Annotated in this window: 51 protein-coding genes and 6 pseudogenes (2 of these 57 only partly in view); 23 read left to right on the top strand and 34 right to left on the bottom strand. The window is 69.9% G+C overall.

What is annotated here, in order from left to right; all coding sequences use genetic code 11:
• Both AB0L59_RS26190 and AB0L59_RS26195 read left to right on the top strand, forming a co-directional pair.
• Nucleotides 1-183, top strand: the 3' portion of a protein-coding gene (locus AB0L59_RS26190) for a DUF397 domain-containing protein (RefSeq protein WP_365588064.1). Its footprint begins 69 nt before the window's first position; only the last 183 of its 252 coding nucleotides appear in the window; its start codon lies beyond the left edge, outside the window; the stop codon is at nt 181-183.
• A 79-nt stretch (nt 184-262) separates the two neighbouring features.
• Entirely contained in the window at nt 263-1,090 is an 828-nt protein-coding gene (locus tag AB0L59_RS26195) for an SAM-dependent methyltransferase (protein ID WP_365588066.1), read from the top strand.
• Between the two features lie 432 nt (nt 1,091-1,522).
• Here the strand turns inward: AB0L59_RS26195 and AB0L59_RS26200 are convergent, their stop codons facing one another.
• Both AB0L59_RS26200 and AB0L59_RS26205 read right to left on the bottom strand, forming a co-directional pair.
• On the bottom strand, nt 1,523-2,425 hold the full coding sequence (locus AB0L59_RS26200) for a VCBS repeat-containing protein (protein ID WP_365588068.1): 903 nt from the start codon (nt 2,423-2,425) through the stop codon (nt 1,523-1,525).
• 718 nt (nt 2,426-3,143) lie between these two features.
• Nucleotides 3,144-3,863, bottom strand: a complete 720-nt coding sequence (locus AB0L59_RS26205) for a helix-turn-helix domain-containing protein (RefSeq protein ID WP_365588071.1) — start codon at nt 3,861-3,863, stop codon at nt 3,144-3,146.
• A 258-nt stretch (nt 3,864-4,121) separates the two neighbouring features.
• Between AB0L59_RS26205 and AB0L59_RS26210 the strand changes: the two genes are divergently transcribed.
• Entirely contained in the window at nt 4,122-4,787 is a 666-nt protein-coding gene (locus AB0L59_RS26210; protein ID WP_365588388.1) for a DUF4097 family beta strand repeat-containing protein, read from the top strand.
• 411 nt (nt 4,788-5,198) lie between these two features.
• On the opposite strand, the pseudogene AB0L59_RS26215 reads toward AB0L59_RS26210, so the two are convergent.
• The 4 genes and pseudogenes from AB0L59_RS26215 to AB0L59_RS26230 all read right to left on the bottom strand — a co-directional run.
• Nucleotides 5,199-5,854 (bottom strand): annotated as a pseudogene (locus AB0L59_RS26215) (IS5 family transposase); the annotation flags it as partial.
• Nucleotides 5,855-5,870: 16 nt separating this feature from the next.
• Nucleotides 5,871-6,260, bottom strand: coding sequence for a hypothetical protein (locus tag AB0L59_RS26220; RefSeq protein ID WP_365588073.1), 390 nt, complete (start codon nt 6,258-6,260; stop codon nt 5,871-5,873).
• Between the two features lie 429 nt (nt 6,261-6,689).
• Complete coding sequence (locus AB0L59_RS26225; protein ID WP_365588076.1) at nt 6,690-7,664, bottom strand: asparaginase; 975 nt, start codon at nt 7,662-7,664, stop codon at nt 6,690-6,692.
• Between the two features lie 500 nt (nt 7,665-8,164).
• The gene (locus tag AB0L59_RS26230) at nt 8,165-8,764 is read right to left on the bottom strand and encodes a TetR/AcrR family transcriptional regulator (RefSeq protein WP_365588078.1); all 600 of its coding nucleotides are present in this window, start codon (nt 8,762-8,764) and stop codon (nt 8,165-8,167) included.
• Between the two features lie 181 nt (nt 8,765-8,945).
• Here AB0L59_RS26230 and AB0L59_RS26235 point away from each other — a divergent pair, with 181 nt between their 5' ends.
• Complete coding sequence (locus AB0L59_RS26235) at nt 8,946-9,500, top strand: ATP-binding protein (protein ID WP_365588080.1); 555 nt, start codon at nt 8,946-8,948, stop codon at nt 9,498-9,500.
• A 965-nt stretch (nt 9,501-10,465) separates the two neighbouring features.
• On the top strand, nt 10,466-11,071 hold the full coding sequence (locus AB0L59_RS26240; RefSeq protein ID WP_365588082.1) for a TetR/AcrR family transcriptional regulator: 606 nt from the start codon (nt 10,466-10,468) through the stop codon (nt 11,069-11,071).
• Between the two features lie 90 nt (nt 11,072-11,161).
• On the opposite strand, the gene AB0L59_RS26245 is transcribed toward AB0L59_RS26240, so the two are convergent.
• Entirely contained in the window at nt 11,162-12,472 is a 1,311-nt protein-coding gene (locus AB0L59_RS26245) for an MFS transporter (RefSeq protein ID WP_365588085.1), read from the bottom strand.
• Nucleotides 12,473-12,971: 499 nt separating this feature from the next.
• Between AB0L59_RS26245 and AB0L59_RS26250 the strand changes: the two genes are divergently transcribed.
• From AB0L59_RS26250 to AB0L59_RS26270, 5 genes and pseudogenes are all read left to right on the top strand, one after another.
• The gene (locus tag AB0L59_RS26250; protein WP_365588087.1) at nt 12,972-13,895 is read left to right on the top strand and encodes a TauD/TfdA family dioxygenase; all 924 of its coding nucleotides are present in this window, start codon (nt 12,972-12,974) and stop codon (nt 13,893-13,895) included.
• A 187-nt stretch (nt 13,896-14,082) separates the two neighbouring features.
• Nucleotides 14,083-15,789 carry an aldehyde dehydrogenase family protein gene (locus AB0L59_RS26255; RefSeq protein ID WP_365588089.1) on the top strand — a complete coding sequence of 569 codons (1,707 nt, stop codon included), beginning with the start codon at nt 14,083-14,085 and terminating at the stop codon, nt 15,787-15,789.
• Between the two features lie 241 nt (nt 15,790-16,030).
• Nucleotides 16,031-16,564, top strand: a complete 534-nt coding sequence (locus tag AB0L59_RS26260) for a hypothetical protein (protein ID WP_365588092.1) — start codon at nt 16,031-16,033, stop codon at nt 16,562-16,564.
• Between the two features lie 95 nt (nt 16,565-16,659).
• Complete coding sequence (locus tag AB0L59_RS26265) at nt 16,660-17,388, top strand: hypothetical protein (RefSeq protein WP_365588094.1); 729 nt, start codon at nt 16,660-16,662, stop codon at nt 17,386-17,388.
• A 168-nt stretch (nt 17,389-17,556) separates the two neighbouring features.
• Nucleotides 17,557-18,386: pseudogene (locus AB0L59_RS26270) on the top strand (IS5 family transposase).
• A 2-nt stretch (nt 18,387-18,388) separates the two neighbouring features.
• Here the strand turns inward: AB0L59_RS26270 and AB0L59_RS26275 are convergent.
• Nucleotides 18,389-19,540, bottom strand: coding sequence for an NAD(P)/FAD-dependent oxidoreductase (locus AB0L59_RS26275; protein WP_365588096.1), 1,152 nt, complete (start codon nt 19,538-19,540; stop codon nt 18,389-18,391).
• 258 nt (nt 19,541-19,798) lie between these two features.
• Here AB0L59_RS26275 and AB0L59_RS26280 point away from each other — a divergent pair, with 258 nt between their 5' ends.
• Nucleotides 19,799-20,392 (top strand): TetR/AcrR family transcriptional regulator, encoded by a 594-nt coding sequence (locus tag AB0L59_RS26280; RefSeq protein WP_365588099.1) that lies wholly within the window; start codon nt 19,799-19,801, stop codon nt 20,390-20,392.
• A 109-nt stretch (nt 20,393-20,501) separates the two neighbouring features.
• On the opposite strand, the gene AB0L59_RS26285 is transcribed toward AB0L59_RS26280, so the two are convergent.
• From AB0L59_RS26285 to AB0L59_RS26310, 6 genes and pseudogenes are all read right to left on the bottom strand, one after another.
• Nucleotides 20,502-21,365 (bottom strand): NAD(P)-dependent oxidoreductase, encoded by an 864-nt coding sequence (locus tag AB0L59_RS26285; RefSeq protein ID WP_365588102.1) that lies wholly within the window; start codon nt 21,363-21,365, stop codon nt 20,502-20,504.
• 709 nt (nt 21,366-22,074) lie between these two features.
• A pseudogene (locus AB0L59_RS26290) lies at nt 22,075-22,522 on the bottom strand (transposase); the annotation flags it as partial.
• A 7-nt stretch (nt 22,523-22,529) separates the two neighbouring features.
• Nucleotides 22,530-22,931: pseudogene (locus tag AB0L59_RS26295) on the bottom strand (hypothetical protein); the annotation flags it as partial.
• On the bottom strand, nt 22,928-23,605 hold the full coding sequence (locus AB0L59_RS26300) for a GGDEF domain-containing protein (protein ID WP_365588105.1): 678 nt from the start codon (nt 23,603-23,605) through the stop codon (nt 22,928-22,930). The pseudogene AB0L59_RS26295 and the gene AB0L59_RS26300, both read right to left, overlap by 4 nt.
• 89 nt (nt 23,606-23,694) lie before the next feature.
• Nucleotides 23,695-23,997 carry a hypothetical protein gene (locus AB0L59_RS26305; RefSeq protein WP_365588107.1) on the bottom strand — a complete coding sequence of 101 codons (303 nt, stop codon included), beginning with the start codon at nt 23,995-23,997 and terminating at the stop codon, nt 23,695-23,697.
• A 97-nt stretch (nt 23,998-24,094) separates the two neighbouring features.
• Complete coding sequence (locus AB0L59_RS26310; RefSeq protein ID WP_365588108.1) at nt 24,095-24,802, bottom strand: ATP/GTP-binding protein; 708 nt, start codon at nt 24,800-24,802, stop codon at nt 24,095-24,097.
• Nucleotides 24,803-25,056: 254 nt separating this feature from the next.
• Between AB0L59_RS26310 and AB0L59_RS26315 the strand changes: the two genes are divergently transcribed.
• A complete protein-coding gene (locus tag AB0L59_RS26315) occupies nt 25,057-26,031 on the top strand; it encodes an L-threonylcarbamoyladenylate synthase (RefSeq protein WP_365588110.1) in 975 nt (324 codons plus the stop codon).
• A gap of 70 nt (nt 26,032-26,101) precedes the next feature.
• Complete coding sequence (locus tag AB0L59_RS26320; RefSeq protein WP_365588112.1) at nt 26,102-26,497, top strand: hypothetical protein; 396 nt, start codon at nt 26,102-26,104, stop codon at nt 26,495-26,497.
• A 44-nt stretch (nt 26,498-26,541) separates the two neighbouring features.
• Here AB0L59_RS26320 and AB0L59_RS26325 read toward each other — a convergent pair.
• Nucleotides 26,542-27,035 (bottom strand): annotated as a pseudogene (locus AB0L59_RS26325) (carbonic anhydrase).
• A gap of 71 nt (nt 27,036-27,106) precedes the next feature.
• On the opposite strand from AB0L59_RS26325, the gene AB0L59_RS26330 reads away from it, so the two are divergent.
• Nucleotides 27,107-28,234, top strand: a complete 1,128-nt coding sequence (locus AB0L59_RS26330; RefSeq protein WP_365588115.1) for a hypothetical protein — start codon at nt 27,107-27,109, stop codon at nt 28,232-28,234.
• Nucleotides 28,235-28,255: 21 nt separating this feature from the next.
• Here the strand turns inward: AB0L59_RS26330 and AB0L59_RS26335 are convergent, their stop codons facing one another.
• On the bottom strand, nt 28,256-28,378 hold the full coding sequence (locus AB0L59_RS26335; RefSeq protein ID WP_365588118.1) for a hypothetical protein: 123 nt from the start codon (nt 28,376-28,378) through the stop codon (nt 28,256-28,258).
• A gap of 97 nt (nt 28,379-28,475) precedes the next feature.
• Between AB0L59_RS26335 and AB0L59_RS26340 the strand changes: the two genes are divergently transcribed.
• The 4 genes from AB0L59_RS26340 to AB0L59_RS26355 all read left to right on the top strand — a co-directional run bounded on the left by AB0L59_RS26340 (nt 28,476) and on the right by AB0L59_RS26355 (nt 30,530).
• Nucleotides 28,476-28,895, top strand: coding sequence for a hypothetical protein (locus AB0L59_RS26340; protein ID WP_365588120.1), 420 nt, complete (start codon nt 28,476-28,478; stop codon nt 28,893-28,895).
• Nucleotides 28,896-29,189: a transposase gene (locus tag AB0L59_RS26345; RefSeq protein ID WP_365588123.1), complete on the top strand. Its 294-nt coding sequence runs from the start codon at nt 28,896-28,898 to the stop codon at nt 29,187-29,189.
• Nucleotides 29,190-29,376: 187 nt separating this feature from the next.
• Nucleotides 29,377-29,712 (top strand): hypothetical protein, encoded by a 336-nt coding sequence (locus AB0L59_RS26350; protein WP_365588126.1) that lies wholly within the window; start codon nt 29,377-29,379, stop codon nt 29,710-29,712.
• 92 nt (nt 29,713-29,804) lie between these two features.
• Nucleotides 29,805-30,530: a dienelactone hydrolase family protein gene (locus AB0L59_RS26355; protein WP_365588129.1), complete on the top strand. Its 726-nt coding sequence runs from the start codon at nt 29,805-29,807 to the stop codon at nt 30,528-30,530.
• A 149-nt stretch (nt 30,531-30,679) separates the two neighbouring features.
• On the opposite strand, the gene AB0L59_RS26360 is transcribed toward AB0L59_RS26355, so the two are convergent.
• The 3 genes and pseudogenes from AB0L59_RS26360 to AB0L59_RS26370 form a co-directional block, all read right to left on the bottom strand.
• The gene (locus AB0L59_RS26360; RefSeq protein WP_365588130.1) at nt 30,680-31,075 is read right to left on the bottom strand and encodes a DUF3307 domain-containing protein; all 396 of its coding nucleotides are present in this window, start codon (nt 31,073-31,075) and stop codon (nt 30,680-30,682) included.
• Nucleotides 31,076-32,430: 1,355 nt separating this feature from the next.
• Nucleotides 32,431-32,806 (bottom strand): annotated as a pseudogene (locus tag AB0L59_RS26365) (transposase); the annotation flags it as partial.
• A 68-nt stretch (nt 32,807-32,874) separates the two neighbouring features.
• Nucleotides 32,875-33,840, bottom strand: coding sequence for a hypothetical protein (locus tag AB0L59_RS26370; protein ID WP_365588133.1), 966 nt, complete (start codon nt 33,838-33,840; stop codon nt 32,875-32,877).
• 503 nt (nt 33,841-34,343) lie between these two features.
• Here AB0L59_RS26370 and AB0L59_RS26375 point away from each other — a divergent pair.
• From AB0L59_RS26375 to AB0L59_RS26395, 5 genes are all read left to right on the top strand, one after another.
• The gene (locus AB0L59_RS26375; protein ID WP_365588136.1) at nt 34,344-34,697 is read left to right on the top strand and encodes an STAS domain-containing protein; all 354 of its coding nucleotides are present in this window, start codon (nt 34,344-34,346) and stop codon (nt 34,695-34,697) included.
• Nucleotides 34,697-35,629, top strand: a complete 933-nt coding sequence (locus AB0L59_RS26380) for an anti-sigma factor RsbA family regulatory protein (RefSeq protein WP_365588139.1) — start codon at nt 34,697-34,699, stop codon at nt 35,627-35,629. Before AB0L59_RS26375 ends, AB0L59_RS26380 begins: the two co-directional genes overlap by 1 nt.
• Before the next feature lie 1,156 nt (nt 35,630-36,785).
• Nucleotides 36,786-37,199, top strand: coding sequence for an ABC-three component system protein (locus AB0L59_RS26385; RefSeq protein WP_365588142.1), 414 nt, complete (start codon nt 36,786-36,788; stop codon nt 37,197-37,199).
• A complete protein-coding gene (locus AB0L59_RS26390; RefSeq protein ID WP_365588145.1) occupies nt 37,196-37,294 on the top strand; it encodes an ABC-three component system middle component 2 in 99 nt (32 codons plus the stop codon). Before AB0L59_RS26385 ends, AB0L59_RS26390 begins: the two co-directional genes overlap by 4 nt.
• A 12-nt stretch (nt 37,295-37,306) precedes the next feature.
• Nucleotides 37,307-37,666 (top strand): ABC-three component system middle component 2, encoded by a 360-nt coding sequence (locus tag AB0L59_RS26395; RefSeq protein WP_365588147.1) that lies wholly within the window; start codon nt 37,307-37,309, stop codon nt 37,664-37,666.
• Between the two features lie 675 nt (nt 37,667-38,341).
• On the opposite strand, the gene AB0L59_RS26400 is transcribed toward AB0L59_RS26395, so the two are convergent.
• From AB0L59_RS26400 to AB0L59_RS26470, 15 genes are all read right to left on the bottom strand, one after another.
• Complete coding sequence (locus AB0L59_RS26400; RefSeq protein ID WP_365588390.1) at nt 38,342-40,510, bottom strand: RICIN domain-containing protein; 2,169 nt, start codon at nt 40,508-40,510, stop codon at nt 38,342-38,344.
• Between the two features lie 1,692 nt (nt 40,511-42,202).
• Nucleotides 42,203-42,490 carry a hypothetical protein gene (locus AB0L59_RS26405; RefSeq protein WP_365588149.1) on the bottom strand — a complete coding sequence of 96 codons (288 nt, stop codon included), beginning with the start codon at nt 42,488-42,490 and terminating at the stop codon, nt 42,203-42,205.
• Nucleotides 42,459-44,918, bottom strand: a complete 2,460-nt coding sequence (locus tag AB0L59_RS26410) for a hypothetical protein (protein ID WP_365588152.1) — start codon at nt 44,916-44,918, stop codon at nt 42,459-42,461. Before AB0L59_RS26410 ends, AB0L59_RS26405 begins: the two co-directional genes overlap by 32 nt.
• A gap of 15 nt (nt 44,919-44,933) precedes the next feature.
• Complete coding sequence (locus AB0L59_RS26415; RefSeq protein ID WP_365588154.1) at nt 44,934-46,622, bottom strand: phage tail protein; 1,689 nt, start codon at nt 46,620-46,622, stop codon at nt 44,934-44,936.
• A gap of 24 nt (nt 46,623-46,646) precedes the next feature.
• Nucleotides 46,647-48,722 (bottom strand): putative baseplate assembly protein, encoded by a 2,076-nt coding sequence (locus tag AB0L59_RS26420; protein ID WP_365588157.1) that lies wholly within the window; start codon nt 48,720-48,722, stop codon nt 46,647-46,649.
• Nucleotides 48,719-49,108 (bottom strand): GPW/gp25 family protein, encoded by a 390-nt coding sequence (locus AB0L59_RS26425; RefSeq protein WP_365588159.1) that lies wholly within the window; start codon nt 49,106-49,108, stop codon nt 48,719-48,721. The genes AB0L59_RS26420 and AB0L59_RS26425 overlap by 4 nt, the downstream gene beginning before the upstream one ends.
• A 12-nt stretch (nt 49,109-49,120) precedes the next feature.
• Entirely contained in the window at nt 49,121-49,525 is a 405-nt protein-coding gene (locus AB0L59_RS26430; RefSeq protein WP_365588162.1) for a hypothetical protein, read from the bottom strand.
• Between the two features lie 12 nt (nt 49,526-49,537).
• A complete protein-coding gene (locus tag AB0L59_RS26435) occupies nt 49,538-51,184 on the bottom strand; it encodes a phage baseplate assembly protein V (protein WP_365588163.1) in 1,647 nt (548 codons plus the stop codon).
• On the bottom strand, nt 51,181-51,954 hold the full coding sequence (locus tag AB0L59_RS26440) for a LysM peptidoglycan-binding domain-containing protein (RefSeq protein ID WP_365588165.1): 774 nt from the start codon (nt 51,952-51,954) through the stop codon (nt 51,181-51,183). Before AB0L59_RS26440 ends, AB0L59_RS26435 begins: the two co-directional genes overlap by 4 nt.
• A 1-nt stretch (nt 51,955) precedes the next feature.
• Nucleotides 51,956-53,002, bottom strand: a complete 1,047-nt coding sequence (locus AB0L59_RS26445; RefSeq protein ID WP_365588166.1) for a DUF4157 domain-containing protein — start codon at nt 53,000-53,002, stop codon at nt 51,956-51,958.
• Complete coding sequence (locus AB0L59_RS26450) at nt 52,999-53,142, bottom strand: hypothetical protein (RefSeq protein WP_365588168.1); 144 nt, start codon at nt 53,140-53,142, stop codon at nt 52,999-53,001. Before AB0L59_RS26450 ends, AB0L59_RS26445 begins: the two co-directional genes overlap by 4 nt.
• Nucleotides 53,143-53,153: 11 nt before the next feature.
• A complete protein-coding gene (locus AB0L59_RS26455) occupies nt 53,154-53,516 on the bottom strand; it encodes a hypothetical protein (protein ID WP_365588171.1) in 363 nt (120 codons plus the stop codon).
• Nucleotides 53,517-53,521: 5 nt separating this feature from the next.
• Complete coding sequence (locus AB0L59_RS26460; protein ID WP_365588173.1) at nt 53,522-53,962, bottom strand: phage tail protein; 441 nt, start codon at nt 53,960-53,962, stop codon at nt 53,522-53,524.
• A gap of 15 nt (nt 53,963-53,977) precedes the next feature.
• Nucleotides 53,978-55,117 carry a phage tail sheath subtilisin-like domain-containing protein gene (locus AB0L59_RS26465; protein ID WP_365588176.1) on the bottom strand — a complete coding sequence of 380 codons (1,140 nt, stop codon included), beginning with the start codon at nt 55,115-55,117 and terminating at the stop codon, nt 53,978-53,980.
• A 599-nt stretch (nt 55,118-55,716) separates the two neighbouring features.
• Nucleotides 55,717-56,527 carry the 3' portion of a DUF2235 domain-containing protein gene (locus AB0L59_RS26470; protein WP_365588179.1) on the bottom strand. Its footprint extends 314 nt past the window's final position, so 811 of the gene's 1,125 nt are visible here — the last part of the coding sequence; its start codon lies off the right edge, out of view; its stop codon occupies nt 55,717-55,719.

Below are 56,527 nucleotides of genomic sequence, written 5' to 3' on the forward strand. Positions count from 1 at the left end.
TGCCCGTGGAGCGGGCCCAACGGGGGGCAGTGCGTGGAGACGAAGCAACTCGCCGACGGCCGCGTCGCGCTGCGCCAGTCGACCGATCCCGCGGGGCCGGCGCTGATCTACACCAGCGAGGAGATCAGCGCGTTCCTCGAGGGAGTCAAGAAGGGTCTCGCCGATCATCTGACGGCCGGCTGAACCTCGGCGCGATCGTCGAAAGGCGTCGACGAGGGGCGCCCCGGCCCCGCACGCCACGCAACTACGGAAGGGAACAGCAATGAGCAGCACGCCGGCCTCGCGGGACATCGACACCAGCAGGCCCCACTCCGCCCGGATGTACGACTACTACCTGGGCGGGAAGGACCACTTCGAGGTGGACAAGCAGGCGGCCGAGACTGTCGCGGCCGTCTATCCCGGCATCTTCGTGTGCGCTCGTGAGAACCGGTCCTTCATGCACCGGGCGACTCGCGTTCTCGCGCAGGAGCACGGCATCCGCCAGTGGCTGGACATCGGCACCGGTATTCCCACCGAGCCGAACCTGCACCAGGTGGCCCAGTCCGTCGTTGCCGACGCCCGCGTCGTCTACGCCGACAACGACCCCCTCGTGCTGAAGTACGCCGAGCGCCTGATGCGCAGCACCGCCCAGGGCCGCACCGCGTACGTGGAGGCTGACGTCAAGGACCCTGCGTCGTTGCTGAACACCCCGGTCCTCTCAGAGGTGTTGAACCTGAACGAGCCGGTGGCGCTGTCCCTCAACGCCCTGATGCACTTCATCACCGACCAGCAGGACCCGTACGGCATTGTCAGCCGTCTGCTGGACTCCCTGCCTTCCGGCAGCGCCCTGGCACTGAGCCACTGCACGCCCGACTTCGATCCGCCCACCTGGCAGAAGGTCACCGACATCTACACGAACGCGGGAACGCCCGTGCAGTTCCGCCCCCGCGCCGATGTCGCCCGCTTCTTCGACGGTCTCGAACTGCTCGACCCCGGCATCACGCTGGGGCACCGCTGGCGCCCCGACCCGTTGAGCGATGACGCCGCCGCGGCTGAGCCGCCCACGGACGCCCAAGTCAGCCTGTGGACGGGCGTGGGCATCAAACCCTAGGGCCGGCCGGATTCCTCCTCCGCCGGGTACCTGTCCCGGCGGGGTGGTCCGGGCGCCCGGGGAGGGTGCTGGACGCTGGTGTCACGGGTACGGCCGAACCGTGACCAGCGCCGGAAGCAGCTCGTGCATCGACGGACTGGGGCACGCAAGGCGTCCCGAACTGTCGGTACGTTCGACCGCTCGCGGTACGTGGCCGGGTGTGGTGGGCTGGGTGCGAGGGCGATCCGGTCGGTAGCGCTGCCTGTACTCGGCCCGCGGCTCCCCCGGGGGCGTCGATTGCCTCCGCGGCGGCACGCGACCGCGTCCCGGCAGGAGGCCGGCGGGGCCGGGACGAGGCTGGTGTGCTGCGCCCGCGCTACCGGTACGGCTCGCAGGCCGTACACACGCCCGCGGATGTGCGCAGGGTCCTGGGCCGGACCCCTGCACGGATGGTCAGAAGAGGTCGCGGTACTGGTTGAAGCCGGTGCCGATCTTGACTCGGGCCTTGAAGGGCGCGGTCGCCCTGCCCGTGCCCCTGGACAGCCACAGGGTGCCCTGGGGGTCGCGGGCGAGCAGGTCGCTGTGGCCGTCGCCGTCGACGTCACCCGTGGCCAGCAGCTTGTTGTACTGGTTCCAGCCGGGACCTGCCTTCACGCGCGAGGCGAACGGTTTGCGCAGATCGCCCGTGCCCTTGTACAGCCACAGGACGCCCTGCTTGTCGCGGGCGACGATGTCCGCCTTGCTGTCGCCGGTCAGGTCGCCCTGGCCGGTGATCTGGGTGAACTGATTGAAGCCGGTGCCGATCTTGGCGCGCGGTGTCAGCGAGCCGTCCGCCTTGGTCTGCAACCGCCACAGGACGCCCTGCCTGTCGCGCGCCAGCAGGTCGGGGTGCTTGGCGCCGCCCAGGGCGCCGGGGGAGAAGGCGAGGTTGTACTGGCCCCAGCCGGTGGCAACCTTCTTCAGGCGCCCGCTGCGCCAGAGGTTCAGCGTGCCGTCGTCCATGACGTGGTACGCACCGTCCTGGTAGCCGGTCAGATCAGGGTCGACCGACACCCCGAACCGGAAGTGCGGCCAGACGTAGGCGCCCGACCGGTCGTCGAAGCCGCCCTTCCCGTCGGGCATGTAGGCGTACATCTGGCCCGAGGGCAGGATCCCGGACAGGAAGAAGAACGGCGCGGCGGGGGTGGGCTTGTGCTGCCCGGCCGCGGCGGCGTTCCGGGCGAGGTTCTTCGCCGGACCGGTCGCGGCAGGGGCGTCGGCCACAGCGGTGCCTGCGCCGGCACCGACCAGGGCGACCGAGATCGCCGAGGTGACAAGAGGCGACAGGGCGCGTGCACGCGGGCAGGACTGCGTCATGCATGTCTCCATGAGGTATGCGGAATTCTGGCGGTGCGCTTGGCATAGGTGGGGGGACGCCCGCATCAGTATCCGGATCTTCGCACGTCCGCGCCCGTGGTTTCGCAGTGGGGGACGGAATACGGAATTCCGCCTGGACGGTAGCGTGGAAGGACCGCAGCCGCCTGTGCGTTGCGGTTCTTTTCCTGTGCCGAAGAGGCCTGAGCGGGCATTTCGCGAGGGTACGCAAAAGGCCCGCTCGAGTGGGCCTGTCAGGCTGCCTGGTGCCGTCTTGGATGAGGGGAGGCTGAACGGGCGGTCCCGGGGGTGTGGTGAGGATGCCGTGCGGCCCCGGCGTTTCCGCTTGGCCCGGATGCTTTCGGTGCGGCCCCGGGGCAGGCCTGGACGGCAGCGACGAACGGCGCCATGACGGCACGCAACTGCCGCTTCGCTTACCGGCGTTGTGTGCTTCGCTGGTCCGGCATGCCGTACCTGCCACCGCCCGAGGAGACCGAAGCCGCCCGCCTGCCGGCGGCCAAGAGCGTGACCGGCTTGCCGCCCGGGAATCCTCTTCCTGCCCGGCCCCGCTCGTCCCATGTACGGCTCCGCCCAGCGCATCCCGATCGCGGAGGGCGAGGAGGCGTGGGCGGCGAACACTGTGATGCGGTCGAAGGGCCGTACCCGGTCGACCAGTTGTGGTGGTCCGTCCGTCGTCCGTGCGGGTTTGCCGGTGCCGTCTTCAGCTTGTTTCGGCTCTGGTGTACAGGACCTCGCGACCTTGTTCCGCGGCGCGGATGAGTGCTTCGCTGACGAAATCGAGGAAACGGGCGGCGTTTTCGAGACGGTTGGCGGCCGGGGTGCCGCGGCCGAGGATGTTGATGCCCTGTCGTGCGGTGGCGATGAACTGGTCGTTGGCCCGGGCGCTGCGGATCATCGACTGGTACCAGAGGTCGTCGTCGACGACGTAGCGCTCGCGGCGGCGTTCGTCGCGTTCCCGGCGGACGAGGTCCAGGTTCTCGAGGAACGCGATCGCTTTGGAGATGGATGCCGGGCTGACCTTCAGGCGTTGGGCGAGTTCGGAGGCGGTCAGGCGGCCGCTGTCGGTGGTGTAGAGGCAGCCCAGCACCCGGGCCATCATCTTGGGCAGGCCCGAGGTCATGAGGACGGTGGTGAGCATCTCCTGGTATTCGTGCACGGCTTCGGCGTCGCGTCCGTGGGGTTGCGCAGGCGCCTTGGTCCCCTGGGGTGCGGCCTGCTTGCGCCGGTGGGTGCGCTGCTGGGTGGCGCGGTGGGCGAGGTCGGCGCGGTAGCCGGTGGGGCCGCCGTTGCGTGTCACCTCACGCGTGATCGTGGAGGTCGGACGGCTCAGACGGCGGGCGATCTCGGCGTAGGCCAGGCCGTCGGCCAGCCCCACCGCGATCTGCTGGCGTTCGGCCTGGGTGAGCCTGCCTCCCGGCATCACGACCCCCTTCATGCGCCCGCGGGGGCTCCACGGTGCTGCTCGGTGTTCTCTGACGCCTCCACCATAGCGTTCATCTTCAACGCATTGCAACGACCGGTGTTTCCATCGTTGCGTTCATCGAGAAGGTGTTGCAATGATTTCAGTGCCTCTAACTGCATAGATGTAATCTCTGTGCAACGAGCGCGTTGCTCGATAAAGGAAAGCAACGTAGCGTTTCCGATGTCAGAAACAAGGAGCGAGCAACAGGAGAGCATGATGCAGAAGTTCGACACCCCCGCCCCGATCTCCGCTGTCCTGGACATCCCCGCCGGACGCGTCCAGTTCATCGCCGCAGACCGCACTGACACCACGGTCGAGGTCCTGCCCGCGAACGCCTCGAAGGCCCGCGACGTGAAGGCGGCGGAGCGGACAGAGGTCGCGTACACCGACGGCGTCCTGCGGATCCGCACCGACGAGCCCAAGAACCAGCTCTTCGGTCCCTCCGGATCGCTGGAGGTCACCGTGAAGCTGCCCGCCGGTTCCCGCGTCGAGGCCAGGACCGCCGGCTGCGAGCTCCGCGGTGTCGGCAGCCTCGGTGACGTCACCTTCGAAGGCGCCTACCGCCGGATCAAGGTCGACGAAGCCGCGAGCCTTGGGCTCACCGCAGTCGACGGCGACGTGGAAGTCGGCCGCCTGGGCGGCCCCGCCGAGATCAGCACCGCCAGGGGCGACATCCGGATCGCCGAGGCCATGGGTGGCACGGTCGTGCTCCGCACCCAGTCCGGCGACATCACCATCGGCGCCGCCGCCGGCGTCTCGGCCACCCTGGACGCCGGCACCTCTTACGGCCGCATCAGCAACTCCCTGAAGAACCAAGGCACCGCCGGCCTCGACATCCGCGCCACCACCTCCAACGGCGACATCACCGCCCGCAGCCTCTGACAGGAGCACAATCTCCGCACCCTCGACCTCCCGCCGCACCCGGCGCCGGGCTCCCCACCGAAGACGACGCACAGCAAAGAGCGCCCTGGCCGCTGGTCACCTGCCGCAGGAATGACAGCCGTTGGGCCGGCCCGGGGCCGCCCTGGGATCCTGCGGCGAGACCAGACCAGACCAGACCAGCCAGGGAAGCGCCTGGACTGCGGGCGCATGCGGTCGACCGCCAGTTCTACCGCTTCCCCAGGAGCGGCGCAGGCCCGTCACCGGGCCTGACGGGCAAGCCTGCTGACTCGCCGCCGCGGCGCCTGGGATCTGTCTCTTTTGCCAGCGTGGGGCCCGGACGAGGTTGTCTGCCGCGCGGTCGAGGTCGGGTGGGCGGCCGCCTGCGGCGGCCCCGTCGTAGGAGAGGGCCGATCTTTCGGACGGCTGTGGGATCACCGCGCGGATCCCACGGCGTGGCAGCCGGCTGCGGACGGCGCGGGAGGAGCAAGCCCGGTCCGCCGGGACCACGGCGGGCCGGCGCGGGGCCTGCCCGGGCCCGTTCGAGGTACTCGGATGCGGGCCCGGGCAGCCTCGAAGGGGGGGGTGCGTCACCTGCCTGGCCCGCGGTGACGTCAGGGCCGGGGGACGGGCTCGATGATCGGCGGCCGGGTGGTCCTTGCTGCTCAGCCCGGCCGCGGGAGCGTCCAAGCGCATGGTCGCGCGGCTGGTCGCTCCTTGTGCCCCCTTGTGGGTGCTCCCGCGGCGTGCTGCTGGGCCCGGACGGCGCTGGAGTCCACCGGCACCCATCAGTTGATCTCGCCTTCGGCGTCCGCCACCGGGAGGACGGCAGCGAGTATGCGTTCCCCGGTGCCGTCGACTGCCCACTTGATGAGCCGCTCGTGGGCCGTGTGGAACGAGCCGCGTTCGTCGGGCAGATCACGCCAGGGCGAGTTGGTGCCGTACTTCCACGTGATGACCTCAGGGATACGGCGGTGGCCGGCCCGTCGCCGCCCACGGACCGGATCGGCCGGCATCAGCGGCGCGATCCGCTCCGACATCGCCACAGTGATCACTGACCGAGTGGGCACACCCGGCCCGCCCGGCCTACCGGCGGGCGGACGCCTGCGCGAACTGCCTGTCCCACGTGGGTAGTTCGGCGGCGGTGAGGATGCTGCGGACGCCCAGGTCGGCGCGGAGAGCCGGGGTGGTCTGGTCGACGATGACGGCGCAGCCGGCCCAGTGGCCGTCGCACTCCTCGACCATCGACCGCACGGCCGCCGCCTGGCTACCGGTCCCGCCCCAGTCGTCGGCCGGCTTGGTGGCGAGCTGCACCCGTTGCGCAGACTCCGCTGTCGCCCGCTGCAAGTGCGGTTGCTGGCGCAGAGCGCGGTAGTCGGGGTCGGCGCGCCGGGTGGCCTTCAGCCTGGGAAGACCCGATGCCGCATACTGCCGTGAGCCCGTCGTCTCGGGCCGCTCGGCCATGCTGTGGGCCACTGCGGCGAGTGCCGCAGAGTTGCGGAAGATCTGTCATGGAGATCGTGATCGCGAGTCCGGGGGCGGCCAGCGGTCCAGGCAACCGGATTCTCTGTTCGGGGTACGCAGGCCGGCCCTGCGACGCGACAGGCTCGCCTTCGCCTGTCAGGGCCCACTCTGCTTCGCCGCGGTCGTCCTCCCGTCGGCGCTGGCCGAAGATGCGGAACCTGGGGCCGATGGCACACGAGGTCGGCCGGTGAGCTGTGCCTGCCGGTGGGCCACCCTCTGGCGTGGCCCGGTCTTCGGCCGCAAGGGGCGCAGGCTGCCGCGTTTCACCTGGGGCCGAGGCCGGGCACGGACAGGGGCGTGGGGGTTCTGTCTGCGACGTGGCACAGGGCTTCCGAGGCGGTCCGGGCGGTCACGTACGTGTCGGCGGGTGAGGGGCGGGGTTCAGCCGCGCAGCGCGAACGCGTCCGCGACGGCGCGGGGCCCGTTCCCGGCCGCCAGCAGTACCCGGAGCAGAACCCGCGCTTTGTAGGGGTCGAGGAACCCGGCGTCGATCAGCCCCCGTTGCAGGAGGTCCGACTCCGATCCGGGTGCGTGGTAGGTGTGCCGCAGGACTGAGCCGGCGCCGGTGCGGGAGGTCAGGACCACGGGTATCCGCTCGGCCAGCGCGCCGAGCCGGGGCGCGAGGACTCCGGGCACGTGGCCGACGCCGAATCCGGCGACGACCAGCCCTGCGTAAGTGGTCTCCAGTCCGTCCAGCCGGGCGCCGTCGTCGTCCAGGGTGACCACGTGCAGGGCGACGCGGGTCGCCTCCAGTCGGGCCCGGTCGAGGCCGGCCGGCAGCGGCTCGCGCGGGGGCGGGGTGAGGAGCATTCGTACGCGGCCCTCGACGACATGGCCGAGCAGGCCGGCGTTGGGTGAGGCGAAGGTTGCGGGGCTGGTGCTGTGTGTCTTGCGTACCCATCGCGCCGCGTGCACTTCGTCGTTGAGGACGACCAGTGCACCCGCACCCCGTGCTTCCCGCGCTGTGGCGACGCGAACGGCGGCAAGCACGTTGGCCGGGCCGTCCGCTCCCGCCATGGCCGGTTGCCGCATTGCCCCCGTCAGCACGATCGGCTCTTCGTGCGGCCACACGAGGTCCACCAGGAACGCAGTCTCCTCCAGGGTGTCGGTGCCTTGCGTGACCACGACACCGTCCGCGCCCTCGGCCACCGCTCGCGAGGCGACGGCGACGGTGTCGAGGATCTGCCCGAAGGTGAGGCTTCCGCTCGGCACGGCATGCGCGTCCAATACGTCGACAGGCGCCAGTTCCTCCAGACCCGGTACGGCTGCGGTGATCTCGGCACCGGTCAGTCGCTCTCCCCGCACACCGCCCGAGACCGAGATCGTCCCTCCGAGTGCCACCAGTACGACGCCCAATGCCCGGTCCTTCGCCTCTTGTTCGCGGAACGCAGACCCGCCGTACCGCCCAACCTACACGGCGCGGACGATGTGGTGAGGGCCGGTGCAGACCGGCTGGTGTGCCACACCCAGGGCCCTGCGTGGATCCGGGTGCGTTTCGCGGCTGCGAGCTGTGCCGGTGGGTCTGTCGGACGAACGGTGTGACCAGGGTGGTTGGGGGTCTGGCCGTGGCCGGTGGGAGCGAGCGACCTGATGGCCATGGAGACGGAACGCCAATGCGGCCGGCGGTGCGTCGGCGCAGGCAGGTGGCGGGTCGTGGCTGCGGTGGTGGGCCGGGCGCGCCGCACGTGAGGTCGCCGCGCTGATCGCGTCCTCGGGGCCGTTCGTGGCCGGCCGAGGCTTGGCGGTTGTGGTGCTCGTGTGGTTGCAGGGGTGGGTGGGGCTTGTGGTGGGGATTGTTGTCACGGGCTGGACGGGTGTGCACGGTGAGTGAGGTGCAGGGGTGGGTGTCGCGGGGGTCATGTGGTGGTGTGCCAGCCGGGTTCCAGGGCGTCGAGGAGGGTGTGGAAGGCGGTGTCGGCCCGGTCCCAGTGGCCGTCCGCGAGGGGGGCGATCAGGAGGCCGAGGGTGGTGTCGGAGAGGAGGGCGGCCTGTGTCCGGGCTCTGTCGGGGGGCATGCCGAGGTTTCGGAAGGTCGAGGAGAGGAGGTCTGTCCACTCGGTGATGATGTCGCGCATGACGGGTCCGTAGCGGTCGGGGTGAAGCAGGCTGGCGCTCATGACCTCCAGGTAGAGGGGGAGGGTGGTGCGTACGTCCGGATCGCTGAACTGGCGCCACAGTTCTTCCATGAAGAGGCGCAGGCTCCGGGCGTCGGCGGGGGAGCCGAAGGTCTCCAGCAGGTCGCGGGCGCGCAGGAGGGGGCGGCGTTCGTAGAGGGCGAGCGCCTCGGCGATCATGCGTTCCTTGGTGCCGAAGTAGTACAGCAGCATGCGGTCGCTGGTGCCCAGGGCTCGGGCCAGCGGGCGCAGTGAGAGGTCGGTGAGGCCGTTGCGCACGACATAGGCGCGGACGCCGTCGAGCAGGGCGAGTCGTTTGGCGGGGTCGGGTGGGTGGGGCATGGGTGCTCCTGAATGCGTGGGGGGCGCTCCGGCGACCGGTTGGTACATTTTTGGGGTCTCTTTACTGTAGCGTCCGCTACGTCTATATTTGGGTGTAGCGGTTGCTACATGGTCGGCCTGGCCTCGCCGGGCGCTGTGCACGGCGGACCGCCCCACCGTCAGCCCGGAAAGATTGATCGTTATGGCCACCTACGCCCTCGACCGCCTCGCCCGCCACGGGGAGGGCCGGTCTTCCTGCAGCGTCACGTCGTCGTGGTTCGCCAGGCAGTGGGCCATGTGGTCCCGCATGCTCGCACCGTTGCGTCCGCTGGACGCTCCTCGTGGCCGTGCGAGCGCCTGGGAGGCTTCCTGGCCCTTGCGGCGGGAACTCACCTCGGTGGGCCGGGCCCGGCGGCTGGTGGCCGGGCAACTGAAAGACTGGGCCGTGGCGGAGTTTGCCGACGCCGCCGAGCTTCTGGTCAGCGAGTTGGTGACCAATGCCCTGCGTCACACGCGGGGCCCGCTCAGGCTCAACCTCCGGCTGTGTCCGGGCCGGCTGTTGTGCGAGGTGGAGGACACCGAGTCCGCCGACCCGGTGCGTGGCGTCGTCGGCCCGGACGCCGAGGGCGGCCGCGGTACGGAACTGATCGACATGCTCGCGGACGCCTGGGGAAGCAGGCGGACGGCGACGGGCAAGACCGTCTGGTTCGAGCTTCGGTCCGGGGAAGGGTCTGCGAACGCACCGGGCAGATCGTGAGGGAGCGGCGGTCGGCCGGGAAGGCCGGCCTGTGACCGCCTGCCGGTCGGCGCCTGTCGTATGTCCTTGCGGTGGTGGTGCACCGGGCTTGGCCGGGGGTGGTGAGCCCGTGTCCGGCGGGTGATCGGTGAACGGGTCCGGGTGCCGGTCGGAGCGGTCTGCGGCCTGTGCACGCCACCGCGGGCCTCGCCTGTCCGTTCGTCGATGAGCTGCTCGCACCGTGTCCTGCGTGTTCACTTGGTCATTGGGTCGGATCATGGGCAGGGGGGCGGTGGGGTGGATCGTGCCGGGGGCCGGGGGATCGCCGGCCCTTGCTGCGGCCGGCGCGGGTGCGGCCGCAGGGCGGCGAGGTGGCCACCGTCGGTGACGAGGCGGTGTTGGGGGCATGGCGGCCGGTCTGCGGCTGGTGGAACGCCGCATGGATCGATGCTTCGGCAGCTTCTCCGCGACTGCCAGGTCGTCGTCCGAGGTGTCGTTGACGCACGGTTCGGCTCAGTTCTCGGGCGGTTTCTCCGCGAACCGTCGGCTTCCTGCGTCTTCCGCTGGAACGTCATCACGGTGCGCGGGTGGCGCCGGGCTCGGGGAGCGCGGTCCGCGACAGGGCCGGGCGCCGGCCCCGCTGCGCTTGCTCCGGTTGCCCCCACACCGGTGAGGGGCGTGGCTCCGGCGCGTCGCTCTCAAAACGCCGGGGGGGGGGGTCCCGTGCTCGGTGCTTGCTCCGGTTCCCCTCACACACGGTGAGGGGTCGCGGCTCCGGCAAGTCGCTCTGAGACCCCGGGGGATCCCGGGCTCGGTCGCCTGGCTCGGCCCGGGCTCGGCCGGTGCTCTGACCGGGGTGGTTCGGCGGGTCGTGATCGTGGCGGCGGGATGTGCGGTGGCGTCCGTCCGATCGTTTCGGGCGTGGTGGCAGGGCCTGTCCGTGGCCGGGGCACTGGCAGCAACTGGGCGCCTCGTATTCTCGGAGCATGGTCGGCACACAGACACAGAAGGCCGAACGCGGGCCGGGGCGGCCGCGGCAGGAGCGGGTCACGGACGACACCCTCGAGGCGGTGATCGAGCTGGTGACCGAGCAGGGTGTGAAAGCGGTGACGATGGATGCCGTGGCTGCGCGTGCGGGCGTGAGCAAACCCGCCATCTACCGGCGGTGGCCGTCCAAGCAGGCCTTGATCATCGCGGCGGCCGAGTCACGGATCGGCCCGCTGTCGGTGCCGGACCTGGGTGACGTTCGGGCCGAGCTGCGCGAGGTGCTGACGGCGCGTCTGACGGCGTACCGGCTACCGGGCACGGCGCGGCTGCTGACGGAACTCATGGCGTCGGCCGCCGAGGCGGGCGGCGACCGCGGGGAGTACGCCGATTACACGGACCGGATGATGGCCGAGACGCGCCGCATCCTTCAGCGGGGCATCGCCCGCGGCGAGGTGCGGTCCGACATAGACATCCGCTCGGCCGCCACGCTGGTGGCGGCGCCGCTGGTGTACCGCCTGGTGGCGGAACGCGAACTGCCCAACGAACGCTTCGTGGAGGACACGGTGGACCTGGTCGTCCGGGCGGTCGCTCACCCGGGGGCCTGAGAACCACCGGGCCGTGGGTTGCGGACTGCGCGCGGAGGGTTTGGCCCGTCGTCCGACGCAGGGGTGGCGGCCGGAGCAGTGCGGCCTTGTTCAGGAGTTCAGGCGCCGGGCGTCGCGGGCCGGGTCGATCAGTGTCACGGCGGCCGTGCCGCCCAGCACGAGCAGTACGGCCGCGAGGAGCACGGCGTACTGGTAGCCGGCCCTGCCCTGGGTGTCGACCAGGTATCCCGTCAGGGCGGGGGCGACCAGGCCGGCGGTCGTGACCACGGCGTTCATCAGACCGAGGGCGCCGCCGCGGCGGTGGGCCGGGACGAGTTCGGCGACCGTGGTCACCGCAATCGTCGACATGGCCCCGCACAGCCCGAAGCCGACGAGCAGGAGCACCACGGTGAGCGACCCGCGCGCGGCCTGCGACAGGGCGCCGCAGCCGAGTGCGGAGACAAGCAGGGTGATGCCGCCGACGCGGCCGCGGGCCCACCGGCTGCTCACGCCGCGTCGCAGCAGCCATCCGGTCACTGCGGCCTGCGCCAGCAGCGCGACGGCGCTGGTCGCCCAGATCCCGGCGACCAGGCCGGCGGCCGCGGTGGCGGAGTATCCCAGGCCGTCGTGCAGGTAGGAGGGCACCCACACCAGCGACAGGGCGATCATCCAGTACGTGCAGAAGTAGCCGATCGTGGCACCGATCCAGGTCCTGGTGGCCAGGATGCGGCGATAGGAGGGGCCGTGCGAGCCCGCTTCGCCGCCGCCGGAGTCGGCGCCGGTGACGCGAGCTTGCCCTTGCGATGTCCGGCCCTTGCCGAAGACGGCCCAGGCCCCCGCCCACACCACGCCGGCGGCGGCGACCGCGGCGAAGGCGGAGCGCCAGCCATGATGCCGGATCAGCCAGGTCAGCCCCGGTGCGGCGAGCACCACGCCGAGGGCGATGCCCACGCTGAGCAGAGCGCCGGGAAGGTTGCGCCGGCGGTCCGGGAACCATGCCATGGCGGTGTGCTGGGCCACGGGGAAGGCGGGCCCCTCTGCGGCACCCAGCACGATCCGTGAGGCGACCAGCGTGACCAGTCCTCCGCCGAGGGCCATCGGTATCTGGGCGATCGACCACAGCAGTGCCATTCCCAGCAGCAGCCACCGCGGCCGTACCCGGTCCGCCAGCAGACCGCCCGTGGCGCCACAGAGCGAGAAGAGCAGGAAGAACGCGCTGTTGGCCAGCCCGAAGCCGGTCGCCGACAGGCCCAGGTCGTGGCGTATCGGGTCGGCCGCCAGCCCGAGGACGGACTTGTCGGCGAAGTTGACCATCATGAAGACGACCAGCAACCCGGTGACGGTCCAGGCCTGCCGCCGGTGGCGGGGGCTCGTCGTGAGGGGGCCGGTGAGTGTGACGGCGGTCAGATCGGTGTTGGGCACGGGGGCTCCGCGAAGGTAGCTGCTCTCGAGCAGGCGTGGTCGGCGTGCAGCGCAGGCGAGGGGACGTCGGCGAATCGGGGCGCGTCGGTGCGCGCCGACTGCAACGGCGAGAAAATCGTTACGTGAAGTATCGATACGGTGGGGTGCGGCGACAAGGTCTGTTCGCCGCCGAATACGGGGTCGCGACCCGGACGGCCGCCCGGCGGTGGCCGGCGCGTGTCCGGGCCAGGTGTCCGGCGGGCGAATGACCGTGACCCGCGCGACTCCGTCGATGTGTGTCGATCGACGCAGTCGGGGCGTCGCCGTTCGCGGATCGCGGTGCGCGGGAGGTTCACGGCGGCGGGTGGTCCGCCCTGGCGGCCCTGCTGTCCCGGCCTGCCCGTCCGGGCCGGGCTCCCGGGTGAGGCGACGAAGTGGTCATGAAGAACCCCTTGCGTTCCCCGCTCTCAATATCGATACTTCGCGTAACGTTTTTCGGGATGTGACCGTGGAGGACCGCATGGAGACCACCGGAGCCGACAAGAACCCCTTGCTGGAGAAGCCGCTGATCCACTTCGGCCGGCGTGTGCTGGAGCGGACCGCGCATGGTGTCGCGCCCGCCGAGTACAGGCTGCTGCGGATCGCGCCGATGACTCCGCACATCGGTGCGGAGATCGGCGGCGTGGACCTGTCCCGGCCGATCGGGGAGGAGCTCGCCGAGGAGCTGCGCCAGGCCCTGCTCGAATGGAAGGTGATCTTCTTCCGTGACCAGCACGACTTCGGCGTCGACGCCCACCTGGCCCTGGCCGCGGTGTGGGGGGAGCCGGAGCCGAATCCGTTCTTCCCCCAGAGCGACACCGTCGGCGTCTCACGACTGGCGAAGGACGCGACGGCCGTCGGTCAGGAGAACATCTGGCACAGTGACCACTCGTTCATGGCCGCGCCCGCGCTGGGTTCGGTGCTCCGCTCGGTCGAGGTCCCGTCGGCCGGCGGCGACACCATGTGGGCCGACATGGGCGCCGCCTACGACAACCTCAGCGACGGGATGAAGCGGCGCATCGAGGGCCTCACCGCCGTACACGACTGGGAGCCCAGCTGGGGTACGTTCATGACCCAGGAGCAGATCGCGGCGCTGCGCTCGTCACTGCCTCCGGTCGAGCACCCGGTCGTCGTGCGGCATCCGCGCACGGGACGCAAGACCCTGTACGTGAACGAGCCGTTCACCACCCGCATCGTCGGGCTGCCCGAGGACGAGAGCCGGGAACTGCTCCACGAGCTCGGCCTGCAGGCCCGTGTTCCCGAGCTCCAGGTGCGTTTTCGCTGGCGGCCCGACTCGATCGCGATCTGGGACAACATCGCCGTCCAGCACTACGCCATCAACGACTACTACCCCCAGCGCCGTGTGATGGAGCGCATCGCGATCGCAGGCGTACCGCTGTCCTGAGCGCCACGCCCCGTGCCCGGCACTCACCGCGATCCGGGCCGCCCGTCCGCCTGCACACGGTGGCCGTTCCGTACGCGTCCGGCGGGACGGCCACCGTCACCCCGATCGCCCGGTACTTCGGCTCCTGGCGCCGCGGCGCCTGACACCCCCTCTCCCACCCAGCTCGTTCGCCCCGCCAAGGAGTGACGTGAACAGCCCCGCCCTCGACACGACCGTCCTCGACCGCGCCCTGAGGGAACTGCGTCACAACGCACCGTCCTGGGCGACCGCGCCGCTCACCGAACGCATCGGCCTGCTGCAAGGGCTCATGCCCAGGATCGGCGACAGCGCGGCCGACCTGGCCGCGGCGGGCGCATACGCCAAGGGATACGGCCCCGACTCCCCATGGGCCGGAGAGGACTGGGCCGGCGGCCCATGGGCGCTGGCCCAGCACGTCACTGCGCGGCTGCACGTGCTGCGACGCCTGGCCGCCGGCCGCGAACCTCTGCACTCGGGCGCGGTGCACGAGCGAAGCGGCCGCACCTGGGTGGACGTCTTCCCCGCCACGCGCTGGGACAGCCTGCTGCTGGGCGGCTACTCGGCCCAGGTCCGGATGCAAGCCGGGATCACGGCCGCGCACGTACGACACCGCGCGGCCGCACAGTACCGGAGCGGCGTGCGGCGCCCTGGTGTGGCGCTGGTCCTGGGCGCCGGCAACGTCGCCTCGCTCACCGCGACCGACATCCTGCACAAGCTCTACGCCGAGGGCCAGGTCGTCATCGCCAAGATGAACCCGGTCAACGCCTATCTGCGCCCGCACTTCGAACGGATCTTCGCCGAGTTCATCCAGCGCGGCTGGCTGCGGTTCGTCGACGGCGGCCCCGCCGAAGGCGCCTACCTCACCACCCACGACGGCGTGGACTCCATCCACGTGACCGGTAGCGACCGCACCCACGACGCCATCGTCTGGGGGACCGGCGAACACGCGCAGCGGCGTCGCCGCGAGGACACCCCGCTGATCGACAAACCGGTCACGAGCGAGCTGGGCGGGGTAAGCCCGTGCATCGTGGTGCCGGGGCCATGGAGCAGGGCGGACTTCCGCTTCCAGGCCGAGCACATCGTCACGAGCAAGATGAACAACTCAGGCCACAACTGCATCGCCAGCCAGGTGCTGGTGCTGCCCCGCTCCTGGCCGGGAACAGAACTGCTGCTGCAGGAGACAAGGCGGGTACTGCGCGCCCTGCCGGCGCGCACGGACTACTACCCCGGGGCCCATCAGCGGCTTCAGGCCGTACTGGCTGCTCACCCGCGGGCCGAGTGCCACGCCGGCGACTCCCGGATCCTGGTCTCCGACATCGTCGACCACGACGACATGCTGCTCACCGGCGAGGTCTTCGCCAGCGCGCTGGGGGTCGTACGCCTGCCCGGCGAGACCCCCGCGCATTTCCTGCGCCACGCCGTCGACTTCGCCAACACCGTCCTGCCCGGCACACTGGGCGCGACCCTGATCGTGCACCCCCGGACGGAGAGGATCCATCCGGACACGGTGGAAGGGGCCCTGGACGAGCTGCGCTACGGCACCATCGGCGTCAACTCCTGGTCCGGCGTCAACTTCCTGCTCGGATACACCCCCTGGGGTGCCCATCCCGGCCATACCCGGCAGGCGATCGGCAGCGGCGTCGGCTTCGTCAACAACGCCTTCATGCTCGAGGACGTCGAGAAGACCGTGCTGCGCGCCCCGTTCGCCCCCGCGCCCCGCGGCCTGTTCACCGGCTGCCCCTCGCTGTCCCCCAAGCCGCCGTACTTCGTCACCCACCGCACCGGTCGCACCACCCTCGAGCGCGTCACCCGCTTCACCACCGCGCCGAGCCCCGCCCGACTGCCCGCCGTCCTCGCCGGCGCCCTGCGCGGATGAGCGGGGAGGAAACCCCAGTGACTCTCAACGACTCCCTCACCCGCGCCGCCCACGCCCATGCCGATCCGGCTCGACATGCGGTGTGCCTCGTCCGTTTTACCGATCACTGCAGGATCCGTATCGCCTCTGACGTGTGAGAACAGGTCGCGTAAGCGCTGGCGACGTCAGGATGGCTGGGTGGACGTGAGGACGTCTCCCGGCCGGGGGCGGCGATGACTGCGTAGGGCAGAACCAAGAGCGCTTGTCGGTAGTCAAGAGTTGTGGATCAGGGAAGAGTGAGGCCGGCGATGTCGAGCTCGGTGCGCAGGGTGTGGATGCGGTCGTCGAGCCAGGGGTGGCCGGCGTCGCGGATCAGGGCGGCGATGGCGGCGTTGATCGTGGTGGCGCGCAGGTCGAGGTTGGCGAGGAGCCGGTGGGCGAGGTCGATTTCGTCGTCGGCCTGGGGGGCGTAGAAGGCGGCGGCGAGGGCGCGCAGGGCTTGGTTATGTGCGGCATCGCCGGATTTGGCGTGCTGTTCGGCTTCCGTGCGTCCGGCGAGGTATGCGGCGGCCGCGCGTTCGGGTTCTCCCTACGGCCACCACAGGTCGCCCAGGACGCGCTGGTGGCGTCCTTCCCATCCCAGGGTCTGGGTGGCGGCGTGTGCGGAGGGGAAGTCTCCGGCGAGCCGGGCTGCCTGGGCGAGACCGCGTCGGGCGCCGGGGCCGGGCGGCCGTTGTCATCGGCGACCTGCTGGTATCCGCGGCGTGATTCCTGGCTGTGGCCGATGTCGTGGTAGGCCGTGGCCCGGTAGTACAGGGCCGTCTCCTCGAGGGCGGCGGGCAGCAGGCGGGTGTCGAGCACGGCGGTCAGTCGCTCCACGGTGCGGGTGCTGTGTTCGTGCTGGCGGCCGGTGAGGGTGCTGAGGAGTTCGACCAGGGTGTCGGCTGGAGCCGCGCCGACTGGCAGCGCGCCGCCGAACGCGCGTTCACCGCTCTCGGCGAGCAGTGGCGAGACGGCCCCGACCGCGACCGGCTCCTCCTGGTCGGCTGCCTGCGCCAAGGCCTGCGCCTGGCCGACGCCCACCGTCTGGAGCTGGGCTGGCTCACCGACGCGGCCTGGGCCTACATCGGCGATTCCGTCTGGGAGCCGATCGCCCCGCCCGACACCGGCGACCGCCTGGACACAGCCGCGTCGTCGACGCCGCGGACGGTGAAGCGGATCAGTCCGTGCAGGTGGTACGGCCAGAGCCCGAAGGGGTTCTCGCACAAGAGACTGGGCCCCTGGAAACAGGAGGCCCGGCAGCTGACGCCACCAAGCCTACGAAGATCCCTCTGCGTCGCCACCGGTGTCGGCCGCCTGCCCGTTCGGTTGCACCGGCGTTCCCCCGCCGGACAGCCCCCACAACCGTCGCCTTTTCGACCCCGACTGGCGGCGTCGACGGACGCCGCTCACGCGATGACGACGACCCTGAGCAGTAGGCACGCACCCACCCAAACTCCATGGACTAAGCGGCAGGGTCGCGATGGACGCATCCATCCGGACCGTGGCCATGGCACGCGACGGATGCCCGGCCGACCCGGGAGGACGGCCGGCGCGCAGGCGTGGGCCAGCCTGGATTGAGGTCCGGCAGGCTGCGGGCATTGCCCGGCTATGACCCGCATTTTCGCAACAGACCCTCGGCGGCTGGGACCGGACCGTCGGCACTTAGGACTGGGATCAGAATGAGGTGCTCGCCGCTCGGGAATGACGGGATGTTGTCGGTTGGCGTTGTTACCCGCCAGACAGGGGGTGGGTGCGGCCGAGACGCGTGGTGGGAGCAAGCCGTGGCTGGTCGAGGACGGTCTGTGGGAGCGGATCGAACCGCTGCTGCCGGTGGTCGAGCGGCGCTTCCGGTATCCGGGGCGTCGGTCGATGAACGCCGGGTGCTGTGCGGGATCTTGTTCGTGCTGTACACCGGCATCCCGTGGCGGCATCTGCCGCAAGCGCTCGGCTTCGGCTCTGGGGTGACCTGCTGGTGACGGCTGCGGGACTGGAACGAGGCCGGGGTCTGGCAACGCCTGCACGAGCTGCTGCTGCTCGAACTGCGGGCGGCCGGGATGCTGGACCTGTCCCGCACCGCTGTCGACTCTTCGCACGTGCGCGCGATGAAGGGCGGCCCGGCCACCGGACGCTCCCCGGTGGACCGAGGCAAGACTGGCAGCAAGCACCACGTGATTGTCGAGGCGCACGGCCTCCCTCTGGCGGTGACGCTGACCGGGGGAAACCGCAATGACGTCACCGAACTGATCCCGCTGATCCAGGCCGTTCCGCCGATCCGTGGCAGGAGCGTCCAACCGCTGCGCCGCCCGAAACGCGTCTACGCCGACCGGGGCTACGACCACGACGTCTACCGTGACCGGGTCCGCAGGTTCGTGATCATGCCGGTCATTGCCCGACGCGGCACCGAACACGGTTCCGGTCTCGGGGTCTACCGCTGGGTCGTGGAGGGTGCGATCGCGCTGCTGCACTGGTTCCGGCGCCTGCGCATTCGCTGGGAGATCCGCGACGACATCCACCAAGCCTTCGTCACCTTGGGCTGCGCCGTCATCTGCTGGCGTCGGCTGAAGACCTCGTTCTGATCCTATTCCTGGGGCGGGGCGTCGTTGTCGCCGCCGAAGTCGGGTATGTCGGTGGACAGCAGGTGTTCGGCGCCGTGTTCGAGGGTCTTGGCTGTCTCGGTGGAGCGGGGGAGCATGGTCTTCTCGTAGGTGCGGATGGCGTCGTCGACGGTGGCGGCGTTCGCGAGGGCGAGGGCGAGTTCGCTGGCATCGAGCATGGCGAGGTTGACGCCGACGCCGAGCGGGGGCATGAGGTGGGCTGCGTCGCCGAGCAGGGTCACCGTCGCATTGTGTTCCCAGGTGTGCGGGACCGGAAGGGCGAGGATCGGGCGGTCGATGTAGGGGCCGTCGTTTTCGGTGATCATCTGGCGCATGCGGGGCGACCAGTGGGCGTACTCGTCGCGTAGCACGGCGCGGATGCCGTCGGTGTCCTCGGCGGTCAGCCCGTGGGTGCTGATCCAGTCGACCGGGACGCGTTGGATGATGTAGACGCGGATGTGGTTTCCGCTGTTGCGCTGGGCGAACAGGCCGCGTTCGCCGTCGGCCGCGTGGGCGCCGCCTGAACCGACCAGCTCGGCAATCTCGGGGTGTCGGTTCTCGACGTCGGAGAACCGTGCTTCCAGGAAGCTGACCCCGGTGTACTCGGGGGTGGCGGGAGACACGGCCGGGCGTACCCGGGAGAAGGCGCCGTCGGCGCCGATGACCAGATCGGTCTCGATGCTCGTACCGTCGGCGAAGTGCAATCGCCGCGGCCCGTCGGCGGGTCCGCTGATCATGTCGAGGGCGCGGCCCCAGTGCACGGTTCCCGGCTGCACGGAGTCGAGCAGCAGGTTGCGCAGCTGGCCGCGATCGATTTCCGGCTTGAAGAGCTCGTCGGGCGCCGGGACTTGATGGGACGTGATCGTGCCGGTCGGGTCCATCAGGCGCATTTCCTGCCCTTCGGGACGGGCGAGGGCGAAGAAGTCGTCGAGCAGGCCGGCTTCGCGCAGGGCGACCTGGCCGTTGTCGGCGTGCAGGTCGAGGGTGCCGCCCTGGTTGCGGGCGTCGGGGCCCGGGTCGCGGTCGTAGACGGTGACCGCAATGCCGCGCTGCTGGAGGATGCGGGCGCAGGTCAGTCCGCCGGGTCCGGCGCCGATGATGCTGATGCTGGCGTTGGCGGGCTCTGGGGAGTTCATGGTTGTTCCTTCGAGTCGGCGAAGAGGAGTCATCGGCGAACAGGGCGGGGCGGGGCACTCCGGCGTCGGTTTCGGTCATGGACCTGCCTCGAGCGTCCCCTTGATGGACAGGACGGCGACGGGCGGTGCGGTGCAGACGATGACCATGCCGGCACGGACGTGCCGCTCAGGTGCCCACAACCTCATAAAATCAGAACGAGCAAAAAAGTGCAACGACTCTACTTAGTGATCGATTCGACTATCGGATACGCTCTAGCCATGACCGTGCACCCCGTCAGCCGCCGCGACCGCAAGAAGGCGGCCACCCGGCAGGCAATCGCCGACGCCGCACTGCAGCTCTTTCTGGAGCGTGGCTACGATCAAGTAGGCATCCGTGACATCGCCGACGCCGCCGACGTATCGACCGCTACGGTCTTCAAGCACTTCAGCGGCAAGGAAGCGCTGGTATTCGACCAGGACCAGGACCGGGAGTCAGAACTGATCGCCGCGGTGCGGGAGCGACCCACCGGTCAGAGCATCCTCGACGCCCTCCGACAGCACGTCCTCGACACCTGGCCCTCGATGGAGGCACATCCCCAGGCGGCCGAGTTCACCCACCTGGTGGACTCCACGCCGGTGCTGCGCGCGTACGCCGAACGCATGTGGACCCGGTACACCGACAGCCTCAGCGCAGCCATCGCCGACGAGTTCGGCGTGGACCACGACGACCTCGCATGTGTGGCTCTTGCTCGATTCGTACTCGACATCCCGGCCCTCGCTCGCGGTCGACAGGACCGCCGAGCCGCCGTCGAGGCAGTCTTCGACATCCTCACACACGGCTGGGAACCCCCCAGCAAGCCGCCTGCGCCATAGCCCCCATGGGTTTTCGGCCGCAGCCACCCCTTGGCCACGGCAATGAGAACTGACACGCCCTCATCCCCGAGCAGGGAGCACCTCGTTCTGATCCCAGCCCTTATACGGACTATGACGAAAGCTTTCTCAGGTAGTCGACGGCGGCAAGGTCGTCGTTGTCATGGCCGGCCGCGACGGTCACGCGCAGGCGGTCCCGGACGGCCTGGAGCAGAGGGGTGGGGGTGGCGGCTGCCGCGGCCAGTTCGATGTCTTTCAGGGCGAGTTGCACCGCAAAACCGGGCGCGTACGATGAGTCATCCATGGCGCCCACTTTCTGCAACTCGTACGGCATGGCGAGCGGGCCGGCCTCGAGCACCCGGACAAACGTCGTGTGGTCGATGCCGAGTGCGTCGCACAGCGCGAGGACGTCGCTCATGGCGACCGTCGAGGCGGCCATCCAGGCGTTGACCACGAGCTTGACGGCGCTGCCCTCGACCTCCGTCCCGACGTGGAGCACGGACGAGCCGAGATCGTCGAGCACAGGACGCGCCCGCGAAAGGACGTCCTCAGCGCCGGCAACCAGCCAGACAAGCTTGCCCTGCTGAGCGGGAGCGGTGCTTCCCGAGACCGGTGCGTCGAGGTACGCAACACCGTGATCACGAGCCAGGCCTGCCAGCAGGCCGGCGTATCGTGGTCCCACCGTGCTCGCCTGCACCCAGATGGCATCGTTGTCGAGCCGGCCGATGGCATCTGACATGACCTCCGTGACCGCATCGCCGTCACGGAGCACAGTGACGACGACGGACGCGCCGGAGACGGCATCTCCCACCGCCCTTACTGCCGTGACCCCGGCAGCGTGGTCCGCCGCCGCACGGGCCCTCTGCTCCGTCCGGTTCCAGAGTCGTACCTCGTGGCCGGTTTCGCCGAGCCGCGTCGCCATCGCGGCTCCGAGTGCACCTGCCCCGAGAACAGCGACGGTGGAAGTGTGAGACATGGAAGACCCCTTCTCTGATCCCCCTAGTCCATGTTCCGCCGACAACCCGAGTCTTTCCTGTCAAGGAAACCTCCAGCGGTAGGCAGCACAGCGCGTCCATCGCCGCGGGCAGCCGGACATTCAGGTCCCAGGCGCGGGCGTCTTCGCCACGGACGCGCACGGTCCGGTGTTGCGTCGTGGGCTCAGCTCACCGCAACGCCGTAGGGGCTGTCACCGAGGGTGACAGCCCCTACGGCGTTGCGGGATGTCGGATCGAATGCCTTTGAGAGTGCCCGCTACCTGGTTCGTGACGTCGGCCGGAACCGATGGCCTCTGCAACGCGTTCAGCGGCGGCCGCGGCCGCGGCCGCGGCCATGGCGCACGGGCCGCGGCAGCCGAGTCGCGAGCACATCGGCCAGCCGGTGCTGGGTGGGGTCGGCGCAGCGGACGGACTCCGTCAGCACCGCGCTGGTCGGCCAGGCCCACCATGGGTGCGGCCAGCCGCAGGGGCACCCTGGACCGGTGCCCTGCCGCCCCAGCCACACCGTCTCCAGCCGCAGCCGCTCACCGGTCGGTTCCCGTCACGGCCCGGGCAGCCTCTCCGCGGGGTCAGGGCGCCCGGCGGACGAGCCGGTACCGGCTCGGAGGCTGGACCAAGCAGCACCACCTGGTCTTGGGCGGCATACTTACGCAGCACCGGCCAGGACGCGACTGGCACGCTGCTGTCGGCCTAGAGCCCTTCTGATGGTTCCTGGACCGTGGCGCGGAGCCAGATGACGATCGCGGTGACGGTCAGGGTGCCGTTGAAGACGTACTCGCGTTTGTCGTTCCGGGTGGCCACCGCGCGGAACTGCTTCCACTTGTTTCACGCACCGCTCAACGGCGTTGCGACGGCGGTACTGGGCTTTGTCGAAGGCCGGGGGTCGGCCACCGGCCTGTCCCCGGCGCTTGCGGTCAGCTCGCTGGTCGTCGGGCTGAGCGATGCTGGCCTTGATCCCACGCCGCCGCAGGTAGGCGCGGTTGTCCCGGCCGGAGTACGCCTCGTCGCCGCGCACCCGGTCCGGCCGGCTGCGCGGGCGGCCCGTGCCGCGGCGCCGGATGCGTAAGCCGTCCAGCACCGGAGCGAACATCGGACTGCCACCCCGCTGCCCGGGCGAGGCCAGCCAGTGCAGCGGGCGGGCCCGGCACGTCCTCGTTCGGCTTCCAGGGCCCGAGCTGCCCGGCAGCGGGGACCGGCAGCGGCAGTTCCTGGACGTCCTGGAGGACCAGGTGCCAGGTGCCGGCCTGCGCCCACGGCGTGCAGGGCTCGGAGCCCTCGGGGTCCTGGTGGGAGTCGACCAGGCGCGCGATGCCGATCACGGCTCCGGTGGTCAGCTCCCGGCCGAGGATAGTGCGGGCGATCAGCGGGACGAGCAGGGCGGCCCGGTCGATCCGCCGGCCCGCGTGCAGGAGCATCCAGCCTCGCCAGCTCCAGGGCCTGGGGCGATTCTCCATGCCCTTGGCGCCGGTCAGGATGCAGGTGGCGTGCGGCTGCTGAACGCTGATGCCCCGGATCCAGTCGCCCTGAGGGAGGGTCGCAGTGCTCATGCTGCCTGCCCCCATACGGCCGTTCCCGGGCGCCCAGCGCGGCGGCCATTGATGGACGGCACCGTGGTGTGCGCGGGCGAGGCGACGGCCGCGCGGCCCGAGTGCTTGCCGTCGTACAGGGCCGCGTCGGCGGCCCGCTGCAGCACGGTCAGGTCGCGGGAGCCGACCGCGTGCGGGGTCGCGGCGCCGACCGATGCGGCGACGTCGACGGTGCGGCCGTCCTCGAGGACGACGGGGGCGTGCAGCGTGCGGACCAGCTGCGCCAGGCGCTGTTGCAGGCGCGCGGCGGGCAGCGCCAGGACCACGGCGAACTCATCGCCTGCGAGGCGGCCGACGGATGCGCGCGGCCCCGCCCACGCGGTGAGCCGGGCGGCGGTCGTGGCCAGGACTGTGTCCCCGGCCGGGTGCCCGAAGTCGTCGTTCACGGACTTGAAGTGGTCCTGGTCGACGATGACCACGGCCGTGTCGGCGCCGTGGCGGGCCAGGAGTCGGCGGGCGCGGGCGGTGTAGGAGTCGCGGCGCAGCAGACCGGTCAGCGGATCCTTCCGTGTGGCGGCGAGCCGCTTGTGCAGTGCGCCCGCGTGCACCGCCCAGCCGGTCAACGGCACGGCGGCGGTGGTCAGAAGGAGTGCGCGCGAGCCGATCCGGCCCCGGTGGTGCAGGACGGCGTCCATACTGTGGATCTCCCTCTCGTCTCGTACGGGTTGGGTGGGCCCGGGGCAGGCGACGGTTTCCACGCCTGGACGCCTGTCCCGGGGCAGCGCTACAGCTCGAAGGGGCTGGAGTCGAGCCAGCTGTACGGGCTCCTCCAGGGGCCGGCCTTCGCGGCGGGCCAGTCGAGCTCCCAGCCGGGCCGGTATCCGCAGGCGCCCCAGCCGTCCGGGCGCCCGTGGGGAATCTCGAGTGCGGCCTCCGCTGCGGCGCGTGCCGCGTCGTAGACCTCGTGAGCGGCCTTGACGGCGGCGCTACGGCTGCCGGCCTGGCCGGTGACGACGTGCACGCCTTCCAGGCCGGGGAGCTCGGTGCTCCGTATGGGGACGTCGACCTCGAAGTAGGGCAGGGCCATGACGTCCATCTCCTCTCGTGATCGCGGCGGTTGAGGGACCACCGCGACCGCCCCGGCCCCAGACGGTGACCGGATCCGGGGCAGCACGGAGGGTCCGTCAGCCTCGGATCGCTTCGAGGGCCTGCCCTTCGAGGTCGGCGCGCCCTTCGGGGTCGTCGTCCTGGTCGTCGGCGTTGTTCGGGCCGTGGACGGTGCAGACGATGTCCTCGTCGTCGTCCAGGTCGCCGTTCAGCGCGCGGAACAGGCAGGTGACGCTGTAGGCGGGCACCCAGGCGTAGCCGTCGCATTCGTCGTCGTGCGGGCACGGCACCATCACGTCGAACCCGACGTCGCCCTCGCTGTCCACGTCGGTGCGCAGGGCGACGGTGAGGTACTGGTGACCGAGGCGGATCTCCGCGACGCGGTCGCCGCCGGCGACGTTCGAGCCGGGCTTCCAGCGCCACAGCGGCAGGATCTCCTCTCCGAACACCCGGGAGGCGAGGTTCAGGTCACCGAGGCCGGCGCCACCGTCCAGCCCGAGGTCGGCCTGCCGGGCCTCGCTCAGGCGTTTTGGGAACGGCAGCAGCCGGTAGAGGCTGTCGGAGAAAACGATCTCGGGGAAGCCCTCCGACGTGAGGGTCCGGTGCGAAGCGACCATGTCCTGGCACTGCCTGATGACCGTGGTCTCCGGCACCGTGCGGTTGGCCGGCCGCGGGCACTGCCGCTCGATGCAGACGCTGCCAGGGGTGGCGACCATGACCGCGATGGGCAGCATGTTGTGCCGCTTGGCGGCGGCGACCAGCGGCTCCCTGTCGGCCCGGGTCACGTTGGTCGCGTTCCCTGGCAAGTCGTTGTGTTCGATTGCTGAAGCCCCGGACTCCCGCATGGGAATGACAGCCGTGGGTCGATGCAACCGTGGTCGGCCCCGAGATTGATCACGATGGCGGGTCGCCCTCTGCTCTGACCGCAGCGTTCTGCCGAGCTTCTCTCACGGGGTGCCGAGAGCCGTGGTCTGGTCGTTATGAGCCGGCGAGACCGCGGAACGTGGGAGAGCGGAACGGTGAGAGGATTTCGAGCGTGATGGCAAGAACCAGTGACATCGAGAAGGCGGCCAGTGTGCTGCGCGCCGGCGGCTTGGTGGCCCTCCCAACCGAAACCGTCTACGGACTGGGCGCCAACGCCGAAGACCCCGCTGCCGTCTCGCGCATCTTCCAGGCCAAGGGGCGTCCACCCTCCCATCCGCTGATCGTCCATATCGGCGGCGCGCAGCATCTGGACGACTGGGTCCAGGACGTGCCCGCCACGGCGCGCCTGCTGGCCGAGCACTTCTGGCCGGGGCCGCTCACGCTGGTCCTGCGGCGTGGTCGGCGCGTGCCTCTGGAAGCCACGGGTGGCCTGGAGACGGTGGCCGTGCGTGTGCCCGACCACCCCGTTGCCCTCGCGCTGCTGTCAGCCTTCGGCGGCGGTGTCACCGCCCCGTCCGCCAATCGCTTCGGCTCGGTGAGTCCCACCACGGCCAGCCACGTCCGGGCGGAGCTCGGGAATGCCGTCGACTTCGTCCTGGACGGCGGTCCCTGCGGCGTCGGCGTCGAGTCGACCATCGTCGACGTCATGGGTGAGACCCCGGCCATCCTCCGGCCCGGCGGAGTGACCCGCGAGGACCTCGAAGCGGTGCTGGGGTATCCGATCGAGGTCCCGTCCACGAGCCATGTCCGGGTGCCGGGTCAGCACCCCTCGCACTACGCGCCGTCTGCGCGGGTCGTCCTGGTCGAGCCGGAGAAGGTCGTCGACGAGGCGCGGCTCGCGCAGGAGCAGGGGCACCAGGTCGGCGTCCTGCTTCCCCCGTCCCTCGCCGACACCCCGGTGAAGGCGCACGCAGTAGTGGATGTCCCAGCGTCCCTGGCCGACTACGCGCGCGAGCTGTACGGGTTCCTGCGCGAACTCGACCGGCGGGGGTGCGACCTCATCGTCGCCTCCTTGCCGGGGGAGGAGGGGCTGGGACTGGCGATCGCCAACCGGCTGCGCCGCGCCGCGGGACCCCGGCCCACCGCGTGACCAGCACCGACATTGAACCTTTTCGCGTCACCGGACGCGATTGATCTGCTCCTCTGTGCACAATGCCCTCGTGCAACTGCTGCCCATTCCTTGCCCCGCCCACCTCATTCCGGACGCCACCGGCACCGACGCCTTCCACGACGTGTACCGGACGGCCATGGCGCAGCAGGCTGTGTTCGTCGCCATCGAATCCGAAAGACGTCAGCGGTGGACCGTGAAGGCGGACACGCTCACTGCCGGCTCCGGCCACGCTGTCGACGATGCCGTGAACGATGCGGTCCGGGCCGCGATCACCTGCCTGGTCGAAAACCGTGAGGTCGACCTGGACGCCTACGCAGGCCCGATCTACTTCATGATGCACGGCGTGCGGAGCGAAGACCGAGCCCGCGAACTAGCGGCTGCACTCCACGCCGCCCTATACGGAGACCTGGGACCCCTGACCCGCGCTGTGCCTCCCGTGTCCTGACGGCCGACCGCGGCAGATCGAGCTGAGGGGCCGCGCCGCAGCGGTCAGGACGCCGTGGGCATAGCCGCGTCGAGGCCGCGAGCGGCGACGAGCTGGGCACTGCCGTCGGCCAGGCGGTAGCGCAGGCCCACCACGGCGGTCTGGCCGGCAGACCTTGTCGGTGAGGACCCGGGAGCGGTCCAGCAGCAGGTCGGCGGTGTGCCTTGTGTGCTCGGCGAGGATCTCCTCCGGCTCAACCCGTCCGGCGGCCCGGGCGGCCAGCACGCTGGGGGTCACCCGCTCGACGACGTCCCGGACGGTACCCAGCCGGCGTCACGCCGTCCTCCAGCGCGGCGCACGCCGCGCCGACCGCGCCGCACGAGCCGTGCGCGAGGATCACGACCAGCGGGCAGCCCGGCACCTCCACGCCGAACTCGATGCTGCCCGGCACCTCCGGGCCCATGACGTGGCCGGCGGGGCGCACCACGAACAAGTCGCCCAGACCTCGGTCGAAGATGATCTCGGCGGCCAGCCGCGAGTCGGAACACCCGAACAGCACGGCGAAGGGCTGCTGGGACGGTGCGGTCTCGGCGCGGCGAGCGGCGTCCTGGTTCGGGTGCTCTGATGTGCATGCGGCACCGTGAGCTGTTCGTGAAGCTGGGGCGCCCGCCGCTGAAGGAGTTCCTCGCCCATCGGCTCGTTCGGCCGTTGCCGGGGTTCGGCCTGTGCTCCGTGGACGCCTGCCACCGGCACCGGGCGAACGGCTCGAACCTGTGCTGCCCACCGCACTGGGTGAGGTGGAAGGAGGCACAGGCCCGCGGTGTCGACTTCGAGCAGTGGTGCCGCACGGAGCCCGGCACTTCTGAAACCACCGCGGTGAGCCTCCGTGGCCTGCCGGTCCTGGTGACCGCCGAGGTCCTCTACGCGCTCCAGGCTCGCACGGACGCCGAGGTCAAGAGCCCGCCCATCCTCCTGCGAGGCATCGTCCAGCATCTGCGAGAGCAGCGCGTCGAACAGTTCGACGGCGTCCAGGTCCGCCGCAACACCCACCTGGCCGGCACGGCCATCGCCATGCGCCGCACGCTCGCGGCGGCCATCTCCACTCCGGAACTGGAGCAGATCAAGGACGTCTGGAACATGGCCGCCTTCGGCCTGGGCCAGTGGCGGAGGCTGGACTTCACCCCGCTGCACCAGGAATGGATGCGGCGGGCCTGCAAGACGTGGGTGCTGGACGAGATTCCCCGCCGCTACGGTAAGAACATCCCCAACCGTCTCTCCGAGATGATCCTCTGCCTCCGCTTCCTCTCGCAGAGCATGGTCCGCTCCCGTGAGGACCGCGGGGAGACCATGGCCGCGCTCGGCCGCAGCGACATCGAGGCGTTCACCCCGTACGTGGCCCACCTGGAACACACCGGCGAGGTCAGCTCCTTCCGCCGCACGACGGTCTTCTGGTTCACCGGCCGTTTCCTGCGCGAGATCCGCGACATGGGCCTGACCGCCCCGGCGAGTTCCTCGCCGATCTGCCCGATGACTTCGCGCTGCGCAGGCACGGCATGCCGCCGGTCATCGCCGAGGAGGGACCGGGCCGGGCCCTGCCGAGGGAGATCCTCACCCAGCTCTGCGAGCGGCTGCCGTCCCTGGACCAGATCCGCGACGGCAGCGAGGACATGCGCAACGCGATCGAGGTCCTCGTCGATACCGGACGGCGTCCCGAAACGAGATCGGCTGCTTGCCCTGGGACTGCCTGGAGACGGATGAGCATGGCAGGTCCGTGCTCATCTACACCGACTTCAAGAACAACCGGACCGGCTGCCGTCTGCCGATCCCGGACTCCACCGCTGAAATCATCGTCAGGTAGAAGAAGTCCATCCGCGCCCGCTTCCCGGGCACCGAGCTGTCCAAGCTGGTCCTCTTCCCCCGGCACCGGCAGAACTCCGAGGGAACCCAGCCGTTCCGCATAGAGCACATCGGTAACGTCCACCGCCGCCGGGTCGACGCCATGCCGCCCCTGCTTCTCGCCGCCGGCACCGAGTTCTCCAAGCTGGAAGTCGTTCCCTGCTCCTACCGGCACTGCTACGCGCAACGGCACGCGGACGCCGGAACCCTGCCCGACGTGCTCCGTGAACTCATGGGTCACAGATCATTGCAAACTGCACAAACCTACTATCGGGTGACCGAGAAGCGGACCCGGTCCGCGGGCGACAAGCGCGTCTCGCACCAGTTCGACCGGCACGGCAACCGGATCTGGACCGAGGCCCGCCAGCTCCTGGAGCACGAGCACGCCCGCCTGCGGATCGGTCAAGTCTCCGTGCCCTACGGCATCTGCGTCGAGCCGAGCAACGTCAAGGCCGGCGGCCATGGCTGCCCGTTCCGGTTCCGCTGCGTTGGTTGCGATCACTTCCGCACCGACCCGTCGTAGGTGCCCGAGCTGCGGGCCTACCTCGACGCACTGCTGCGAGACCGCGAACGCCTCGCCGCGGCGACCGAACTGGACGACAGGGCCCGCACCGAATCGACTCCGTCCGAGGTGGAGATCAAGCGCATCCGGACCCTGATCCGCCGTGTCGAGACCGACCTCGAAGGGCTCACGGACGACGAGCGTGAACAGATCAAGGAGGCCACCCGCACCCTTCGGAAGACCCGAACCGTCTCCCTCGGAATGCCCGGCGTCCGGGCACCCGAGCCGGACCTGCGGCTGGACCGCGACGCATGACCGCGTCACCGGACCACCTGGCCGAGGCACGGGCCGCGGACTCCGAACGCCGCCGGGCCCGAGTCTTCAAGGCCCTCGACCAGTTCGCCGCCCACGGTGAGGAGGTCACCGTCTCCGCGGTCGCCCGCGCGGCCGGCGTCCACCGCAGGCCTGATTCACCGCCACGGCGACCTGCACGCTGCCGTCCTTGCCCGCGCCGCCGAACCCGCCGCCCGGTACTGCCGCCGGGTCCCAGGTCAGCCGCCAGTCGCTGCTGGCCGACGTCGCGAACCTCACGGCCCGCAACGGCTGTCTCTGCGCGCACATCACCCGGCTCGAACGACGCCTGTCCGAAGCGCTCGGACAGGCCGTCTGGGAAGCCTCCGGGCTCGGTGCCCCCGCCGACGTCGAAACACTCACCCGTCGGATCGGCGAGCTGGAGCAGCGGATCCTCGACCTCCGCTCCGAACTCGCCGAGCGCGACGAGGACCTCGCCGCCGCACGCGCCGCGAACCGGGACTTGATGGCTCAGCTGAACAGCTGACGGGGTGGTTCCGGAAAACGCGGGAGACGTGTCTTCTGCCGGCGGCAGAACACCGGCCCCACCGGGCTCGGCGATCACTACAGTCCGAGCTCATGACGACAGTTACCACGCGCATGGTCGAATACGCGGCCGACGGCCTGACGATGATCGGGCACCTCGCACTCCCGGCCGGTGCCGGCCGCCGGCCCGCGGTCCTGGTCGGGCCCGAGGGGGTGGGGCTCAGCGACGTCGAGCGCCGCCGAGCCGATGCGCTCGCCGAACTGGGATACGTGGCGCTGGCCTTCGACCTCCACGGAGGTCGCTACTTGGGCGATCCCGAGGAGATGCTGGCCCGTTGCATGCCGCTGCTCGCCGACCCCGACCGGATGCGAGGCATCGGCCACGCGGCGCTCGACGTGCTCCGCGCCGAGCCGCGAACCGACCCCGACCAGATCGCCGCCGTCGGCTATGGCACCGGGGGCGCAATCGCGCTGGAACTCGGTCGTGATGGCGTCGACCTGCGCGCGATCGGGACAGTCAACGCACTGACCACGGGCCGACCGGGTGAGGCGGCGCGCATCCGCTGCCCAGTGTGGGCCGGGGTCGGGTCGGAAGACCCGATCATGCCGCCCGCGCAACGGGACGCGTTCACCGCAGAGATGCAGGCTGCGGGTGTCGACTGGCGCCTCGTGGTCTACGGCGGCGCCTTGCACGCCTTCCACCACCCACCGGTCGACCACACCGTGCGTCCCGGCGTCGGCTACCACCCACGGCACGCACAGCGAGCTTGGCGTGACGTCGTCAACCTGCTCGCCGAGTGCCTGCCCATAACGGAGTGATCTGGTCGGCAACCGCGATTCCGGACCGCAAGCCCAAGCCGCTCGACCGGCCCCCTTTGCCAAGCTCGGCCACCCGCCGCCGGTGCTTACCGGTCACCACGGCAGGTTTCCGGCGCATTCCGGTCCTGCCCCTGACGAAGCCGTCGCCATCACCCCCAACACACCGGGGCAGCGGCGTTGGTCGCCAGGTGCACAGTGTTGTCAGCAACGATGACCAGGGCATTCGCCAGACCGGACGGCACGGCCAGGGGCGACCCCTGGTTCTTCTGCACGTCGGCCCAAGCGACCCGACGTGAGGCAGGCGCCAGCAGGTTCCGCGCCCAGACCAGGTACTTCGCGACCCGATAGCGGTCCAGGACAACGAGCGTCGCCGCGATCACCGCAAGTGTGAGCGGGGACTGTGTGATCAGCAGGAACGGCAGCCCGTATGTGGTGCCATGCACGATCGCGGGCCACCACCGCTTGACCTTCTCCGTCGCCATCCACTCCGACTGGATGAGGTAGTCGCCGGCCAGATGCGCCAGCAGGCTCTCGAAGATCAACATCAGGCGGCCACCGCCTCGGTCCGCGACACCTGTCGCTCACCCAACGACCGCGGACACACGCCCCGGAGCTGCACGGTCATCGTGCCTCCCGGGCTCGAACTCCGAGCGACCCCGAGAGAAGCGACGTGGCGGGCCACCGCACGGCGACCGAGAGCGCTGGTGGTCATGGTCGGGCGGGTGGAGTCCGGCGTGGCGGCGGAGCCGTCGGCCACGCCGTACAGGCGCTTGCGCACCGCCGTCTTGGAGCCCTGCACCCAGTTTGTCGCTGCTTTCTTGGCGCGTCTCACATTCCTCAACTCCCGTTAACCGGACATGGGATTAGCTCTTGATGAAGGTCGTGTCGCGGGCCTAGTCCGGCCGCGTGTTGGTGCACTTCTTCTCTGCCGTGGGCTGGCAGTCCTGGGGGTCGATGGCGACCCGTTGATCCCCGAGCGCATGCCGGTGCTGTTTGACGACGACTTCCTGTTCGAGGACGAGGGCGGCCCGCGGGCGACGCGGGCGGTGAACACCTGGCTTCGTACATTGCCGTCGGGCGGGGCGCCGTCGCCGAACTCGTGGCGGGCGTAAGCGCCGGCGGCCCGGGACTGGCTGATGCATCTGCGGCGGCACCGTGTCGCGGTGTTCGGTACGCGGCGGGAGCTGGTGGCCGCGCTCGGTACGTACGCGGACCGTCGGCTGTCAGGGCCGTTGGACGAGCGGCTGGAGCCTGCGTCGTGGGAGTTGCAGGTCACCGCGCTGAGCCGGTTCTACGACTGGGCCGAGAGCGAGGGCCTGGCCGTAGCGGTGCCGTTCACGGTGGCCACCGGCAAGCGGATGGTGCAGGGCCGGCTGGTGGAGACCCGGTGCAACCGGGCCCGGACGCGGCGGCCGAAGCCAGACGTGAAGGTGCAGTATCTGGAGTCGGACTTCGCCGATCTGTTCCGCTACGGCCTGGCCGGGCTGGGCCCGGACGGTCTGGAGAACGCGACGTTCCGCGGCCGCTTCCCGGGCCGGAACGCGGCGACGGGCGGTCTCATGCTGGGCGCCGGGATGCGGAGCCCGGGATTTCACCCACCTGCTGGTCCACGAGGTTCCGCCGCTGCCAGCCGAGCCGACCGAGGTGCCGATCCCGTGGACGGGTCCGGAGCTGGCGGCCAAGGGGCGGAAGTTCCGCACGACGTGGATCGACTACGCCTCGCTGGCGGCGGTGCACTCCTGCATCGCCCTGGACAGGGAGATGTCGCGAGGGTCGTGGCGGCCGAGGAGTCCTCTGGTGGTGGAGGAAGCGGACTTCTACGGCGGCCGGGTCAACGGCCGGCGCACACGCTGGGCGGCGCTTCGGCCGGAGGAACGGCTGCGACTGGTCGGCAGCTTCAGTGCACCCGACACCTTTGCCAGGCCGCGCCGAGGAAGACGGTGCGGTTCGCGGCCACAAGCCCGCTGTGGCTGTCGGAGATCACCAGCTGGACATTCTCCCGACGGCGGGCCCGCAAGGAACGCAAGAACTTCGTCCAGAACAGTTTGGACTCGCTGTCGCCGACCATCAGCCCGAGGATCTCGCGGTGCCCGGTGGCGGAGATGCCGGTGGCGATGACCACCCTGGGAGACGATCCGGTGGTTGACCCTGGCCTTGCAGTAGGTGGCGTCCAGGAAGACGTAGGGAAAGACGGTGCGGTCCAATGGCCGTTCCTTGAACGCGTCGAGTTCGGCGTCGAGTTGACCGTAGATGCTCGACACCTCGGACTTGGAGATCCTTCCGCCAGCGGCTCGCTGGCGGAAGGGCACGCGTAGGCGGGGAGGACTCCGCCGGGCTAGTTTCTTCAGCCGGACGATCCAGCCACTCCGGCGGGCCGCCAGGCGGACATGTTCGTGTAGTGCTGGACCAGCGTTGCCCGGGTCCACGTGCCGTTGGCGTAGCGCATGGTGTGGAAGAGCGTGCCGCGGTTATCGTCCGAGGCGAAAACGAGCTGGAGGTTTCCTGCAACGTTGACGGCGATGACCTCATTCAGCACGGTGCCGATGAAGCCTGCGTGGTTGCGGTCCACCCGCGCGTTGATGTCGTCCCAGGTGCTCCAGTGCCCGTTCGGGCTGCGGATGGCGCGGTACTGCGCGACCTGGCCGTTGGTCAGCACGACCATCTGCAGACTGCTGCCGAACCCGGCCATGGCCACCCGGATCGGTATGCCCCAGTGGCGGGGAGTGCCGTTCCAGGACAGCACGTTGCTCCACGGCGTCCACCTGCCGTTCGCGCCGAGTGCGGTGTGCAGAACGGTGCGGTGGATCTGGTCCACCGCGGTCACCTGCAGCCCTCCGCCGACCGAGGCGGCCGACAGACTTTCGAACCAGTCGTTGCGGTAGACGCCGCCCGGCGCCACCTGGTCGGGCGTGGTCCAGGTGCCGTTGGACTGCTCCATGGTGTGCATCAGGCGGCCGTTGGTGTCGATGTACACCAGGTGCACGTGGGTTCCTACGACGGCTGCCGCGAGGTGGTTCCGCGTCGGCTTGGAGGTCACCCGCACCGGCGCCAGGCCGTGCATCGGGGCGGGGGCGGGCCAGCTGCCGTCCGGGGTCTGGGTGGTTTCCTCCAAGGTGACGTCCGAGCCGGTGGGCTGCTCGATGAACAGACGCAGCCGGCCGTTCTGCACCACGTCGGTGAAGTCGTAGAAGAACCTGTTCTTGAACAGCTGCTTGGCCGGGGCCCACTTGCCGTTGGCGTATCGGGCGGTCTGCAGGACCTCCCAGTTGGCGCCCTGCACAAGCAGGTCGAGCCCGCCTTTGCCGGCCATGGCCGCCGGGCGGGCCGGGGCGGCGGCCGCCGCCCGTGAAGTATCTGTCCCAGGACGGTCAGGACGCCGATGGCCTGGTCGACGACGACGGCGTGCGAGGCGAGGGCCTGCCGCAGCTGCCGGTTTTCCGCCCGCAACCGTTCCAGCTCTTCCATCAGCTCATCGACCGACGCCGATGTGGACTGAGGACGGGGATGGACGGATGAGGCCAAGGCAATCACCGAGAAAGACAGCGGACAGGGTCACTCTCACACGCCTGCCCCGGTTCCGCTGTCAGCATCCATCCGATTCCAGTGCGTCACTACGCGGTGAGTTCCCCCGGCAGTAGCTTTCCGGAGGACAGCCGCGGGGGGCTTGCTTCCCAACCTCACTGGGGACGAGTCACCACCTGCTTACAGATCCAGGCGTGTCTGCCGCCTGGATACACTGCCCCGCCGGGAGGAGCTTTTCCTCTGTCTGTGCCGGGACGGTCGGCAGGTGGCTTGATGTGAAGGAGTCCGAGCGTGGGTGCCCTACATGCGGTGGCCGGGGTGGCCCCGGCGGTGCCCGGGAGGGCCGCGTTGGAGGTGAGCCCGTTGCCCGGTCGTTCCGGGATACGGGCCCGCGGTGAGATCAGCGCCCTCACTCGCCCGTCTTGGGAGCAGGCCCTGTCCGAGTTGGCCCGGCGGCACGCGGGCGTGTCGTACGTGGAGCTGTCGGATGTGGTGTTCATCGACGTGGCCGGGGTAACCGCGCTGGCGGTCACCGCCATGACCCTGCCCGACGGGAGGGTTGTGGTCGAGAATCCCCCGCCGCAGCTGCCGCGGGTTTTGGAGATGTTCTGGCCGGGCCTGGACCGGATCGAGGTGGCTCTGTGATGAGCACGGTGACCACCCACGAGGCGTTCGTGCATCCTGCCCTTTTCTACCGCACCGAGCAGGAGTACACGCGGCAGACGGTGGCCTTCCTGCGCGAGGGCCTGACCAACGGCGAGCCGATGGCCGTGGCGGTGCCCGGCCCCAACCTGGAGCTGATCAAGGCAGGTCTGGGCGGGGACGCCGAGGGCATCCTGTTCCTGGACATGACCGAGGCCGGCCGCAACCCGGGGCGGATCATCCCCAAGGTGCTGCGCGGATTCGCCGACGCCCACCCGAAGGGGCGTGTGCGGATCATCGGCGAGCCGATCTGGGCCGGACGCAGCGCGGTGGAGTACCCGGCGTGCGCGCAGCACGAGGCGCTGATCAACGCCGCGTTCGAGGGCCGGGCGGTGACGATCCTGTGCCCCTACGACGAGGCGCGGCTGGACCCGGAGGTGATCGCCGATGCGAAGGTCACCCACCCGACCCTCATCAGCGCAGAGGGACGTGAGTCGGTCAGCGACGTCTACGACTGGCAGGCGGTCGTCGATCGGTACAACCAGGTGCTTGTGCCTGCACCGGACGCCGCGGCCTTCTCCTACGGTGGTGAGGACCTGCCGGCGGTCCGCCAGTTCGCTCTCGCTCAGGCGATGCGGCTGGGCATGGCCGGGGAGCGGCTGATGGATGTGGAGCTGGCGGTCGCGGAGCTGACGACCAACAGCGTGGTCCACGGCGGAGGCCGCGGGACACTCGCGGTCTGGGCCGAGCAGGCGCAGCTGGTGTGTGAGGTCCGCGATGCGGGCCGGCTGGCCGATCCGCTGGCCGGCCGCCGCCCGCCGGAGCGCGGCCAGTTGGGCGGCCGGGGCCTGATGCTGGTCCACTACGTTGCCGACCTGGTGCGCGTGCACACCGGCGACGACGGCACAACCGTGCGCTTCTACCTCAGCTTGTGACAGCGCGCGTGGGCGGCCACCTGCCCGGGTGGCCGCCCGCCCTGCTCGTCTCGCGGACCTTGGCTGACGGGTAGAAGCGCGGGGTGGTGCTCCGAGTGCGTCGTGATCAGCAGGTGGGGTGGGTGAGTCGGGCCATCGCTGTTGCCGCGTCTGCAGCCATTCATCCAGGAAGTGCCTGGTCAGCGGCGTGTCGAGAGGGACGGTGTGCGGCTGGCCGCGCAGGTGCAGTTGGAGGGTCTCCTACGCAAAGTCGGGACGGAGACTGTGACACCGAGGTGTGGTCGGCGTCATCGACGTCCTGGGGGAGCCACCACGCGCATTTCGCTGATCGCACACGTTGCGCTCCCCGGCCTTCACGGTGAGCGAGCAGGGATGGTATGACTACGTTGCGTGATCTTGCGTGACGGTCTTGTGCCGGGGGTGCAGTGTGACGGGGGCGCTTGAGCCAAGTAGAGACGGAGCAAGGCCCGTCTTCGAGGACGTTGCGGAGCTGAAATCGCCAGCGGTTGTGGTGGTGGACCCGCCGACCCAGAGCGCTCCCCTGCCCTCACCTCAGGTGTACCTGCAGTACGTCTTCGACGCCGATGACTGGGAGGACTTCACCGTCGAGTGGGTTCATGCGCTCGGCCTGTGGGAAGGCCGGCCTTACGTCCGGGTGCAACGGACGGGTGGAGCCGGAGACCGTGGAGCGGACGTAGCGGCCTGTCCGAGCCCCCAGTGCACGGCCGGCGAGTGGCACTGCTACCAGTGCAAGCACTACGTCAAACCGCTTGGTCAGTCGGACGCTTTCCTGAGACGGTCAAGATCTTCACGGCGAAGGTGCTGGGCGTGTACGAGCTGCCCACGCGCTACGTCTTCGTTGCACCCAAGATCGGCACGGGTCTGGACCGTCTCCGGCTCAACCCGCCACAGCTGAAGAAAGAGTTCTTCAGTGCGTGGGATGAGGAGCCTCCAAAGCTCGGGACGAAGCTCACCTCCGAGGTGCGGACCGCAGTGGGGGATCTGGCGCGAGAGACGGTCTTCTCGATGTTCGAGACCCGGAACCTGGACGAGATCCTCGAACTGCATGCCACGACTCCACACCACGCGAGACGCTTCCCGCAGCGGCTCAAGCCGCGTCCTGCCGCCGACCCGGCTCCGCCCGACCAGGAAGCCCATGAGGCCGTCTACGTCCGCAAGCTCCTGGACGCCTACAACGCCAAGCACGGTCTCGCCCCCGGAGACGCTTCAGCAGGCCCGCGAGCACGCCAAGGTCAAGGGCCACTTCAGCCGGCAGCGCGAGGCGTTCTTTCATGCTGAGTCACTGTGGCGTTTTGCTCAGGAGAGTGTCCCGGAAGCGACTTATGAGGCGATCGAAACCGACCTGCACGACGCGGTGGTAGAGATCGAGGATGGCGACTACGACCACGGCCACGCACGGCTGGAAGCGGTTTTGGACGCGGCGGTCATCCACAAACCGAACCCGGCAAACATCCTCGCCCCGGTTGTGAAGGTCATCGACCTGAAGGGCATATGTCACCGTCTGGCGAACAACCACCGGCTGACCCGGTGCAAAGAGGAGCCCCAGTGAATCCTCTCAACAGCCCCCTGGAAGTCGGCATCCGCGCCCTGGTGCTCCTGTCAGAGACCTTTCCGCGCCGCCTGGACGTTGCCCAACTCGTCTAGCTGGACCATGCCATGCTTCACAGCGGCGAACTTGATCATGGCCCGGTCGCTCTCCATTCTGATCTCCCCGCCGGCCCCGGAGAACTCGGCATGCGCCGCCGCCTCATCGAGCAGGGCCTCATGGTGCTGCTGCGTGCTGGCCTCGTGGACATGGCCGCCACCGACGACGGCTTCATGTACGGAGCCACGGAGGAGGGCGCCCCGATCACCCTCCACCACGACGCCTGCGACCCCGCTGCCCACGTGGAGGTGGTCTGCTCCGCCCGCGGCGAGCCGATGCGGTCGGAAGCTATCTCCACGCGGATGGGCCCGGGCCATCCGGAGCGGCTCAGGAAGCAGCCGGACGTCCAGCGCCGCTTTGAGCGCTTGTGATCGGCCCCGGCACCTGACGGGTTTTCGCATGGGTGCGGCGACGGCGTGCCCACGTGCTGCGGCGAACTGACCGTCAGAGCTCGAGGCCCCCGCCGGTCTCGTACGACGACTGCTCCGACGTCTGGGTGAGGGCCATTGGTACTGCGCCGGAGGCTCCTTCCGAGGCCGAGTGGAAGCGGGCGACTTCGGATCGGGACACCAAGCCGCGCGCGGGAGGGACCGGCGGCCCGGACGCCGATGCGCTTGGCCTTCTCGGCCTGCTCGCCTCCGGCTGTACGGATGTGGTCGTCGCTCGGACGCAGGGTTGAAGCCGGCGCACCACCCAGCGTCGTATCCACCGTCTGATCACGGGACTGGGCGCAGCCACCCACTTCCAGGCCGCCGCCGCTGGCTGCCCTGAGTTGGCCGGCGTGATCGGCGACCTCAGCTGTCTCTTCACTGCTGTGGCCATCGGCCACAGCAGTGAAGGGCCGCCCCCGTCATGGACATCAGCTCCGAGGGCGGCTCTCCGCCACCAGCCAATGATCGACCGCACCACAAGCATCGTTCACCGACTGCGCCTCAGCCGTGCGTGAGGCACGGCCCGGCTCCTGGAGGCGGGCCGGGCCGTCGTGTGTCGGTTCTGCCGGCTCGCACCGGCCCCTTCCTGTGCAGCGTCAGGTCTGGGCCCGGGACTTACGGGTAGCCGACCAGGTAGGCCACGTTGCTGCTGGGTGTGACCTGGTTGCCGGTGTTGTCGATGATGTGGTTGATGGTGCCGTCGCCGCCCAGGACTGTGGTGACCATGCTGTGGAACTTCACGGTGGACGTGGTGGGGACCTCGATGGCATGGCCGAGGACGACGGAGGGGTTGTCGCGGAGGTAGGCGTACACGCCCACCCCCCAAGCCTCGTGCGAGGTCACGGAGTTGGCGACCTTGTAGGAGGCGTAGCCGAGGTCGCCTCCGCTGGTGGTCCAGCTGGACTGGTCGGGCACGTCGTAGGGGGTCTCGCTCTGGTAGAAGTACGTGCGGCCGCCGTTGCCGTTCCAGGTGGTCTGGTACTTCTGGTAGTGCTCGACCGCCAGGCCGTACATGGTGACGTTGTTGCCGTTGACGATCAGTCCGTTGACGGCCGGGTTGGTCGTCCAGCCGACGCCGTTGGTGTGGTCGGCCCGCCACAGCCACAGGTCGTCGCCAATGACGTCGTTGCTGTTGACCACCAGTGTCTGGGTGGCCTTGCCGGCGATGTCGCCGCCGATGCGGAAGAACACGTCGTGCAGCACGATGGGGTCGGCGGTGTGGCCGGCGGTCGAACCGGCCGGGCCCACCTGCATGAGTGTGCTGGAGTTGGTGGTGTTCGCGCTGATCAGCAGCCCGGCGATGTCGATGCCGTCGACATCCGCCGTGGTGATCGCCGTGACGCCGTTGTCCGGCACGAGGGTGGCCAGACCCAGTCCCAGGACCACTGTGTCGGGACGGGTGATGTTCAGAGGGGCGGACAGGTGGTAGACGCCCGGGGTGACGATCAGGTTCTTGCCGGCGGCGAGGGCGTTGTTGATCGTGGTGGCGGTGTCACCGGGCTTGACGATGTAGAACTGGCTGATCGGCAGTGAGGTGCCCGGGGCGTTGCCGTTGATCCAGTCCGGGCCCTGGACATTGGTGCGCACGGACGGGACGAAGACCTGCCAGTTGCCCGAGCCGTCGACGTAGATGAACGGCTTCTCGCGCATCACCGGGCTCTGCGCGACGGTGGTGTACTGGGGGTTGGGGAAGCTGGTCGCCGGTGCGCCGGTGTCACCGACGAAGACCATGTTCCAGTTGTGCCCGGTCCAGCCGCCTTCCATGGCCGTGTCCTGGGTGAGGAACTGCTGCTGGGTTCCTGAGTTGATCTGTCCGGAGACGCGGGAGTCGCCGATGTAGCCGCCGCTGGACCAGTTGCTGGTGGTGCCGTGGCTGTCGTCCCACAGCTTCATCCCGCCGTGCACGTCCATGCGTCGGAACGGGTCGGCCTGCGAGACGGCCCACATGGTGCTTCCCGAGCTGGGGCTCACCGACATGTTCTCGACGTCACGCCAGAAGTTCTGGGTGGCGTTGCCGTCGCTGGTGTGCCCCGCGACGTGTACGCCGCCGCCCGTGATCGACACCTGGTCCGGTGACAGGCCCAGTCCGGAGACCTGGGTGTAGTAACCGACGGGTATGTCGACGTTGTAGGTGCCGGGGGTGAACAGCAGGGCGTTGCGTTGGGTGCCGAACTCGTTGGTCTGCTGGGTGCTGTAGACAGAGTTGATCTGCGCCTGGATGGTGGACATCGGCATCGACGGATCGAACACCGTGACGTTGGGGCCGAAGTCCGGCGTGTTGGGCGGCGGAGTGAGGCCGCCGGTGAGCGTGAAGGACTGGGCGGCGGTGCCGTTGCACGTGTACTGCTGCAGTTGGACGCTGTCGGCGGTGGACGCGGACGGTACATCGAGACACTTGCCGCTGTTGCGGTTGACGAAGTGGTACGTCCCGGAGGCCTCGGCGACCGGCAGCCACTGCTGGTTGGAGCCGCCGCCGTAGAGCCACAGCTGTGTCAGCGCGCCGTCGGCCGTTGAGACGTCGGTCTCGTCCCACACCTGATTCGGCGCGGAGGCCACACCGATCCGGTAGTAGCCGCTGTCGGTCGCGGTGAACTGCCAGGACTGGGCGGCGGTGCCGTTGCAGGTGTACTGCTGCACAGCCGTGCCGTTGCCGGTGGCCGCGGCCCGCGCGTCAACGCACTTGCCGCTGTTCACGTTGACGACGGTGGTGGGGGCGGTGGGGATGGTCGCTGCACTGGCGCTCGGGGCCGAGGTCAGCGAGATGCCGGCGGCGGCCGGCAGCAGGAGCGCCGCTGTGAGGGCGGTGGTGCGTCTGCGATGACGATGGGCTCGGGCGAGCACAGCGAGAACGTTGGTCACGCGTGTCTCCTAGGGCGCCTGTGGGGACGAGAGGTTGATCGGACGTTAAGCGCCGCCCCACGGGTCGTCAATATAAGTTGAAAGAAAAGCCGTGAACTATGTGCCGGGCGCACAACGACCACTGTCCGCGGGCGCCTTGGGTCCTGTGGACAGTGGTCGATTCACCGGGTCGGATCAGTGGGAGAACTGCTGGATCTGGCTTCCGTCGCCGCGTACGTTCAACCGGTGCGGGTTGCCGGGTCAAGCTGGACGACGCGCTCGCGATGCGTTTCGAGCCGACCGTTCCAGCCACCGAACTGCGGTACTCGACGCGGGTCACGGTGCCGACCGTCGTACTCGCGACGTGTGAGTGGGCGTTGGGGTGGTGGGTGGGCGTCGGCGGGTTCGTGGTGTGGATGTCGTGGTAGGGGGTGGGGGGCGGGGTTGTGGTCGCTGCCATGGGGTGACCAAGTGGGTGTTGTGGTGGGGCTGGCTGGTTGGTTGCTGGCTGTCATGGGTTTCGCTGTTCCTGTGTGAGGGGTTGGCGGGGTGGGGTGGGCTGGGCTGTATGACGGTTCAGGGGGTTTCGGTGGGTGATCCCGGGGCGGGGTCGGCTGGGGTTGTGCGGGCCGGGGGTGTGCCGTGGGCGGGGGGTGTGGTGGTGCGTCGGCTTCTTGCGGTGGATGGGGAGGGGACGCTGACTGCGCTGCATGTGCGGATCGCGGCGGGGTTGGCGGGTGTGTCGGAGCGGACGGTTTGGCGGTGGCTGGCTGATGGGCGCCGGGGCCGTGTCGAGGCGCGGCCGCGGCAGGACGGGTTTTCGCTGAGTGACGCCTTGTGGGGGGCTTGCGGAGGCGGGTGGGAACGTCGCGGAGTTGCGTCGCAGGATGCTCCGGGTTCAGGAAGAGGGGGTTGTTGGAGGGGTGGGGTGCGCAGTGTGTGCTCTCGCTGCCGACGCTGCACCGGGTGATCAAGCGGGATCTGGGGGCGGGCCGGGTTCTTGAAGTAGCTCGTCCGGCAGGGGCCAGGGTGGGGCTGGAGCCGAGCCGGTATGACCGGGCGTTGGCAGTTGTGGGGCTCGTGGACGGGGCGGGTGGTCCGCTTGTTGTCGACGGGCCGGCCGTCGACGTGCCGGTGCTGGAGGGCGCCGCGGATGCTGGGGTGCGGGGCGGCGGTGTGCGGTTGTATGTGCCGGGGGCCCGGCTGGTGTCCACACGGCAGGTGGCCGCTGTGGGGCCGCGGCCCGCGGGATGTGCTGTGTGTAGGGGGACACGGGCCTGGGGAAGACGGTCGCCGTCGAGCAGGCGTTGCATCTTCTGTCCGGCCGGGTGCCGGTGTGGCGGGCGGTGGCCGGCCGGGCACCCGGTCTGCCACGGCTGCGGGCCTCGCTGTGTGAAGCGCTCGGGCTGCCGTCGGGGGCGCTGCCGCACCGGGCCGGGCCGGCCAGGCTCTGACGCGGGCGCTGGCCGAACCGGGTGTGCTGTTTATCGATGCTGCCCAGCGTCTGACGCCGCCGTTGCTGGATTGTCTGCGGCAGTTGTGGCGGGCTTTGCGGTGGCGCTGGTGCTGTGTGGGGCGGGAAGCGAGCGGGCCCTTGAGCACCCCGCCGCGACCACCGTGGGCAGGGCCGTACCCGGACTATGGAACGCTCATCGCCCGGGTTCCGGCGCCGTCCGGCGTGGTCGACGGAACGGCGTCGGTCGCCGTGTCCGGGCGGGTCGTTCGGTCCGTGGCGTACGCGTTGTCACCGAGCATCTCCTCCAGGATCTGGATCGCCCCGCTGACGCGCAGCAGTCCGTCCCGCGTTGTCGCCTCCTCCTGCATGAGTCTGCGCAGTTGCCGTTCACCGTTGTCGTGGTCGCGCTTCAGCTCAGCGATGCGTTCTCGCATCCGGTCATGCGTCTGTGGCTTCTGCTGATCGCTCATCGCGCATTCCTTCCCTGTGGTTCAGGATGCCCGCGCTGTCCGGCTGTCCGTGTTCCGCGGGGTGCAGGTAGTAGTTCCGGTCCGCCTCCGGCTTGTCCTCCTCCACGAGGATCCGGTGGGACTGTGCCCAGGCGTCGTGCCGCACCCCTGTCACCTGCCAGGACACCTTGATGCCCGGCTGATCGGTGCGTACGGTGAAGCGGTTGCCCTTGATCTCGTTCGTCACCGCCACCTGCGCCAGGGAGCCGACAGGCGTGAGCTGGTAGCGGAAGTCGCGGTTCAGTGCCTCGAAGTAGTCAGGGAGGACGACCGTCGCCTCGCCCACGTCATCGGTCTCCACCACTCCGGTGTAGAGGTTCGCCATGTCGGGGGACTCCACGAAGGAGTGGGACAGGTACTTGTTGGCCGGGTCCAGGGGATGGTCGATCCGGAAACTGCCCGCGGGCTTCTCCAGATGGCCGAGGACGCGCATGTCGCCGTTGACGTCGAGTTTGAACGCGGGGGTGATCGTGCCGATCCCCACCCGGTCGTTGCTGCCGCTCAGGGCGATGACGTCGCCGCCGCTCTGGAGGTTCAGGATGCCCTCGCCGATGTCCCGGACGACCGAGCCGAACAGGTGCAGGGCGGCGGGTCCGTCACGTCGGCCGAAGTCCTGGCCGAAAGCTGCCTCTCCGGCCACCGCCAGCCCGTTGCGGCAGGACACGGTTCCGCTGCCGGTGTCCATCACCAGGCCCCAGTGGCCCCCGGTGTTGCCCCAGAAGCCGACGCTGTCGCTGGTCTCCATGCCGACGAAGGCGCGGTCCGTGTCCGTGTCCTTCTGGTGGAGCCAGATGCCGGCCGAGCCGTCGTCGTCGTCGGGGCCCTGACGCACCCTCATCCTCTTCCCCGCGTCCAGTTCGCCCGCGACCGTCAGCCCGTTGCGGCAGGACACGGTTCCGCTGCCGGTGTCCATCACCAGGCCCCAGTGGCCCCCGGTGTTGCCCCAGAAGCCGACGCTGTCGCTGGTCTCCATGCCGACGAAGGCGCGGTCCGTGTCCGTGTCCTTCTGGTGGAGCCAGATGCCGGCCGAGCCATCGTCGTCGTCGGGGCCCTGACGCACCCTCATCCGTCGCTGGACGTCGAGCGCGTTGCCGTCCCCCTGACCGATCGTGATCAGGTCGATGCCCGACCACAGCCGCGCACTGCCTTCGAAGGCATACCACACCCAGCGCTCCCCGTTCCCGGGATGGGTGACGAACTCCTCGACGCTGCGGTCCGCGAAGGAGTATCCGCCCGCGTCACCGCCCGAGTGGGCGCCGGACCCGTTCACGTGCAGGGCCGACGCCGGCGCCCCGTCGACGGCGATGCCGACGCTGCCCGCGTCACCCATGACGGCGAAGGAGGAACCCACCTTCAGGTCGCCCCTGACATCGGCGGAGCCCACGTTCAGGTCGTTCGCGACCTTCAGTGTGGCGATGTCCATCTCGCCCTCGGGACTCACTGTCACGAGGTCCTTGTGATCGTCCTCGTTGCTGAGGTGCCAGGCCCTGTCGTTCCCGGCGAACATCCCGTACGCGGGTCCCGAGTCGTCGTGGGCCAGCTCGATGCCCGAACCCCCGGTGGGCGAAGTGACTTTCAGTCCGTGCCCGTCCGCCTTCCCCGTGGCGATGTGCAGGGGCGCGGAGGGCGACGACGTCCCGATCCCCAGGTGACCGCTGGACCCGTTCGCTGACAGCACCGTGTGCCCGGTGCCGTCGGCGGCGAACACCATGAGGTCCAGGCCGCCGTCGGTACGGCCCCGCAGTTCCGCGGCCGGACCCTGGCCCACCGTCGTCGGTGAACCCGTGGTCACGCGCGCCGCGCGCAGCTCGACCCGTTCCACCGGGACACCCACCGAACGGCGCGCTCCGGACGTGACGCCCGAGACGGAGCCCTTGGCGTCCAGGGACACCTCGGCGAGCACCACCTGCTGTCCCACGTCCTGGAAGCCGGCGATCGGCAGCAGCCGCAGCCACGGGGCGTGGAGCCGGATCAGCCGTGTCTCACCGAGGACTTCACGCCAGGTCAGGGTGAGCACGTAGGTGCCCGCGGACATGCCGGTGGTGTCCAGTCGCGAGCCGTCCGCACCGATCACCACGGTGGGGATGTTCACCGGCTGTTGCGGGTCGACGCCCGGATCGACGATGGCGAATCCGCCCGTCTCCAGGACACTGGTGCGGCCCGCCGCGTCGAGCGCGGTGCCGGGCTGCACCGTCACCCCGGGCTGCCCGGGGGTCGCGCTCACCCCCAGGCCGTCAGCCACGCCCCAGGTGTGCAGGGCCGCTCCGCGCGCCTCGTCGAGAGGCCGGTAGTAGTCCTCCGTGTCCATCAGGGTCTCGGCCCGTTGCGTTCCCAGACTGCGGGCGCTGCCGGTGTCGAAGTTGAAGTATTCCGTGCGCTTGACGGCCATGCCGGTCACCGCTTCTCACTGTGGGGTTGGGGTCATGGTCACCGCGAAGCACCGGCAGTGGGCGGGCTTGTGCTGCTCGACGATGGAGTTGATGGTGCCGAGGGCCTGGCTCAGCTCGCGCTGCTGCTGTGCCGGATCCACCGAGAGCTCCCCGGCGGAGAAGTGGATGACCACGTTGATCTCGAAGGGGTTGGTGCGGGACCGGTGTCCGTCCAGGCCGATCCCGGCGGTCTCGATCTGCCCCGGGTCGCAGATGAGCAGTTGCCGTCCCGCCGCTGTCATCCCCCGGGGGTAGACGAACTGCCCCGGCTCGGTGATTCGCACGATGTCGGCCCCCGCTGCCTCCCCGGACGTCGTCACGCGGTGTAGGCAGGCCGGCACGGCCTTGGCGAGGATGAAGGGATTGTCTGTGGCTGAGGGCCAGAAGGGCCTGAGACCGGCGTCCAGGACGTACAGGACGTCCGTGTCCGCGCGCGTGACCGCGGTGGGGGCGACGAGCGGGTTGTCCGGATGCAGAAGAGGGGTGAGCGTCCAGACGGGGTCGCCGCGGACGACCCGCACCAGGTTCCCGCTCCCCGCACCCGCCGGTGGCTGCTGGTCGCCGCCGTCTCCGATGACGAGCGTGCCGTCGCCGTCGACGAACAGCGACAGGGGCTCCTTGACGACCGCGGGGTCGAGATCCTTGACCGTCACCGCGGCCGGCGTGGGGCGGACGACGAAGACCCTCGGTGCCGCCGGCTCGTCCGGCTCCAGCTTCCGGTCCAGCACCAGCAGATCACCTTTGTCGTCGACGGCCATGGCCAGGGGGAAGACGGAGCCGCCGGAGGCGAGGTTCGTGACCTCGGCCGCCGAGTCGGCCGTGTGCGGATCCGCGACGGAGAGGATCCGTCCGGTGCGCTCCAGGATGAACAGTGTCTCCGGCTGACCGGCCAGGGGCGGGCGTACGGCGACGGCGACGACCTGGCCCATGGTCTGCTGGGGCACCAGGGGCCGGGGGAGCGGCGGGCTGCCGGCGAGATCCGGCTGCGTGTCGGCGTTAAGGCGCCACACCCGGCGCCGGTGCGGCAGCAGGTCGTCCGGCAGCCCGTGTTCGCCGACGTACAGGCTGCCGTCGGAGCCCTGTGCGAGGCACCAGGGACGCATCAGACCTTCGCGGACGACCGCGGGCGGGTCCTGGGTTTCGTCGATCAGCGGGCGGAAGGTCGGCAGCACGGACACCGGGGCCGGCAGGCCCGCGTCGAGCCGCAGGGAGATCAGACAGGATCCGTCGTCCACCGCGACCCGGGGCCGCACCCTGCCGACGGCGTACAGGTCCAGGATGGCGTCGAGTCCGCTGCGCAGCCCGCGGTGCCGATGGGTGCGGCTGATCGCGGCGGTCGCCTTGCGGCGCTGGTACTCGTCCCAGAGCTGTTGGCCCTGGAGTTCGGGGAAGCGGAGGGAGACCCACGAAGCGAGCCACGGCAGGAACTCCGGTGGTGTCGTCCACGGGTCGAAGAGCCGGTGCAGCAGCGCGATCCGCTGCGTGAGCGGAAGATGGGTGTGGCTCTCGTCCCCGGCTTGGGTGTGCTTGTCGTGCACGATCCGTACGTGGTCGTCGATGCCGGTGAGGATCTTCTCGAATACGCGGAGGGCATCGCCGAGGGAGAACTCCTCGTCCTGCCGGACCACGGGCGGGAGGAATCTGAGATAGCTGCTTTCGGGCATGGCTGCTGATCCTCCTGCGGGGCGTCATAGGGTCTGATCGACCGTCACGGTCGCCGGGCCGGCACAGACGAGTTCGTAGTCGGCCACCTGGACCGAGGCGCCCGGCGCCGGCTGGGGGAAGGGCCGGCCACCGGGATAGTCGGGAGTGCCGGGCGCGACGCTGATCTGCCCGATGTATCCCACCGTCTCGGGCGGCATGACCGCCCGGAACAGGTCCGAGCTGAAGACCGGCTGGCCTACCTGCCAGCCCCTGCCGTCCGGTCCGCCCCGGGTCGGGTGGAGAAAGGCGCCGATCTTCCGTTCCACGTCGTCGTGGACCTGTGTCAGGTCGACTCCGGCGTGGACGGCCTCCCGCCACACCTGCACGGACACCTCGGTGACGATCGGCAGGTAGCGCGGCCGGTGGACGAACAACCGGACGGTCAGATCCCGGCGTGCGTCCAGGTACGCCCGTACCGCGTCGAGCAGTTCGGGAGGCGGCTCCGGCTGTGCCACCTGACTGCCCTGATCGGGTACGACGATGACGCTCACGTTCCCGGGAGCGCGGTCGATACCGCCGAACGTCCACGGGTCGCCGTGCGGCGGATAAGGCGTCAGGCACCGGCTGATCCGCACGTCGCTGGACGCCTCCCGCGCAAGGTGCGCGAAGTCGTCGGCGGTGATCGCGCGGTCCTGGATCTTCAGCCGTTCCGGTGCCCGGCGCAGCGTGTCCTCGGTCGGTTCCTCGTCGATCCCGTCGTGGGCGGCGAGGAGATTGGTGACGCTGTCGAGTCCGGCGGGCACGGTGCCGTCCGGTTTGGTGCCGGCCACGGTGACCTGCCCGGCGGACACGTTGCCGGACGCCCCCGACGCGACATGCCGGTAGGTGCGCGCCCTGATCAGGGCGCCGGTCGCGGGGATGCTGCCGTACCCTGCGGTGTTGCGATCGTCGTGGCTTCCGAAGCTGATCTCGCCGGTCACGGGGTTGAGCCGGTAGGCCTTGCCCGGGCCCGGCTGCAGTTCGGGCACGAGCTGCCAGGTCTCCCAGGCCGGCGGGGTGCCCTGCCCGACCTGGACCTCCAGATCGGCGTACGGTGCCTCGGGATCCGGCCGCCGGTACACCGGACGGTGGCGCAGCTCGAACACCTGGAAGGGCGTGCCGTCGCTTTCTCCGAGCGTCTCCGGGGAGTGGATGGTGAGCGCGGTGTGCGCGAGGGCGGAGTTGAACAGGACCCGGTCCAGGCCGATCTCCAGCGGGGCGTCGGCCGGGTTGGCGATCTGCAGGCCGACCCAGAACCGCGGTGCGTCGAAGGGCTCGGCCGCGGCGCCGACGCCGTTCCAGTCCGCTTGCGGATTCTGGGCGGCCCATTGCGCCGGAACGGGCAGGCTCACGCGTTTGTCGTGGAGATCCTTCGTGGTGCCGGAGGGCCCGATGGCGGGCCAGCCCCCGGGCTGCGTGCCGCTGACGGAGGCGGCCCAGGTCACCGTGCCCACGGGAGTGTCCGGGGCGGTCCGGAAGAGCCGGGGCCGCAGCTCGACCTGCCCCTTGACCGGGTCCTCGAAGCCCAGGCACAGATGCGTGGTCAGATGGGGCGGAACCGGTACCAGGCGGCGTCCGGTGCCGGTGCCCACCAGATCGGCGGACACGTTCTCGTAGACGAGGCGGGAGTGGTCGTCGGGTTTCGGCGTGAGCAGGAGGGCCGTCGTGAGCTTGACGGGCAGCACGGTCAGGTCCTCGTCGGTCTCGAACACGATGGGGGCCTCGCCCTCCACGGGCAGGGTGTGGGCCTGGGTGCCCGCCGGTACGTCCGCCGGCGCCGGCCCCGTGGCGTGGAAGGTCAGATGCGTGGCCGCTGGCGTGGCGGGGTCGCGGGTGATGCCCATGAGGTCGAGGAAGGCGATGTAGTTCTTGTCGGGCACCTGGTTCAGCCGGTAGATCACCCCCTCGCCGAGCCAGGCGAACAGCTCGACGAGCGTGACACCGATGTCGCTCGGCCGGTCGTCCGTCCACTGCGGTGCGTACGTCGTCCGCAGGGCGAGCATCTCGGCGACCAGGTCCTGCCAGGTGCGGTCGTCCAGATCGGGGGGACGGACACGCCCACGGTCGGATTCGGCAGTCATGGTGACCGCTCCAGCGGGAAGGGATGGACGAGCCGGTCAGTGGTGGCCGTGGCCCGGATGCGATAGCTGATGTCGATGAGCAGGGCCGCTTGCACACTGTCGTTCGTGACCGTGACGTCGACGAGTTCGATACGCGGCTCGCATCGGCTCAGTCCCTCCTCGACGTAGTAGCGGGCGAGGTTGGCCGTCGCCTCGTTGTTGGGCGCGAACACCAGCCGCTTGAGGTTGCAGCCGAAGTCGGGGCGCATCACGCGCTCGCCGTACTGGGTCCCGAGGATGAGCCGGATCGACTCCTGGATCTTGCGGGGCCCCGCGGACTCGCCGAAGCCGGCAGCCTCCAAGCGGACGGGGAAGGCGATGCCGCGGCCATGGACGTCGGATTCCATGTGGGCCTCCTGTCACACCGAGGTGAGCTTCGACTGGTTGGCTGTCGTTGTCGGCGGAGCGGGTAGCGGCGGTGAGCAGTCGGTGGTGAAGGCGAGTTGGTCGAGCATGACCGGGGCACCACCGGCCCTGAGCTTGACGGACTGACCGCCGGCCACCGCCAGGACCTTGGTGCAGGGCTTCGCGGGAGAGACGGTGTTGGGGCAGTTGGTGATGGTGGCCTGGTGGATGCTCGCCTCCACGAGCACGGGGTGGCCCTCGACCGCCAGTTTCGCTGTGCTCCGGACCTCGAACGTGCCGGGCACGGGCGGTGCCGGCGGGGGCGGTGGCGGCGGGGGACCCCCGGGCACCGGGGGCTGCGGCGGTGGCGGGACGTGCCCGCAGGGCACCGTGCTCGCGGTGGTCAGTACCTTGCCCATGGAGCTCCCTCCTCAGCTGACGTCGACCGCGCTCTCGGTGACCGTGATCTTCGTCGTGCCCCCTGCTGCCGCCAGCGTGATGGACCCACCCGCTGTGATCGTCAGGTCGCGTGCGGCGCTGATGGTCAGCGAACCGTCGGCGGCGCCGAGCACGATCGTGCTGCCCTGGCCGCCGTCCTTGATGACCAGTTCCCCGCCCGCCTTGGAGTCGTCGAAGGTGATGGTGTGACCCGCCCGGCTTCTGATCACGCGGGTGCTGTTCGTTCCGTCCATGTTGGTCGCGGGGGGCGGCCGACGGGTGTTCCACAATCCGCCGATGACGTACGGCTTGCTCAGATCGCCGAGTTCGAAGGCGACCAGCACCTGATCGCCGACCTCGGGCAGCCAGTACAGGCCCGTGCCGTTGCCCGCCGTCGGGTTCGCGCACGGGGCCCAGCCACTGGTGAACCGGTCGGACAGCCCGGGGAAGGACACCTTCACCCGGCCGAGCGGTGTCTTGGGCGGTACGGCGGCCACTTCGTGGTTGTCCTCCACCAGCGCCACGACGACCCCGTAGAAGGGCTCCGTGCGGTTGGGGGACGGTTCCTCGGCGATCTCCTTGCGCAGCAGGCCGAGCAGGTTGGAATGCCCGCCCTGGCTGATCGAGAAGTCGGTCATGAAACCGCCGTCGTCTATGCGGTGGGTCACCTTCCGCAGCCGGTAAGTGCCGCTGAAGCGCTTGCCGACGCCCCGTATCTCGACGTACTGACCGGCGGCCAGCTCCGGGATGCCGGGGCACGAGCCGCTGCCCTCGTACATGCCCTCCACGAACTCTGCGAGAAGCGACTCCGCGAGTATCTTCGCGTCCAGGGGGTTGTCCAGCACGTTCCTGCGGATCCCCTTGCGGGCCATGGAGAGGATCAGGTCGGCGGCGGAGGAGCCGAGCCGCTCAGTGAGCTGGTCCAGGTCGAGGTCGGCCGCCAGTGCCACGCCCTGGATGGTCTGGGCGAGTTCTTGGTTGTACCCGCGCACGGTCTGCAGCCCGGCCGCGGCCGACGCCGACAGGCGTGGACTGAAACTCAAGAGGTTCCGGCCCCATTCCAGGACGTGGGCGGCGGTCTGCGGGCGCGGGAACTGGAAGTGCAATCGGTCCCACTCGACGTAGACGTCGAAGTGGTAGTGGCGGGCGCGTTCCTTGAGGAACGCCATGTCGCTCTCCACCTGGGGGAGCTTCTCCTGCAGCCCCGGGGTGGGGTCCACGACGGGGACGAGGCCGTTCTCCACCGCGATCCGGGCGGCCACGATGCTGTCGTTGACGAAGGTGTACTCGGTGGGCTCGGGCTGGCCGCGCCTCATGCGGTACGACTTGTCGTAACCGGACACCTGAATGGTCGGTGGTCCCCCTGCTGGGAACGACGGTTCGATGGCGGCTATCTCCCCGAGGAAGGCGGGCTTGAGGTCGTTGCCGTACCCGAGGTGGACCTCGACCGTCTTGCCGGGTTCCAGCAACGCCGAGTCGAGAAGCCTGTTGTCAGGGTTGCGCAGGGTCAGGGCGAAGGTGCCCGCGAGATCCAGGCTGGTCTCCACGGTGACGCTCAGCACCTGGTCGGCCAGCTCGGCGGCCATGGTCAGACCGGAGACACGGATGTCGAGGCGTGGCGCGTACGACGGGACGCTCATGGCCGTGTGCCCCCCTGCCGGGGTGGGGTTGTGCCGTCCTGGCGGCGCGGAGGAATCACCAGACGGGTGTTGGGGGTGAGGGCCAGCGGGTCGGTGATGCGGTTGGCGTCCGCGATGTCGCGCCACAGTGCGGGGTCGCCGAGGTAGCTCCCGGCGAGGCCGCTCAGGGTGTCGCCCTCCACCACGGTGTGCACCGTGGGCTCTTCCCGTGTCACTGACCGCGCCACCGACACCGCCTGGTTGACGACCGCCGACGCCGTCGGCGAGGCGAAGAAGATGCCGCGGCGCACTTCGACGTCGGTGGTCACGAACTCCTGGAAGCGCACGGACAGAATCGCGCGCACCGGGGTGCCGTTGCGCAGGAACATGGTGAAGCGCTGGTTGGCGTCGACCAGGACGCAGCGGAACTGGAAGCTGCCCAGCGAGAAGAGCAGGACCGGCGGGGCCTGGGTCTGCGGTTGCTTGTCCAGCAGTCGCACGATCGGCCCCGTATGAGCGCGGACGTCGGTGCTGGCCTCGTAGGTGTCGAAGAACAGTTCCATGCTGAGGGCCCGGGCCTTGCCGCGGATGTACTGCACGGGCGGTGCGTCCAGCCCGGGTACGCCGATCTCGGCGTAGCTGTTCCCCTGGTCGAGTTTGAGCTCCTCGGGGTTGAACATCACGGTGAAGCTGTCGCCGGACGTGGTGTCGATGATCTCGGCCTTGGTCAGGGCGGCGCTCACAGGCCCGGGTCGGGACACCGACGGCATGCCGAAGGGGGTGATCGCCATGTCAGCCTCCGCGCTCGAACTCGCTGCGCAACTGGCGCATCAGATCGTCGACCAGGTCCCGCTTCAGCGCCTGCACATCGACCGGCGGCGGGACGTCCGCGGTGGCGGTGGTCCGGTCGGTCGCGGCCCGCATGGCCTGCGTCGCGGGTGCGGCCGGCGCCCGGACGATCGGCCCCTGCGGGGCGGCGGGCGCGGTTGCGGGCAGCGGGGCGGGGCGGGTGCGGGCGGGAACGGTCCGTGCTGCCGGACGCCGGGGCGCACCGGCACCCAGGAGGGGACCGGAGACCGCTGCTCGCTCGTTGGCCAGCGCCTCGGCCTCCTCAGCGCGGATACCCGCACCGGTGGCCCGCCGCCAGGACGCACCCGGCCTCAGCAGGGCCATGACGTGGGTGGCCTCGTGAACCAGCAGAGCGAACCCCCGCGAGTCCTGGGGGCTGAGCCGGCCGTGGCGGAAGTACACGTCCCGGCCCAGGGTGACGGCGTCCGCTCGCAGGTCACGCGCGAGCGTGTCGGCCCGGTCGTCGTGGTGCACCCGTATCGCCTCGGCCGCCGGCCCCACCGCGGTCCTCAGGCGTGACCTGGCTGCGGCGGGCAGGTCGTCGTGCCCGTGCCCCGGTGTCCCCGACTCGGCGGGCAGCGCGTCGTCGACGGAATGCCGCGCGTCCGTCTGCCGTGTGTCCTTCTGCCGCGTGTCCGCTGCGGGCGGCGCCATGGGGCTCGGCGACGGTGCCGTGGGGGCCTTCGCCGGATCGCCGGCCGGGCCGTTCTCGGGCCAGGCGGCGGCCGACGGTTCGCAGACGTGCAGGCCGATGGCGGTCCGGGGACGGCGGAGCGGTGCGGCCGCCGTCAGCGGGAAAGGGCGGTCCGGGGCGGACTCGATCCGGTCGAACCGGCCCGCGTCCGCCGTCAGTTCGGCCACCCGGTCGATGAAGACGCGCAGCGGGCGCGCCCACGGCAGGGGGAACAGCAGACGCGCGAGGTGGTGCCGCCCCTGGGCGTCGAGGCGCTCGCCCAGTGTCGGCACCGGCAGGATGCCGTACTCCGTCATGGTTCGCCTTCCTCCTCCAGGGCGGTGGCGATCTCCCGGATCCAGTGCAGCCGCTCCGCGTGGTCGAGGGCCAGCGCCTCGGCGAGGGTCCAGTGGACATGGCGTCCGAGAAAGGCCACCTCCTGACGGACCCGTGCCACGGGGTAGCCCCTTACCCCCCCGACCGCGGGACCTCCGCTTCGTGGTCCTGGCCGCAGTGCGGACAGGTGATCAGGACCGTGGTGGTGCCCAGGCCGTTGATCCGGTTGTAGAGCGCCTGGAGATGTGCCAGGTCCTCCGAGTACAGACCCTCGATCACCCCCGGCGTGACCTCCGGCACCCCGCCGAGCTTGGTCACCACACGGGACAGCAGGACGACGATCAGGTACGCGGGCCAGCCCTGCACCCGGGGATCCTTCAGCGGGTAGATCTCGTCGGCGGCCGTCGCCAGCCGCATCACGCCGTTGCGGTGCAGATCGCCGGCGCCGTCCACATAGCCCTTCGGCAGCTCGAACTCGACCTCCGTGACCAGCATCGCCCTCACGCCCGGCTCAGGCCCTCATGGGCCAGTACGAGGGTGTCGACGGCGACGTCCGCGCCCTTGGCGCTGAACGCGGCGCCCTCCCATTTGGTCGGCCAGGCGCTGACGAAGTTCCAGCGCGCCACCTCGCTGTGGTTGCTCAGGTCAAACACCACGATCGAGCCGTTCTTGCGCACCACGTTGCCGTCCACCACCTGCTGGCGCCAGTCCCACAGTTCACGGGACGGGGTGAGGCCCCACTTCAGCGTGATGTCGGAGTAGCTCGTCTTACCAGGCAGCTTGCGCACTGTGGTGTTGTCGCCGCCCTCACGGTTCTCGATGACCTCCGTCGTCGACCCCAGGCCCGTGCACTCCCGGAAGCTGGCCTGGGCGATCCCGTCCAGCTCCACCAGGAAGTTGAAATTCCGGAAGGGATCGACCCGCTCACCAGTCTGCGCCATCTCCGGTCGTCCTCTCTATGCCTCGCTGACCCGGCCGCCGCCGGACCACAGGCCCAGTCGGATCACGATGTGTTCGGCGGGCCGGGTGGGGGCCAGGCCGATCTCGATGAACACGTTTCCCAGTTCCCGCACGGGGTCGGGATTCAGCTCCTCGTCGATCTTGACGTAGAAGGCCTCGGCGGCTGTACGCCCGAAGAGCGCGCCGGACTGCCACACGCGCGTCAGGAACTCCGTGACGGTGCGTTCGAGGGCCTTCCACAGTGCCGTGTTGTTCGGCTGGAACACAGCCCAGCGCAGGCCCTGCAACAGGGAGTCCGAGATGTACGCCACCAGACGGCGTACGTTGAGGTACCGCCAGGCCGTGTCTTTGGACAGGGCCCGGGCGCCCCATACCAGGGGAGGGCCGCCGGGGAAGGTCCGCAGCGCGTTGACGTTGAGCTGGTTCAGCGCGCCCTGCTCGGTGTCGTTGAGGTTGTACGCCAGTTCAAGAGCCCCGCGTACGACCTCGTTGGCCGGTGCTTTGTGGACCCCGCGCTGGTTGTCGCTGCGGGCCATCACGCCGGCGATGTGGCCCGACGGGGCGACCGTCACCCGTCCCGGACTGCTCGCCGGTGCCTCCGGGTCGTTGATCTGGATCCACGGCCAGTACAGCGCACCGAACCCGCGGTCGGTCATGAGGCTGCCGGCCTGTGCCTCCACCGGAGCGGTGTCCGCGGCGTTGTCCGCGTTGCCGGCCCCGTCCAGGACCGCGACGCGGTCGCCCATGGCCTCACAGTGTCCGATCACAGGCGACTGGATCGCGGGATCCGTCTCGCCGGGCAGGCACACGATGCTGACGTCCAGCTGGTGGGAGAGCGCCTCCAGGGCGACGTCCAGTTTGGTCATGTCGGTGACCGGGACGATGTAGGCGAGGGTTCCGCCGTTCTCGAAGAAGCCGCGTACAGCGTACGGAAGGCTCAGCGGTTTCTTGAAGGCGTCGAACTTCTCCGTGTACTGCGTCCAGTTGGTTACGCGCACCGGTACGTTCGGGACGGCGCTCGCGCTGGCGACGGTGCCGATCAGCGCGGCCGTACTGGTACCCGCTCCCGCGATCGGCCCGGCCGTCTCGATCTCGTTGAGGTATACGCCTGGTGCCTGCGTCTCGAAGTCGGTCATCGAAGTCACCTCGCCCGCTGTGGGCTGCGTCGGAGGCCGCGGAAGGATGATCTTGGGGACAGGGAGCACCCTGTCCTCAGCCTGTGCTGTGCGGAAGGAACATGCTGTCCACCGGCAGGAGGTCGAAGAAGTGGTTCTCGGCCGCCGACGCGTACCCCACCCACCATGAAGCGGGGAATTCGCGAAGGGGGCGCGAACGCCTCTGGCATGGCCTCGTCCAGCGACTCGCGCACCGCGTGCCAGCATCTGGCGTCGCACAGCGGATCACCCGTCTGTACGGTGCGTACCTCATCGTTGGTCTTGCCGAACCTGACGTTGGGAAAGAGCGACCATGATGGCTTGCTTCCTCTCGTCAGTCCCACGACGTCACGGCGAACCGGACTCGGGCTCCTCACTCTCGATCGGGCCGGCCGTGCCGACAGTTCGGTGCCGTCGGCGGGGATGACGATTCCGGCCGTTGCGGACCCTGCCTGTCCGGCGGTCGCGGATCACGGCTGAGGTCCTCGGTACCTCCGACCTGTCAGGAGGGAGTAGGGAACGAGGAATCACTAGCTACGTTAGCCCTGTCCGGGATCACGTGCCACTGGAGTCGGGGGGAGTCAACCACCGGGCGGCGGCATGGGCTTGGTCCAGTCGGGGTCGGCCCACCGTCCTGGCTCCTGCGGATTGGGAAGGTCCGGGCGGTACCCGGGGTCCCGTTCCCGGCGCAGCCTGACGCTGGAATGGAGCACGGCGTCGCCGGGCACCGGACGCGAGCGTCGGCCCGCGAGGATCCACAGCGGGCCGTTGTCGTGGACCGGAGCGCTGGCGAAGTCCTCGGTGACCGCGCAGTTCGTGCTGTAGGCCAGAGGCCGGAACACCAGGTGCTGGGTGACACCGTCCGTGACCCACTTAAGCGGAATTGTCGAGAGCAGAGGGGCGCCCTCGGCATGCGCGAATGTGCCGCCGACGTCCGAGTGCACCCCCGCGAACCAGACCTCCTCGGCGGTGGCCTGACGCGGCGCCGGGCGGGGCGTCACCAGGAACTCGTGGTAGGGGCGACGGGTCTCGTCGAGCGACACGGCGTGCCGGACGCGGGCCGCGTTCGGGAGCTGGTGGGTGTACGGCCACTGCAGATTGCCCAGACGCAGCAGGCCGGCCGCCTTCACGGTGTCCCAGACACCGAGGTAGGCCACCGGCAGCGCGTGGTGCGATACCTGGCGCGGACTGTTCTGCTTGACCTGCGCCCACAGCGGCTCGTTCTCGGTGCGTCGGCAGAACGCGTGAGAGAACCGCGCGACCTCCTCCTCGCTCCGCTCGATGTCCTGGTTGAAGGCGTACTTCGACACGGCGTACGGCACGAGGTTCTCCGAGCCCGGACGCATGAGGCCGGGCTTGTTGAGCATCCCGACGAGCGCCCGGGCGGTGTAG

Source organism: Streptomyces sp. NPDC052109, assembly GCF_040680195.1.
Taxonomy (GTDB): Bacteria; Actinomycetota; Actinomycetes; order Streptomycetales; family Streptomycetaceae; genus Streptomyces.

Coding starts and splice junctions, on each gene's coding strand:
- AB0L59_RS26315 (WP_365588110.1), top strand. CDS start 25,057: ATGGCAAGAACCAGTGACATCGAGAAGGCGGCCAGTGTGCTGCGCGCC.
- AB0L59_RS26430 (WP_365588162.1), bottom strand. CDS start 49,525: ATGGGCAAGGTACTGACCACCGCGAGCACGGTGCCCTGCGGGCACGTC.
- AB0L59_RS26360 (WP_365588130.1), bottom strand. CDS start 31,075: ATGTTGATCTTCGAGAGCCTGCTGGCGCATCTGGCCGGCGACTACCTC.
- AB0L59_RS26200 (WP_365588068.1), bottom strand. CDS start 2,425: ATGACGCAGTCCTGCCCGCGTGCACGCGCCCTGTCGCCTCTTGTCACC.
- AB0L59_RS26395 (WP_365588147.1), top strand. CDS start 37,307: ATGCTTCACAGCGGCGAACTTGATCATGGCCCGGTCGCTCTCCATTCT.
- AB0L59_RS26440 (WP_365588165.1), bottom strand. CDS start 51,954: ATGGCGATCACCCCCTTCGGCATGCCGTCGGTGTCCCGACCCGGGCCT.
- AB0L59_RS26410 (WP_365588152.1), bottom strand. CDS start 44,918: ATGGCCGTCAAGCGCACGGAATACTTCAACTTCGACACCGGCAGCGCC.
- AB0L59_RS26385 (WP_365588142.1), top strand. CDS start 36,786: ATGAGGCCGTCTACGTCCGCAAGCTCCTGGACGCCTACAACGCCAAGC.
- AB0L59_RS26285 (WP_365588102.1), bottom strand. CDS start 21,365: ATGTCTCACACTTCCACCGTCGCTGTTCTCGGGGCAGGTGCACTCGGA.
- AB0L59_RS26235 (WP_365588080.1), top strand. CDS start 8,946: ATGGCCACCTACGCCCTCGACCGCCTCGCCCGCCACGGGGAGGGCCGG.
- AB0L59_RS26420 (WP_365588157.1), bottom strand. CDS start 48,722: ATGACTGCCGAATCCGACCGTGGGCGTGTCCGTCCCCCCGATCTGGAC.
- AB0L59_RS26425 (WP_365588159.1), bottom strand. CDS start 49,108: ATGGAATCCGACGTCCATGGCCGCGGCATCGCCTTCCCCGTCCGCTTG.
- AB0L59_RS26305 (WP_365588107.1), bottom strand. CDS start 23,997: ATGGCCCTGCCCTACTTCGAGGTCGACGTCCCCATACGGAGCACCGAG.
- AB0L59_RS26435 (WP_365588163.1), bottom strand. CDS start 51,184: ATGAGCGTCCCGTCGTACGCGCCACGCCTCGACATCCGTGTCTCCGGT.
- AB0L59_RS26250 (WP_365588087.1), top strand. CDS start 12,972: ATGGAGACCACCGGAGCCGACAAGAACCCCTTGCTGGAGAAGCCGCTG.
- AB0L59_RS26205 (WP_365588071.1), bottom strand. CDS start 3,863: ATGCCGGGAGGCAGGCTCACCCAGGCCGAACGCCAGCAGATCGCGGTG.
- AB0L59_RS26275 (WP_365588096.1), bottom strand. CDS start 19,540: ATGAACTCCCCAGAGCCCGCCAACGCCAGCATCAGCATCATCGGCGCC.
- AB0L59_RS26240 (WP_365588082.1), top strand. CDS start 10,466: ATGGTCGGCACACAGACACAGAAGGCCGAACGCGGGCCGGGGCGGCCG.
- AB0L59_RS26340 (WP_365588120.1), top strand. CDS start 28,476: ATGCCGCCCCTGCTTCTCGCCGCCGGCACCGAGTTCTCCAAGCTGGAA.
- AB0L59_RS26210 (WP_365588388.1), top strand. CDS start 4,122: ATGCAGAAGTTCGACACCCCCGCCCCGATCTCCGCTGTCCTGGACATC.
- AB0L59_RS26460 (WP_365588173.1), bottom strand. CDS start 53,962: ATGGCGCAGACTGGTGAGCGGGTCGATCCCTTCCGGAATTTCAACTTC.
- AB0L59_RS26330 (WP_365588115.1), top strand. CDS start 27,107: ATGCGGCACCGTGAGCTGTTCGTGAAGCTGGGGCGCCCGCCGCTGAAG.
- AB0L59_RS26370 (WP_365588133.1), bottom strand. CDS start 33,840: ATGGCCGGCAAAGGCGGGCTCGACCTGCTTGTGCAGGGCGCCAACTGG.
- AB0L59_RS26415 (WP_365588154.1), bottom strand. CDS start 46,622: ATGCCCGAAAGCAGCTATCTCAGATTCCTCCCGCCCGTGGTCCGGCAG.
- AB0L59_RS26445 (WP_365588166.1), bottom strand. CDS start 53,002: ATGACGGAGTACGGCATCCTGCCGGTGCCGACACTGGGCGAGCGCCTC.
- AB0L59_RS26405 (WP_365588149.1), bottom strand. CDS start 42,490: ATGAGCGATCAGCAGAAGCCACAGACGCATGACCGGATGCGAGAACGC.
- AB0L59_RS26465 (WP_365588176.1), bottom strand. CDS start 55,117: ATGACCGACTTCGAGACGCAGGCACCAGGCGTATACCTCAACGAGATC.
- AB0L59_RS26455 (WP_365588171.1), bottom strand. CDS start 53,516: ATGCTGGTCACGGAGGTCGAGTTCGAGCTGCCGAAGGGCTATGTGGAC.
- AB0L59_RS26280 (WP_365588099.1), top strand. CDS start 19,799: ATGACCGTGCACCCCGTCAGCCGCCGCGACCGCAAGAAGGCGGCCACC.
- AB0L59_RS26195 (WP_365588066.1), top strand. CDS start 263: ATGAGCAGCACGCCGGCCTCGCGGGACATCGACACCAGCAGGCCCCAC.
- AB0L59_RS26300 (WP_365588105.1), bottom strand. CDS start 23,605: ATGGACGCCGTCCTGCACCACCGGGGCCGGATCGGCTCGCGCGCACTC.
- AB0L59_RS26230 (WP_365588078.1), bottom strand. CDS start 8,764: ATGCCCCACCCACCCGACCCCGCCAAACGACTCGCCCTGCTCGACGGC.
- AB0L59_RS26380 (WP_365588139.1), top strand. CDS start 34,697: ATGAGCACGGTGACCACCCACGAGGCGTTCGTGCATCCTGCCCTTTTC.
- AB0L59_RS26355 (WP_365588129.1), top strand. CDS start 29,805: ATGACGACAGTTACCACGCGCATGGTCGAATACGCGGCCGACGGCCTG.